This window comes from Salinivibrio sp. EAGSL (assembly GCF_013366455.1).
Taxonomy (GTDB): Bacteria; Pseudomonadota; Gammaproteobacteria; order Enterobacterales; family Vibrionaceae; genus Salinivibrio; species Salinivibrio costicola.
In genome coordinates this window covers 1-41,679 of the sequence record NZ_JABWMG010000025.1, presented here as the reverse complement: position 1 = coordinate 41,679, position 41,679 = coordinate 1, and the positions used below count along the sequence as shown (strand labels likewise).

Annotated in this window: 40 protein-coding genes, 2 tRNA genes and 1 riboswitch; of the genes, 32 read left to right on the top strand and 10 right to left on the bottom strand. The window is 49.7% G+C overall.

Going from position 1 to position 41,679, the window contains the following annotated elements; genetic code table 11:
* Window positions 1–137: 137 nt before the first annotated feature.
* From hemG to HLG76_RS13675, 3 genes are all read right to left on the bottom strand, one after another.
* Window positions 138–674, bottom strand: coding sequence for a menaquinone-dependent protoporphyrinogen IX dehydrogenase (gene hemG, locus HLG76_RS13685; protein WP_025744923.1), 537 nt, complete (start codon window positions 672–674; stop codon window positions 138–140).
* A gap of 18 nt (window positions 675–692) precedes the next feature.
* Window positions 693–2,150 (bottom strand): TrkH family potassium uptake protein, encoded by a 1,458-nt coding sequence (locus HLG76_RS13680; RefSeq protein ID WP_175993853.1) that lies wholly within the window; start codon window positions 2,148–2,150, stop codon window positions 693–695.
* A gap of 85 nt (window positions 2,151–2,235) precedes the next feature.
* Window positions 2,236–2,859: a YigZ family protein gene (locus tag HLG76_RS13675; RefSeq protein ID WP_025744921.1), complete on the bottom strand. Its 624-nt coding sequence runs from the start codon at window positions 2,857–2,859 to the stop codon at window positions 2,236–2,238.
* Between the two features lie 216 nt (window positions 2,860–3,075).
* On the opposite strand from HLG76_RS13675, the gene fadB reads away from it, so the two are divergent.
* The 3 genes from fadB to HLG76_RS13660 all read left to right on the top strand — a co-directional run bounded on the left by fadB (window position 3,076) and on the right by HLG76_RS13660 (window position 7,585).
* Entirely contained in the window at window positions 3,076–5,256 is a 2,181-nt protein-coding gene (gene fadB / locus HLG76_RS13670) for a fatty acid oxidation complex subunit alpha FadB (protein ID WP_077576839.1), read from the top strand.
* A 16-nt stretch (window positions 5,257–5,272) separates the two neighbouring features.
* Entirely contained in the window at window positions 5,273–6,436 is a 1,164-nt protein-coding gene (gene fadA / locus HLG76_RS13665) for an acetyl-CoA C-acyltransferase FadA (protein ID WP_077576840.1), read from the top strand.
* Between the two features lie 156 nt (window positions 6,437–6,592).
* On the top strand, window positions 6,593–7,585 hold the full coding sequence (locus HLG76_RS13660) for an MDR family oxidoreductase (RefSeq protein WP_077461801.1): 993 nt from the start codon (window positions 6,593–6,595) through the stop codon (window positions 7,583–7,585).
* Between the two features lie 171 nt (window positions 7,586–7,756).
* Here HLG76_RS13660 and HLG76_RS13655 read toward each other — a convergent pair whose 3' ends face one another.
* Entirely contained in the window at window positions 7,757–7,960 is a 204-nt protein-coding gene (locus HLG76_RS13655; protein ID WP_025744548.1) for a hypothetical protein, read from the bottom strand.
* A gap of 122 nt (window positions 7,961–8,082) precedes the next feature.
* Here HLG76_RS13655 and tusA point away from each other — a divergent pair, with 122 nt between their 5' ends.
* A complete protein-coding gene (gene tusA / locus HLG76_RS13650) occupies window positions 8,083–8,310 on the top strand; it encodes a sulfurtransferase TusA (RefSeq protein ID WP_037367705.1) in 228 nt (75 codons plus the stop codon).
* A 54-nt stretch (window positions 8,311–8,364) separates the two neighbouring features.
* Here the strand turns inward: tusA and HLG76_RS13645 are convergent, their stop codons facing one another.
* The gene (locus tag HLG76_RS13645; protein ID WP_025744547.1) at window positions 8,365–8,925 is read right to left on the bottom strand and encodes a TMEM165/GDT1 family protein; all 561 of its coding nucleotides are present in this window, start codon (window positions 8,923–8,925) and stop codon (window positions 8,365–8,367) included.
* Between the two features lie 92 nt (window positions 8,926–9,017).
* A riboswitch (yybP-ykoY riboswitch) is annotated at window positions 9,018–9,127 on the bottom strand.
* A gap of 174 nt (window positions 9,128–9,301) precedes the next feature.
* On the opposite strand from HLG76_RS13645, the gene glyQ reads away from it, so the two are divergent.
* The 3 genes from glyQ (at window position 9,302) to HLG76_RS13630 (ending at window position 13,865) form a co-directional block, all read left to right on the top strand.
* Window positions 9,302–10,213, top strand: coding sequence for a glycine--tRNA ligase subunit alpha (glyQ, locus tag HLG76_RS13640; RefSeq protein WP_025673809.1), 912 nt, complete (start codon window positions 9,302–9,304; stop codon window positions 10,211–10,213).
* 9 nt (window positions 10,214–10,222) lie between these two features.
* Window positions 10,223–12,292, top strand: a complete 2,070-nt coding sequence (glyS, locus tag HLG76_RS13635) for a glycine--tRNA ligase subunit beta (RefSeq protein WP_077669499.1) — start codon at window positions 10,223–10,225, stop codon at window positions 12,290–12,292.
* Window positions 12,293–12,611: 319 nt separating this feature from the next.
* Window positions 12,612–13,865 (top strand): valine--pyruvate transaminase, encoded by a 1,254-nt coding sequence (locus HLG76_RS13630; RefSeq protein WP_077461797.1) that lies wholly within the window; start codon window positions 12,612–12,614, stop codon window positions 13,863–13,865.
* 222 nt (window positions 13,866–14,087) lie between these two features.
* Here HLG76_RS13630 and HLG76_RS13625 read toward each other — a convergent pair whose 3' ends face one another.
* The 5 genes from HLG76_RS13625 to dnaA all read right to left on the bottom strand — a co-directional run bounded on the left by HLG76_RS13625 (window position 14,088) and on the right by dnaA (window position 20,798).
* Complete coding sequence (locus HLG76_RS13625) at window positions 14,088–14,528, bottom strand: Hsp20 family protein (RefSeq protein ID WP_025744545.1); 441 nt, start codon at window positions 14,526–14,528, stop codon at window positions 14,088–14,090.
* 250 nt (window positions 14,529–14,778) lie between these two features.
* Window positions 14,779–17,196 (bottom strand): DNA topoisomerase (ATP-hydrolyzing) subunit B, encoded by a 2,418-nt coding sequence (gene gyrB / locus HLG76_RS13620; RefSeq protein WP_077461796.1) that lies wholly within the window; start codon window positions 17,194–17,196, stop codon window positions 14,779–14,781.
* Window positions 17,197–17,214: 18 nt separating this feature from the next.
* On the bottom strand, window positions 17,215–18,294 hold the full coding sequence (recF, locus tag HLG76_RS13615; RefSeq protein ID WP_077773711.1) for a DNA replication/repair protein RecF: 1,080 nt from the start codon (window positions 18,292–18,294) through the stop codon (window positions 17,215–17,217).
* A gap of 3 nt (window positions 18,295–18,297) precedes the next feature.
* Window positions 18,298–19,398, bottom strand: a complete 1,101-nt coding sequence (gene dnaN / locus HLG76_RS13610; protein WP_025744543.1) for a DNA polymerase III subunit beta — start codon at window positions 19,396–19,398, stop codon at window positions 18,298–18,300.
* Between the two features lie 2 nt (window positions 19,399–19,400).
* Entirely contained in the window at window positions 19,401–20,798 is a 1,398-nt protein-coding gene (dnaA, locus tag HLG76_RS13605) for a chromosomal replication initiator protein DnaA (protein WP_025744542.1), read from the bottom strand.
* Window positions 20,799–21,144: 346 nt separating this feature from the next.
* On the opposite strand from dnaA, the gene HLG76_RS13600 reads away from it, so the two are divergent.
* The 25 genes from HLG76_RS13600 to HLG76_RS13480 all read left to right on the top strand — a co-directional run bounded on the left by HLG76_RS13600 (window position 21,145) and on the right by HLG76_RS13480 (window position 41,582).
* Window positions 21,145–21,897, top strand: a complete 753-nt coding sequence (locus HLG76_RS13600; protein WP_175993852.1) for an amino acid ABC transporter substrate-binding protein — start codon at window positions 21,145–21,147, stop codon at window positions 21,895–21,897.
* 57 nt (window positions 21,898–21,954) lie between these two features.
* Window positions 21,955–22,626 (top strand): amino acid ABC transporter permease, encoded by a 672-nt coding sequence (locus tag HLG76_RS13595; protein WP_077461794.1) that lies wholly within the window; start codon window positions 21,955–21,957, stop codon window positions 22,624–22,626.
* Window positions 22,623–23,369 carry an amino acid ABC transporter ATP-binding protein gene (locus HLG76_RS13590; RefSeq protein ID WP_175993851.1) on the top strand — a complete coding sequence of 249 codons (747 nt, stop codon included), beginning with the start codon at window positions 22,623–22,625 and terminating at the stop codon, window positions 23,367–23,369. Before HLG76_RS13595 ends, HLG76_RS13590 begins: the two co-directional genes overlap by 4 nt.
* A gap of 209 nt (window positions 23,370–23,578) precedes the next feature.
* On the top strand, window positions 23,579–23,713 hold the full coding sequence (rpmH, locus tag HLG76_RS13585; protein ID WP_025672864.1) for a 50S ribosomal protein L34: 135 nt from the start codon (window positions 23,579–23,581) through the stop codon (window positions 23,711–23,713).
* 13 nt (window positions 23,714–23,726) lie between these two features.
* Entirely contained in the window at window positions 23,727–24,098 is a 372-nt protein-coding gene (gene rnpA, locus HLG76_RS13580) for a ribonuclease P protein component (RefSeq protein WP_025744540.1), read from the top strand.
* A complete protein-coding gene (gene yidD / locus HLG76_RS13575; protein WP_077456636.1) occupies window positions 24,050–24,310 on the top strand; it encodes a membrane protein insertion efficiency factor YidD in 261 nt (86 codons plus the stop codon). Before rnpA ends, yidD begins: the two co-directional genes overlap by 49 nt.
* A gap of 2 nt (window positions 24,311–24,312) precedes the next feature.
* Complete coding sequence (yidC, locus tag HLG76_RS13570; RefSeq protein ID WP_077461792.1) at window positions 24,313–25,929, top strand: membrane protein insertase YidC; 1,617 nt, start codon at window positions 24,313–24,315, stop codon at window positions 25,927–25,929.
* 99 nt (window positions 25,930–26,028) lie between these two features.
* The gene (gene mnmE / locus HLG76_RS13565) at window positions 26,029–27,393 is read left to right on the top strand and encodes a tRNA uridine-5-carboxymethylaminomethyl(34) synthesis GTPase MnmE (protein ID WP_077677236.1); all 1,365 of its coding nucleotides are present in this window, start codon (window positions 26,029–26,031) and stop codon (window positions 27,391–27,393) included.
* Window positions 27,394–27,612: 219 nt separating this feature from the next.
* Window positions 27,613–28,065: an FMN-binding protein MioC gene (mioC, locus tag HLG76_RS13560; protein WP_077661258.1), complete on the top strand. Its 453-nt coding sequence runs from the start codon at window positions 27,613–27,615 to the stop codon at window positions 28,063–28,065.
* 392 nt (window positions 28,066–28,457) lie between these two features.
* The gene (mnmG, locus tag HLG76_RS13555) at window positions 28,458–30,347 is read left to right on the top strand and encodes a tRNA uridine-5-carboxymethylaminomethyl(34) synthesis enzyme MnmG (RefSeq protein WP_077576850.1); all 1,890 of its coding nucleotides are present in this window, start codon (window positions 28,458–28,460) and stop codon (window positions 30,345–30,347) included.
* A gap of 1 nt (window position 30,348) precedes the next feature.
* On the top strand, window positions 30,349–30,975 hold the full coding sequence (gene rsmG / locus HLG76_RS13550; RefSeq protein ID WP_077773537.1) for a 16S rRNA (guanine(527)-N(7))-methyltransferase RsmG: 627 nt from the start codon (window positions 30,349–30,351) through the stop codon (window positions 30,973–30,975).
* 13 nt (window positions 30,976–30,988) lie between these two features.
* On the top strand, window positions 30,989–31,786 hold the full coding sequence (locus HLG76_RS13545; protein ID WP_025744729.1) for a ParA family protein: 798 nt from the start codon (window positions 30,989–30,991) through the stop codon (window positions 31,784–31,786).
* Between the two features lie 8 nt (window positions 31,787–31,794).
* Window positions 31,795–32,685, top strand: a complete 891-nt coding sequence (locus tag HLG76_RS13540) for a ParB/RepB/Spo0J family partition protein (protein WP_175993850.1) — start codon at window positions 31,795–31,797, stop codon at window positions 32,683–32,685.
* A gap of 180 nt (window positions 32,686–32,865) precedes the next feature.
* Window positions 32,866–33,255, top strand: a complete 390-nt coding sequence (locus HLG76_RS13535) for a F0F1 ATP synthase subunit I (RefSeq protein WP_077461786.1) — start codon at window positions 32,866–32,868, stop codon at window positions 33,253–33,255.
* An 8-nt stretch (window positions 33,256–33,263) separates the two neighbouring features.
* Window positions 33,264–34,052, top strand: a complete 789-nt coding sequence (gene atpB, locus HLG76_RS13530) for a F0F1 ATP synthase subunit A (RefSeq protein ID WP_025744730.1) — start codon at window positions 33,264–33,266, stop codon at window positions 34,050–34,052.
* Between the two features lie 70 nt (window positions 34,053–34,122).
* A complete protein-coding gene (atpE, locus tag HLG76_RS13525; protein WP_025672872.1) occupies window positions 34,123–34,374 on the top strand; it encodes a F0F1 ATP synthase subunit C in 252 nt (83 codons plus the stop codon).
* 52 nt (window positions 34,375–34,426) lie between these two features.
* Window positions 34,427–34,897, top strand: coding sequence for a F0F1 ATP synthase subunit B (atpF, locus tag HLG76_RS13520; RefSeq protein WP_025744732.1), 471 nt, complete (start codon window positions 34,427–34,429; stop codon window positions 34,895–34,897).
* A gap of 15 nt (window positions 34,898–34,912) precedes the next feature.
* The gene (atpH, locus tag HLG76_RS13515) at window positions 34,913–35,446 is read left to right on the top strand and encodes a F0F1 ATP synthase subunit delta (protein WP_077677237.1); all 534 of its coding nucleotides are present in this window, start codon (window positions 34,913–34,915) and stop codon (window positions 35,444–35,446) included.
* Window positions 35,447–35,462: 16 nt separating this feature from the next.
* Window positions 35,463–37,004 (top strand): F0F1 ATP synthase subunit alpha, encoded by a 1,542-nt coding sequence (gene atpA / locus HLG76_RS13510; protein ID WP_077677238.1) that lies wholly within the window; start codon window positions 35,463–35,465, stop codon window positions 37,002–37,004.
* 47 nt (window positions 37,005–37,051) lie between these two features.
* The gene (atpG, locus tag HLG76_RS13505) at window positions 37,052–37,918 is read left to right on the top strand and encodes a F0F1 ATP synthase subunit gamma (protein ID WP_025744734.1); all 867 of its coding nucleotides are present in this window, start codon (window positions 37,052–37,054) and stop codon (window positions 37,916–37,918) included.
* A 36-nt stretch (window positions 37,919–37,954) separates the two neighbouring features.
* Window positions 37,955–39,358 (top strand): F0F1 ATP synthase subunit beta, encoded by a 1,404-nt coding sequence (gene atpD, locus HLG76_RS13500; RefSeq protein ID WP_025744735.1) that lies wholly within the window; start codon window positions 37,955–37,957, stop codon window positions 39,356–39,358.
* 19 nt (window positions 39,359–39,377) lie between these two features.
* Window positions 39,378–39,800: a F0F1 ATP synthase subunit epsilon gene (locus HLG76_RS13495; protein ID WP_077661256.1), complete on the top strand. Its 423-nt coding sequence runs from the start codon at window positions 39,378–39,380 to the stop codon at window positions 39,798–39,800.
* A gap of 152 nt (window positions 39,801–39,952) precedes the next feature.
* Window positions 39,953–41,311 carry a bifunctional UDP-N-acetylglucosamine diphosphorylase/glucosamine-1-phosphate N-acetyltransferase GlmU gene (glmU, locus tag HLG76_RS13490; RefSeq protein WP_021022744.1) on the top strand — a complete coding sequence of 453 codons (1,359 nt, stop codon included), beginning with the start codon at window positions 39,953–39,955 and terminating at the stop codon, window positions 41,309–41,311.
* A gap of 117 nt (window positions 41,312–41,428) precedes the next feature.
* Window positions 41,429–41,503 (top strand) — tRNA-Gln (locus HLG76_RS13485).
* Window positions 41,504–41,505: 2 nt separating this feature from the next.
* Window positions 41,506–41,582 (top strand) — tRNA-Arg (locus HLG76_RS13480).
* Window positions 41,583–41,679 lie beyond the last annotated feature (97 nt).

The following is a 41,679-nucleotide window of genomic DNA, read 5'->3' as shown; positions in this document are numbered from 1 at the left end:
CAACATGGCGCTGAGCGCTTGCCCTACGTGCCGTGTCGATGGAGGCGCATTATAGAGAAGTTGATCGCCTTAGCAAGAGGGAAAAGCGACTTTTTTTGCAAAAAGCCGCCGTTCGGTCAAATAATCAGCGCTATGGGCTAAAACTGAGCAAATTGATCAGTAAATGCTTTCACTTTTTGCCAATCGGTATATTCCACTTCCTTACTCGTATCCGTCTCGCCGCCGGTAATATGCATAATCAAGCGAATCATCATACGATCGAACCATTTATAGCGCGGGTAGTAGAGGGCTCCGGCGAACACGCCATGCAACTGAGGCGTCCATGGCGACTTTTCTAGAAACTTACGACTATAGGCGCTCGTTTCTGCGGTATCTTTACCAGGTTTACGCGCGGTTAAATTGACACTAAAAAAGCCCGCTTTCACTCGGTTTAGCTGTTCGCTGTGCGTATCGATAAATTGATAGAGCTTTTTATTGAAGTGGCCATAACGAATCGATGCTCCGATTAACACCCGATCATATTGGGTAAGATCGAGTGTTGGCACTTGATGGAGATCGCTCACGTCACACTGCGCACGTTCTCCAAGCTGACTCTCTATATAATGTAGAATCTTCTTAGTTTGCCCTTCCCGACTTGAGTGTAACAGCAGCACTTTCTGCGTTGCGTTGCTCATTGCTTCTCCTTCCCCTGTTTAGCTACGCCAAAAAGTGGGGGTAAATAAAACCAGTAATGTGAATATCTCTAAACGACCAAACAGCATCGCCAGGATCAGTACCCATTTCGCTGTGTCATTAATATCACCAAAGTGAGCAGCCACTTCGCCCAAGCCTGGGCCGAGATTATTGAGTGTGGCCGCCACAGCCGAAAAAGCGGTCAGCTCTTCGATGCCGGTTGCAATTAACGCAAGCATACAGATCACAAAGACCAACGCATAGGCGGAGAAAAATCCCCATACCGCGTCGACGACTTGTTGACGTAAGGCTTTGTTGCCCACCTTAATCGTATACACTGCACGGGGATGGACTAAGCGCTTAAGCTCGCGCGTACCTTGTAGTGAAAGCAATAAGATACGAATGACTTTCATCCCCCCACCTGTTGAGCCTGCACACCCGCCGATAAAGGAAGTGAATAACAAGAGAACAGGTAAAAACAGCGGCCAATGAGCAAATGTCGTCGTGGTATAGCCTGCGGTGGTTGAAATAGATACCGACTGAAATAATGCTTGAGTAAAAGTTTCAGTGGAACTGTCATAGACTTGATGGCCACTAAGCATGGTGAAGACGACCAGCCATAGTAGGAATTGAATAAGTAAAAACGCGCGAAATTCGGGATCACGTAAGTAAAACTTTAGATTAAGCCCGTTATTAGCAAACGCCGCAAAGTGCAGCGAAAAGTTACACGCTGATATTAACAAAAAGACCACGGTGATCAGGTTTACGGCCGTACTGTCAAAGTGACCGATACTTGCGTCATGGGTTGAAAAACCGCCAATTGCAACGGTTGAAAAGCTATGCCCAATCGCATCAAACGCTGACATACCGGCCAACCAATAGGCTAACGCGCAGCTGACCGTCAGTGTCAGATAAATGTACCAAAGGACTTTCGCGGTTTCGGCTATCCTAGGCGTCATTTTGGTATCTTTGACCGGCCCTGGGATCTCTGCACGATAAAGCTGCATGCCCCCGATGCCGAGTACGGGAAGAATCGCCACCGCTAAGACGATAATCCCCATTCCGCCCAGCCATTGAAGCAGCTGGCGATAAAATAAAATGGCCTTGGGCAACTCATCCAGACCAACAATCACGGTCGCCCCTGTCGTCGTTAACCCCGAAAAGGACTCAAAAAACGCCTCACTGACCGATAAATCAGGCTGTTCCGACAACATCAGCGGCACAGAGCCTGCGCTGCCGATCACCGTCCAGAACAGCACGACAATTAAAAAGCCATCGCGCGCTTTGAGTTCATGCCGGTAATCACGGTTTGGAAACCAAAGCAGTCCCCCCCCCGCAAGCAGTAAGAAAAATGTCAATACAAACGGGAGCCCAGCACCGTCACGGTAAATAAAAGCCACCAGCGCAGGGGCGAGCATGGTAATGCTGAACAGGGCCAGTAGAAGTCCGACGATGCGGGTAATGGAACGAAATTGCATAGCCTGACGTGGCCCTCTTATCAGCGACAGCCTTTTACTGCCGTCTCATCGTTACACGTAAAGCAGGCTAAATGCCTGACGTTAATTATTGATGTTCTGTCGAGCAAGCTTGTGCCTGCCCACGAGTTTGATTTTTTAGCGCATCAAGAAAACCTTCGATGAATCGCGCATCAATACGGACAGCTAGCTGCACATTATGACTGAACGCTGCATCAAGCTGAATGCCATGGTACTGCTTTAGTAGCGCCTCGATAGTATCAATGTGAGCATATTCACAGCTTATTGTGTAAGGAACCGTGACAGCAACCTCACGCGTTGTTAATAAGCTTAGCGCTTGTTGCACACTGGTACCGTATGCTTTCACTAAGCCCCCGGTACCCAGTTTGATCCCACCGAAATAACGGACAACCACCGCACAGACCTCTCCGACCTTTGCGCCCGACAGTTGCGCAAGCATTGGTTTACCTGCGGTTCCTGCGGGCTCGCCATCGTCACCACAGCCCCATTGTACCGATGATTCGGGTCTTCCCGCGACGAAGGCCCAACAATGATGGCGCGCATCAGGGTAAGCGTTGCGTAAAGATTGAATAAACTGCTTCGCGTCTGCCTCACCCGGTGTGTGAGCAAGATAGGTGATAAATCGGCTCTTTTTTATTTCAAGCTCGTGCCTGACAGTCTCTGCAGGAACCGCATAAGGCGTGATCGGCATAATGATATAATCCTTGAGTTTCTACCTTGCACTTTATCATATCTCCGCTTCTTCTACAGGGACGCCCACGCAGCAAAAACAATCCACACCACATATTTTAAACATTCGTTTAACTTTTGGTTGTCATTTATTATAACAATGATCCACACTAGAGCTCATCTGGTCTAACCAGAACAGTATTCAACCAGGATGGTACGGCCAACGTGGAGAAAAACCATGATCTACCAAGGAGATAACCTTTCAGTTCGTGCATTGGAAAACGGCATTGTAGAACTGACACTGGACAGCCAGGGTTCTGTCAACAAACTGGATCTGTCGACGCTAGAAAGCTTAGACCGAGCCCTCGACGCCTTAGCAGGCCGAGAAGATGTAAAGGGGCTCATGCTCACATCTGCAAAGTCGGCCTTTATTGTCGGCGCCGATATCACCGAGTTTCTCGGTTTATTTGCCAAGCCCGACCAAGAGCTCTCTGATTGGGTTTCGCGCGCGAACGCAATCTTCAATCGTTTAGAAGACCTCCCCTATCCGACGATCAGCGCCGTCAACGGCCATGCCTTAGGGGGCGGCTGCGAGTGTATTCTTTCTACCGATTTACGTGTTGCAAGCTCTGACGCACGGATTGGTCTCCCCGAAACCAAACTGGGTATTATGCCTGGGTTTGGTGGCACTGTGCGCTTACCGCGTTTAGTGGGTGCCGATACGGCGATGGAAATTATCACTGCAGGTAAAGAAAAACGCGCCGCGGCAGCGCTCAAAGAAGGATTAGTGGATGCCGTCGTTGAAGTAGATAACCTTCGTGACGCGGCAATCAGTATGCTCACTCAAGCCATCAATGAAAAAATTGATTGGCAAGGCCGTCGTCAGCAGAAAAAACAACCATTGGGGCTAAACCGCACAGAAGCCGCCATGAGTTTTACCATGGCTAAAGGCATGGTGGCTCAGGTAGCCGGTAAGCACTATCCAGCGCCAATGACTGCCGTGACGGCCATTGAAGAGGCGGCCGGCATGACACGCGATGAGGCACTCAAGGTCGAAAATCGCTATTTCGTCAAACTGGCAAAAACCGACGTTGCTCAAGCCTTAGTCGGGATTTTCCTCAATGATCAAGTGATCAAAGGCAAGGCGAAAAAAGCCGCTAAACAAGGGAAAGATACCCAGCGTGGTGCCGTTCTAGGTGCAGGTATTATGGGCGGCGGCATCGCCTACCAATCGGCCCTAAAAGGCGTGCCTGTGATGATGAAAGACATTGCACAAGCATCGCTAGATTTGGGCATGAAGGAGGCCACCAAGCTACTCAATAAGCAACTCGAACGCGGTCGTATCGATGGCTTTAAAATGGGCCAAGTGCTGTCGTCAATCACCCCAAGTCTACACTATGCCGGCATTGAACATAGCGATGTAGTTGTTGAGGCTGTGGTAGAGAACCCTAAAATCAAAGCCAGTGTTCTCAAAGAGGTAGAAGAGCAAGTGAGTGCGGATGCGGTAATTGCATCGAATACCTCCACCATTCCTATCAATACGTTGGCCAAGTCAATGGCGCGCCCAGAAAACTTCTGTGGCATGCATTTCTTTAACCCCGTCCACCGCATGCCGTTGGTCGAGGTGATCCGAGGCGAAAAGACCTCCGATGAAACCATTGCCCGTGTGGTTGCCTATGCAGCGAAAATGGGCAAATCACCGGTTGTTGTCAATGACTGTCCCGGGTTTTTCGTCAACCGCGTACTCTTCCCCTATTTCCATGCCTTTAGCCTTCTTCTTCGTGACGGTGTGGATTTCCAACGCATCGATAAGATTATGGAGAAGCAATTTGGCTGGCCAATGGGCCCTGCCTACTTACTCGACGTGGTTGGTATCGATACCGCGCACCACGCGCAAGCGGTGATGGCAGAAGGCTTTCCTGATCGCATGAGTAAATCTGGTCGTGATGCGATTGATGTGATGTTCGACGCCGAGCGTTTCGGTCAAAAGAACGGCAAGGGTTTCTATCGCTACTCTATCGATAAAAAAGGGAAGCCGAAAAAAGAAGCTGATGAGGCCGTACCTGGGTTACTTGCCTCCGTGATCGAGGGGAATCAGTCAGATATCAGTGATGAAGATATAATTGCTCGTATGATGGTGCCGATGGTCAATGAAGTGGCACGTTGTCTCGAAGAAAACATTATCGCCTCTCCTGCTGAAGCAGATATCGCCTTGGTCTATGGCATTGGTTTTCCGCCATTCCGCGGTGGTGCTTTCCGTTATGTTGATACTCTGGGTGTTGATCACTATGTCGCAATGGCAGACAAATTCTCTGATCTTGGCGCCTTGTATCATGTCCCAACGGATATGAAACGTCGTGCGGGCGACAAACAGGCTTACTTTGATGTGACCCCGGTCAACGCACCGCAATCAGCCTAAGGTTAAGGAGAGAACAATGAACAATGTAGTGATCGTTGACTGTATTCGTACACCAATGGGCCGCTCTAAAGGCGGTGTATTTCGCAATGTACGCGCGGAGGACTTATCGGCGCACTTGATGAAATCCTTACTGACTCGCAACCCAGCAGTCGAAAGCAGCGCAATTGAAGATATTTATTGGGGCTGTGTCCAGCAAACGCTAGAACAAGGCTTTAATATTGCGCGTAATGCCGCTTTATTAGCGGGGATCCCACACTCCGTTGGTGCTACCACCGTCAACCGCCTGTGTGGTTCGTCGATGCAAGCGCTACACGATGCAGCGCGTGCAATCATGGTTGGCGATGGTGACACCTTCATGATTGGGGGCGTGGAGCATATGGGACACGTGCCGATGAACCATGGTGTCGACTTCCATCCTGGTTTGTCTAAATCGGTTGCAAAAGCAGCAGGCATGATGGGGCTTACTGCAGAAATGCTTGGTCGTATGCATGGTATTAGCCGCCAAATGCAAGACGAGTTTGCTGCTCGCTCTCATGCGCGTGCTCACGCAGCCACGGTAGAAGGGCGTTTTAGACAAGAGATAGCCCCTATCGAAGGCCATGATGCCAACGGTCTACTGACTCTGGTTGAAGATGATGAGGTGATTCGTCCAGAAACCACGGTTGAAAGCTTGGCCAACCTGCGCCCCGCCTTTGACCCTGTTACGGGCACAGTGACGGCGGGTACTTCATCGGCGCTATCAGATGGCGCATCAGCAATGCTAGTGATGAGCGAAGAAAAAGCCAAATCACTCGGGCTCCCTATTCGAGCACGCATTCGTGCGATGAGCGTTGCCGGCTGTGATCCATCAATTATGGGTTATGGCCCAGTGCCAGCCACCCAAAAAGCACTGAAACGCGCTGGATTGAGTATCGATGATATTGATCTTGTGGAGCTGAACGAAGCATTTGCCGCGCAATCACTACCTTGCGTCAAAGATCTCGGCCTGATGGATAAAGTCGATGAAAAGGTCAATCTCAATGGCGGCGCCATTGCCTTGGGTCACCCATTAGGCTGTTCAGGTGCACGCATCTCGACCACCTTGTTGCATCAAATGGAGCGTCAAGATGCCACCTTAGGGTTGGCAACCATGTGTATTGGTTTGGGTCAAGGGATTGCCACCGTGTTCGAACGCGTGTAATGCCTTCTTCGTGACGATAAAAGAGCGGTGTTTACCGCTCTTTTTTTTGGGTTGCGTCTAACGGCGTTCAATCGCATAGTGATTGATATAACGCAAGTGGTCGATTATTCGCTCGGCCTAGTATGGCCGCTCACTTATTCCAACCGGGAGAATGCCATGTTTAACGCGCTTGTCCTCGAACAACACGAAAAACAAACCCTCGCCAATATCACCGCCTTAGCAGAGAGTGATCTCCCTGACGGCAATGTTACCGTCGATATTGACTATAGTTCACTCAATTACAAAGATGGCCTCGCCATTACCGGCAAAGGGAAAATTGTGCGCCAATTTCCGATGGTGCCAGGTATTGATTTTGCTGGCACGGTTGCAGACAGCCAGCACCCAGACTATCAACCTGGAGATAAAGTGGTGCTGACCGGCTGGGGCGTCGGTGAAGGCCACTGGGGTGGCATGGCTGAGAAAGCGCGCGTTAACGGTGATTGGTTAGTCCCCTTAGCCGAAGGGCTGACTGAACAACAAGCCATGATGGTCGGCACCGCTGGGTTGACTGCCATGTTATGCGTACAAGCCTTAATTGATGGCGGCGTTAAGCCAGAAGACGGCAAAGTATTAGTCACGGGCGCCAGTGGTGGCGTAGGCTCTGTCGCCGTCACCTTATTACATGCTCTCGGTTATCGCGTCAGTGCTGTCACTGGCCGCCTAGACGCAAACCAAACCTGGCTTGAACAGCTTGGTGCCGATGACGTTTTACCGCGCGACGCATTTAGCGCCCCTGGGCGCCCGCTTGATAAACAACACTGGGCTGGTGCAGTTGATACCGTCGGCAGTCAAATGCTCGCCAACGTGCTGTCACAAATTCAGTATGGTGGTACGGTCGCTGCATGTGGCCTTGCCGGTGGCTTTGACCTCCCTGCCACCGTCATGCCATTTATTTTGCGGAATGTACGCTTGCAAGGAGTGGACTCTGTCTCTTGCCCGAGACCACAACGGCTCGCCGCATGGCAGTCACTCACCAAGCTGTTACCCGCACGCTACTTTGAACAAGCGTGCCACACTATCGCCCTGGCCCAGACGCCAGCGTACGCCGATAAAATCATCAATGGCGAAATAAAAGGCCGCGTGGTGATTGATATCACCAAGCAAGACTAACCATAAACGCAAGATTCATCATATGACACAAGGTCAATACTCAGCGAGATATTGGCCTCGTTTCCGTTACTGGTTTTCTCTGAATAACAGGCAAAAAAAATCCCGCTCTGAAAGCGGGGAAGCCCAAGAAAACTAGGGAGTGAGAGTGAGTGTCGCTGTTGAGTGAGTTAGCTAGCCTTGCGAAGAATCTGTTGGCTGAACGGTCAATGTTTCCATCAACAACCCCAGCGCAGACACCAGCAATGCTAAAGTCGTTAATAGAGCGTGACCCTGACTATGCGCTAAGTCTAAAAAAGCAAGGGCGCTCAATCCTGTATAAGCCAATACACGGTAGCCATAAGTAAAACCAAATTGTTGCTCGTTTACTTTTCTCATGCCACTCGCCATTCGTTAACGACTTGTTAATTAATTTACACAATAATTTTACAATCACAACCCTATTTGAATAATTCTGACTCGTAAGTATGATCAGGTCGACATTTTTTGAGGACACCGACATGACGACGCTTTTTAACCATGCTGATCATCAGCTTGATGCTTTAGGGTTGCGCTGCCCTGAACCTGTAATGATGGTACGTAAGCGTATCCGCCATATGGATGACGGTCAGACCTTGCTTATCACCGCTGATGATCCCTCTACGACACGAGATATTCCGAGTTTTTGTCGCTTTATGGACCATACCCTGGTCGCTGCCCAAACAGAGACCGTGCCGTTTCAATTTTGATCAAAAAGGGCTGGCATAATGCCAACCCTTATACCAATTCATCATTGTCCTGCGTTAACTCAGTAGATACCAGGTATCGAGTACAGCCAATGCCGCAAACATGGCCGCGGCAAGCGCGCGTACCACCGCAAACGGCACATGGCGCTGAATCTTATCGCCGGCTAAAACCACGGGAACATTGGCTAACAGCATCCCAATGGTAGAACCAATCACCACAACCCACAGTGCATCATTAAACTGTGCCCCCAGTGCCGTGGTCGCCAATTGGGTTTTATCCCCTATTTCAGCGACAAAAAAGGCGGTAAAACTGGCCCAAAATGCACTCTTTCCCTGTATGCCTTCATCCTCAAGCTTATCTGGGATCAGCATCCAAACCGCCATCACACTAAAACTGATAATCAAAATGACGTGTAAAACGGTGTCTGTTAGAACGTCTGCGGCCACCACACCAAGCCATGCGGCTATTGCATGGTTAACCAAAGTGGCTAATAGTATGGCACTGACAATCACCGCGGGTTTTCGAAACCGGGTCGCCAACGCCAAAGATAGTAACTGGGTTTTATCCCCTATTTCCGCCAAGGTGACGGTGGAAATAGAAATAGCAAGAACGCTCATGACAATGCTCATCTGGGGCAGGGCTTATTATGATTCAACCACGACAACACACACGCCCCACCCCGGTTCGTGCGATTGTCGTTGGTCTCGTCAAGCCCAGAGCACCATAAAGGTGGGCTTGCAATCACCATGAAGATTTTGCTTCAACTATGTTGATGATTGCCCCACTGACTGTGCAGTGGTCGACTACTCCCCAAGACGGCGCTAGTTTACGATTTGAACAATCATTTGGCAACGTCTATTCATCCATATTACCGCTGTATCGATAAGTCGGTTAAAGACGCACAAAAATCCGCCAGCCCCCTACTGCTTGAGTGCGCTGCGAGTTATAATTGCCAGCTATTTTCTCCATTCATCAACTCGCGCGAACCTGACAATGCATAAATTCGATATCAAAACCTTTCAGGGTATGATCCTCGCGCTGCAGGATTATTGGGCCCAGCAAGGCTGTACCATTGTTCAGCCGCTAGACATGGAAGTGGGGGCGGGAACCTCCCACCCGATGACATGCTTGCGTGCCCTTGGACCAGAACCGATCGCAGCGGCTTACGTTCAACCTTCTCGTCGTCCAACCGATGGTCGTTATGGTGAGAACCCAAACCGTTTGCAGCACTATTATCAATTTCAAACAATTCTCAAACCATCACCCGACAATATTCAGGAGCTCTATCTAGGCTCTCTGCGTGTGTTAGGTATAGATCCCGAAGTTCACGATATTCGCTTTGTCGAAGATAACTGGGAAAACCCAACACTGGGTGCGTGGGGTTTAGGCTGGGAAGTGTGGCTTAACGGAATGGAAATTACCCAGTTTACCTACTTCCAGCAAGTCGGTGGTCTGGAATGCAAACCCGTTACCGGCGAAATCACTTATGGTATCGAGCGCTTGGCCATGTACATCCAAGAAGTCGACTCTGTCTATGACTTAATCTGGACTGATGGTCCGTTTGGCAAAGTGACCTACGGCGATATTTTCCATCAAAACGAGGTGGAGCAGTCGACCTACAACTTTGAACATGCTGATGTTGACTTTCTGTTCCGCTACTTTGATCAGTGCGAAGCCGAAAGTACCAAGCTCTTGGATCTCGAGCAGCCGCTCCCCTTGCCTGCTTATGAGCAGATCCTAAAGGCTGGTCATGCGTTTAACCTACTGGATGCGCGAAAAGCCATCTCAGTGACTGAACGCCAACGCTATATTTTACGCATTCGTACCCTGACTAAGCGGGTTGCTGAGGCGTACTATGCATCACGCGAAGCACTGGGCTTCCCCATGTGCCGCCACACTCAATAAGGGAGCATCATGGCAACGCAAAATTTCCTGATAGAGCTAGGTACGGAAGAGCTACCACCGACAGCATTGCGCACACTGGCTGAAGCCTTCGCGAGTCAGTTTGAAGCGCAACTAAAAGACGCTGACCTGAGCCACCAAGGTGTTACTTGGTATGCATCGCCTCGCCGGCTGGCGTTAAAAGTGGCCGCTTTGAGCGATCGCCAACCCGATAAGGTCGTAGAAAAACGCGGACCCGCGGTCAGCGCTGCTTTTGACGCCGACGGCAATCCCACCAAAGCCGCCATGGGTTGGGCGCGCGGTAATGGTATTGATGTCAGCGAAGCTGAACGCTTAAAAACCGATAAAGGTGAGTGGCTGCTTTATCGTCAACACGTTCCTGGCCAAGCCATTGACGCTTTGCTGCCCGTGCTAGCCGATAACGCGCTAAACAAGTTGCCTATTCCTAAACCCATGCGCTGGGGTGATAAAGACACCCAGTTTATCCGCCCGGTGAAAACCTTGGTAATGCTATACGGCGAAACCTTAATTGAAGGCACGATTTTGGGCGTGGCGTCCGACCGTGTTATTCGTGGTCACCGCTTCATGGGTGAGCCGAATTTAACCCTGGCTCACGCCGATCACTACCCTGAGCGTCTCGAGCGGGAAGGCAAAGTGATGGCGGATTATGAAAAGCGTAAGGCATTGATTATTAAAGATGCCAAAGCGGCCGCGGACGCAGTGGGCGGAATGGCTGAGCTGGATGAAGACTTGGTCGAAGAAGTCACCTCATTGGTAGAATGGCCGGTAGTACTGACCGCCTCTTTCGAGAACAAATATCTCAAAGTACCGTCTGAAGCGCTGGTGTACACCATGAAAGGCGATCAAAAGTACTTTCCAGTGTATGACGCCAACGGCGAGCTACTGCCTAAGTTTATCTTTGTTTCTAACATTGAATCGAAAGATCCGACACAGGTTATCTCAGGGAACGAAAAAGTCGTACGCCCTCGCCTCGCGGACGCGGAGTTCTTCTTTGATACTGATCGCAAACGCCCATTGATTGATCGCCTGCCAGAGCTTGATAGCGCGGTATTCCAAAAACAATTAGGTACCATTAAAGATAAAACCGACCGCATTACTGCACTTGCAGGACAGATTGCAGAGCGTATCGGTGCCGATAAAGCACACACCGAGCGCGCTGGCCAACTGGCAAAGTGTGACTTAATGACCTCAATGGTGTTTGAGTTTACCGAAACGCAAGGCGTGATGGGCATGCACTACGCACGTCATGATGGTGAACCAGAAGCGGTTGCGCTGGCACTGAACGAGCAATATTGGCCGCGCTTTGCCGGTGATAAGCTACCTACGACGCCAGTATCGTCAGCCGTTGCAATGGCCGACAAAATGGATACCATCGTCGGTATCTTTGGTATTGGCCAAGCACCAAAAGGGAGTGATCCATTCGCCCTACGCCGTGCTGCTCTCGGTGTGCTACGTATTATCGTTGAAAACGGCTATCAGCTGGATTTAGTCGACCTCATTCGCGACGCCAAAGCCCAATACGATGATCGCCTCACCCATAAAGAAGTAGAGACCGAGGTCTTAGACTTTATGCTAGGTCGTTTCCGCAGCTGGTATCAAGATATGGGCTATAGCGTCGATATTATCCAAGCGGTATTAGCGCGCCGTCCAACCAAGCCTGCCGATTTCGATAGCCGTGTGAAAGCCGTTTCTCATTTCCGTAGCTTGGACGAAGCAGAAGCCTTGGCCGCCGCCAACAAACGTGTTGGCAATATCCTTGCGAAGTACGACGGCGAGCTGCCCAGCACAGTCGATAGCAGCTTACTACAAGAAGACGCTGAAAAAGCACTGGCGGATGTAGTGGCAGAAAAAGTCGCTGCGGTTAAGCCTTTGTTTGCTGACAGCGATTATCAAGGCGCGTTGACCGAACTGGCGCAATTGCGCACACCGGTTGATACCTTCTTTGATAATGTGATGGTCATGGCCGATGACCCAGCACTGAAGGCCAACCGTTTAGCGATGCTTCACCTTATCCGTGAGCAGTTCCTCAACGTGGCAGATATCTCGGTACTGCAAAAATAGACCCATCGAAGGCGTTATCAAACCCCGCACTAGCGGGGTTTTTTATGCTAATCCTGGTTATGTTTCACGTGAAACACTAGGCCTATAACCACGATGAATGCTTCGCATCAGTGTACTTACTTCTTCGTTTTACTCTCAACCTAACCTTCCCAGATAGTGGCATATCAACGCTGTACTGATAACGTAACAACCCTGTCAACCACCGGACTTAAAGAGCGTTCGATAACAGCCTCACAACGCTTTCTTTTTCACAAACAATTGTTGTATGTTGATGGCAGCTTAACCAAAACAATGACATAAATATTTGAAGGCAGTAATCATGGAAGTCACTCACTTTGGCGAGAAACTCGCTAACCACTCGGGTATCACCCAGTTAATGGACGATTTGAATGATGGCTTACGTAATCCAGATGCGATTATGCTCGGTGGCGGTAACCCCGCTGCGATACCGGAAATGCTCGATTACTTCAAAACACTGAGCCAATCGATGCTGGATGATGGTAGCCTCGTCCATGCCATGGCCAACTATGATGGCCCACAAGGTAAGTCGGCATTACTGAATGCCCTCGCCGAGCTTCTCAATAAGACCTATGGGTGGCAGCTTTCCAGTAAAAACATCATGCTCACCAACGGTAGTCAAAGTGCGTTCTTTTATCTGTTTAACCTTTTAGCGGGACGTTATTCAGACGGCAGCCATAAAAAGATTTTACTACCCTTGGCGCCTGAATATATTGGCTATGGCGATGCAGGGATCAGCGACGATATCTTTGTTAGCTACCAACCTGACATTGAGTTAATGGATAATCGACAGTTTAAATATCATGTCGACTTTAGTCGCTTAACCATTGATGACAGCATTGGTGCTATCTGTGCCTCTCGGCCGACCAACCCAACCGGTAATGTGCTCACTGATAGCGAGATCCAGCAGCTTGATAAACTCGCGCGCGAGCATAACATTCCATTGATTATCGATAACGCCTACGGTACGCCGTTCCCTGATATTATCTTTGAAGATGTTGCCCCGTTTTGGAACGACAATACTATTCTTTGCTCTAGCCTCAGCAAGCTAGGGTTACCCGGGGTGCGTTGCGGGATCGTGATCGCCAACGAAGATGTCATCCAAGCCATGTCAAATATCAACGGCATCGTTAGCCTATCGCCAAACAGTGTCGGACCGGCAATGGCGCTGGCGATGATTGAACGAGGTGACTTGTTGCGATTAAGCAAAGAGGTCGTTCGCCCCTTCTACCAACAAAAATCACAGCGCACACTTCGTATGGTGTTGGACACTATTAATGATGAGCGTGTTCGCGTGCATAAACCCGAGGGGGCCATCTTTTTGTGGCTGTGGTTTGAAGACTTACCCATTTCTACCCAAACACTGTACCAGCGACTAAAAGCCCGTGGTGTATTGGTGGTGCCAGGCGAATATTTCTTTATTGGTGTGGAAAGCGAGGATTGGCCTCATGCGAGACAATGTATTCGCATGAACTACGTCCAAGACGACGATACCATGCAACGAGGCATAGAGATTATTGGCGAAGAAGTCATCCGTGCCTACCAAGAGGGCTAACACTGTTTCACGTGAAACATTGGCTCAGGCTTAGTTCGAACCAACGTAACAATCTGGCACGTCATCCATCGTTATCATCGACAAGCCAGGTTCCTGCAATGATAAGCAGACTGAAAGCAACCAACATGCATAAATGAAGGGCAGCGTTAGCTGCCCTCTTCGTTACGATTAACTTATTGCTTAGAGTCGCTGCGCCGCTAAACCTTCATGTCGCTGCCGCGCTTATTCTGCGTTTTCTAGCATGCGGTTACCGCCTATTTCGATACGGCGAGGTTTTTCTTCTTCAGGCACCTCACGAACCAGATCAATATGCAGCATGCCGTTTTCCATTTCCGCCCCCATCACTTTAATATGATCGTCGAGGTGGAACTTGCGTTCGAAGTCTCGTTCAGCAATGCCCTGGTATAAGAACTTAGTGTTCTGGTTTCGTTCGGCTTTTTTGCCGGCGACCGTCAGGCTATTTTTTTGCTGAGTGATATCGACTTCATCTTGCCCGAATCCAGCAACGGCCATCGTGATACGGTATTGGTTCTCCTTACTTTGCTCAATGTTGTAAGGAGGGAACCCACCCGCATTATTAGTGTTACTGTTCTCGACCAAGTCGAACAAACGGTCAAAGCCAATCGCAGTACGATAGAGTGGAGAGAAATCAAAATTACGCATAATCTTACCCTTCCTATGAAGCAATAAAATTCAACTAACGGCTTTCCGTTTCGGACAAGCCCCCGGCGACCCAATGGCATCGCCTCATTACTCTATATAGGGTTGCGCCGATTGATTTCAATGGCTGATTTTAAATTTTTTTTCTGTATGTAATCAGTCATACCTTGCGCATTATGTTGCATATATATAAATATCAAAAAAGGCCAGCAATACTGCTGGCCTTAATAGAGACAAATAACGGATCAGTGGTTTACACGTCGAGGTTTTCCACTTTCAGCGCGTTGTTTTCAATAAAGGCCCGACGAGGCTCAACTTGATCACCCATCAAGGTGGTAAACAGCTCATCGGCCGCAACCGCATCGTGGATAGTTACCTGCATCATACGGCGCCCTTCAGGGTCCATGGTGGTCTCCCAAAGTTGATCAGGGTTCATCTCACCCAAACCTTTATAACGCTGACGCGAGACACCACGCATGGATTCTTTAACCAGCCAGTTTAGCGCCTGCTCAAAGGTCTCCACTTTTTGGGTCCGTTCCCCACGCTTCACGTAAGCCCCCTCGTCAAGTAGCTGATCGAGTGTTTCCGATAAGCTCGCAATACGCCCATATTCTTTCGAATTCAGGAAGTCATAGCTGACCTGGTACTTATAATCAACGCCATGGGTTCGCACCACCAGCTCAGGCACCCAAACTTGATGCTCTTCATCAAAGCGACAAGACGCTTGATAGTGGCTTTCACCGGTCGATTTGCGATTAAGGATGTCGACAATGTTCTCAACCCACTTCTTCGCGGCCCATTCGTCACGAAGTTCCTCGACCGCTAAACGCGGTTGGTACAGTAGCTCATTCAGCAATGCCGCGGGATAACGACGCTTCATACGCTGAATCAGTTTAAGCACACCATTGTACTCTTTGACCAGCTTTTCAAGCGATTCACCGTGCATCGCTGGCGCATCAGGGTTCACAAATAATGAGGCATTTTCCAGTGCCAGCGCGACCTGATATTGCTCCATCGCTTCATCGTCTTTGATGTACTGCTCTTGCTTACCCTTCTTCACTTTATAAAGGGGTGGCTGAGCGATATAAATATAACCACGCTCAATCAACTCAGGCATTTGGCGATAGAAGAAGGTTAATAACAAGGTACGAATGTGCGAGCCATCAACGTCAGCATCCGTCATGATAATGATGCTGTGATAGCGTAACTTATCGGGGTTGTACTCTTCGCGACCAATCCCACAGCCCATGGCGGTGATCAAGGTCGCCACTTCTTGCGACGATAACATCTTATCAAAACGGGCTTTTTCCACGTTTAAGATCTTACCTTTAAGCGGCAATATCGCTTGGTTTTTGCGATTACGCCCTTGTTTCGCTGAGCCACCGGCTGAGTCACCCTCCACAATGTAGAGCTCAGACAGGGCGGGATCTTTTTCTTGGCAGTCGGCCAATTTACCAGGCAAGCCAGCTAAGTCCAGTGCCCCTTTACGACGTGTCATTTCACGCGCTTTACGCGCTGCATCACGTGCACGTGCGGCATCAATAATCTTGGAGCACACCACTTTGGCATCGGCTGGATGTTCAATTAAAAAGTCAGACAAGTGGCTGCTCATCGCCGACTCAACCGCCGATTTCACTTCCGATGACACCAGTTTGTCTTTGGTTTGGCTCGAAAACTTAGGATCAGGGACTTTGACCGATACCACCGCCGTCAAACCTTCACGGGCATCATCGCCAGACGTCGCTGCTTTAGCTTTTTTCGAGTAGCCTTCTTTGTCCATAAAGCTGTTTAAGGTTCGCGTCAGTGCACCGCGGAACCCAGCCAAATGCGTACCACCGTCGCGCTGAGGAATATTGTTGGTAAAACAGTAGATGTTCTCTTGGTAACCATCATTCCACTGCATTGAGACTTCGACGCTAACGCCATCATCACGCATATGTTCAAAATGGAACACCGATGGATGAATCGCGGTTTTCTTTTTATTCAAATGCTCAACGAACGCACGGATACCGCCTTCATATTTAAAGTGATCCGATTTGTCTTCCTCGCGCTCGTCAATCAATCTAATCGACACACCCGAGTTAAGGAAAGACAATTCACGTAAGCGCTTGGCGAGGATCTCGTAGTTGAAGTGAATATCCGTGAAGGTTTCTTCACTCGGCCAAAAACGAATGCGGGTACCGGTTTGATCGGTTTCGCCCAGTTGAACCAAGGGCCCCAGTGGCTCACCATGAGAAAAATTGAGTTGGTGGGCATAACCGTTACGCCAAATTGTCAATTCAAGCTTTTCTGACAGTGCGTTAACCACAGAGACACCGACACCGTGTAGGCCGCCCGACACTTTATACGAGTTATCATCAAATTTACCCCCGGCGTGCAGCACGGTCATGATAACTTGGGCAGCTGAAACACCCTCTTCTTCGTGAATATCGACAGGGATACCACGACCGTCGTCGCGGACCGACACAGAGCCGTCTTCGTGAATGGTGGTCACGATATCGTTACAATGTCCGGCCAGTGCTTCATCGATCGAGTTATCGACCACCTCAAACACCATATGGTGTAGGCCGGTACCGTCGTCGGTGTCGCCGATATACATTCCCGGACGCTTACGGACGGCATCCAAGCCCTTCAGTACCTTGATACTCGATGAATCGTATTCGTTGGACATTGAGTTACTCTCGCTTATTTATCCTGCGTTAATTTTGCCATGTTCCACATGAAACATCTTACTATTTTCGTCGCAAATTTCCGCGACTTGATCGGCACTAATGGCGCTGACAAAAACCTGCGCCCCGATCCGGGTCAATTCACTGGCGAGCAGTGCCCGGCGGCGGCTGTCTAATTCTGAGGCAAAGTCATCGATCAGGTAAATACAGGCGATGCCTTGCTCTTCGCTATATAGCTGTCCTTGTGCAAGCCGAAGCGCACAAACCATCAATTTTAGTTGCCCTCGAGAGAGCACATCATCGACCGGGGTACCGGCCACCTTGATGCGTAAATCGGCTTTGTGTGGTCCAGACACCGTGTAGCCCATTTGCTGATCGCGTTCGAAGTTAGTCGCCAACAAAGCCTGGTAATCTGCACCGCGCTCCCAGCCTTGGGAGAACCGAAACTGAATCGAGAACTCGGGTAAAAATGCCTGGCATAACGCCGTTGCGCGCTCGGCCACAGCATTAACATAAGCTTGTCGCCAAACACTAATTTGCTCGGCCAAGCTAGCAAGTTCTGCATCCCACACTTGTATATCACGGTAATTGCGCGCAGTTTTAAGCGCGGCGTTCCGTTGTTTGGTGAGCCGCTTGACCCGCGTCCACGCTTCAAAAAAACCGGGTTGGGAATGAAACACCCCCCAGTCAATATACGCACGGCGAAATTTAGGACCATCTGTTAATAGCTCAAACCCTTCAGGGGTAATCAGCTGCAAGGGCAAGACTTTGGCCAGTGCCACCAGCTTTTGCCCTTTTTCTTGGCCTATTTTAACATCGGCACTGCCGTCTCGGCGCTTTTGAATGCCGACCGGAAGCAAGATCCCATCTTGCGTTTTCACCCGGCCATGGACCGTTAAGCTCGGTTGTTGATGACGGATCACACGGCTGTTCAGTGCGCTGCGAAATGAGCGCCCGTGGCCAAGAAAATGAATCGCCTCCAAGACACTGGTTTTTCCACTACCATTGGGGCCAATTAAAAAGTTAAAGCCTGACGACAGTTCGATATCGCAGGCTTCAATATTTCTGAAGTCATGAATGACCAGTCGAGTGATCGCCATAATCTAGAGGCGAATGGGCATCACGACATACATGGCATCATCGCGATCACAGTCCTCAATCAAAGTACTGCCGACCGCGTCTGTCATTGAAAAACGGACAGTGTTACAGCGCAAAACGTTGAGCACATCTAAAACATAACTGACGTTAAAACCAATCTCGATGGCCTCGCCTTGATAATTCACTTCCAAAAATTCTTCGGCTTCTTCTTGCTCGGGGTTATTGGCAGAGATACGCAGCTCACTGCCATCAATATTCATCCGAACACCACGGAATTTCTCATTCGACAGCACCGCGGCTAACGACAAGGCTTGCTTGAGCTCCGCGCAATTAACCTCAAGTGTCCGAGACGTCGATTGCGGCAGCACTCGGCGATAGTCAGGAAATCGTCCATCGACTAACTTCGAAGTAAAGGTCACGTTGCCGACTACCGCACGAATATTGGAGGCACCAATCTGAATATTGACCGGATTCTCACTATCATCCAACAAACGCGCTAGCTCACTGACGCCTTTACGCGGCACAATCACTTGTTGCGCTGGCGCGCTTTCATCCATGGTCAGGTGGCACACTGCCATACGGTGACCATCGGTCCCTACCGTACGTAGCGTTTGTCCATCGGTTTCGAACAGCAAGCCATTGAGATAATACCGCACATCTTGGTTTGCCATTGAAAACTGAGTCGCATCAATCAGGTGATTCAGTTTATTTTGTGGCAGCTGCAGGCTTACATCCGCTTGCCAATCATCGATGTTGGGATAATCGCTAGCCGGCAAGGTGGACAAGGTGAACCGGCTTCGACCCGCTCGCACCACGACACGATCACCTTCTTGAGCAACCGTAATACGGGCTTCACTGTTCAAGCCTTTGATAATATCCATGAACTTACGCGAGGGAACCGTTATCGCCCCATCTTGATGCTCTCCCTCCAACGGTGCCGTTGCATTAAGCTCCACCTCCATATCAGTGGCGGTGAGCTTAAGTTGCTGCTCGGCGACTTCAATCAGAAGATTGCTTAAGATCGGTAAGGTACTGCGCCCACCTAAAGCCCCAGAAACTTGTTGCAGCGGTTGAAGTAGCTGCTCACGCGTAAGAATAAATTTCATAATTAGGACGACAATGTTCGAATCAGGTTAGAGTAATCTTCTTTAATATCGTGACTTTCTTCACGCAGTTGCTCAATTTTACGGCATGCATGCAATACGGTTGTATGGTCACGACCGCCAAAGGCATCACCAATTTCTGGCAAGCTGTGGTTGGTCAGCTCTTTCGATAAGGCCATCGCCATTTGACGAGGGCGTGCAACCGAGCGAGACCGGCGCTTAGATAACAAATCCGCCATCTTGATTTTATAATATTCTGCCACGGTTTTCTGAATATTATCGATAGTGACCAGCTTTTCTTGTAGCGCCAACAAATCGCGCAACGCTTCCCGAACGAAATCAATGGTGATCGCGCGGCCGGTAAAGTTGGCGTTGGCAATGACACGATTAAGCGCCCCTTCCAGTTCACGGACATTCGACCGCAACCGCTTAGCAATAAAGAAGGCAACTTCATCCGGCAAACGAATCGCGTGGTCTTCTGCCTTTTTCATCAAGATCGCCACACGCGTTTCCAATTCAGGCGGTTCGATAGCAACCGTCAGGCCCCAACCAAAGCGTGATTTCAAGCGATCCTCAACCCCATTGATTTCTTTTGGGTAGCGATCGGAGGTCAAAATGATCTGCTGATTCCCCTCAAGCAAGGCATTAAAGGTATGAAAAAACTCTTCTTGTGAGCGCTCTTTATTGGCAAAAAACTGAATATCATCGATCAAGAGTGCATCCACGCTGCGGTAGTAGCGCTTAAACTCTTCGATGGCGTTGTTCTGCAGTGCTTTGACCATGTCTTGCACAAACCGCTCAGAGTGCATGTAAACCACACGAGCATCTGCCTTTCGATCGGAAATAGCGTTCCCCACCGCATGGAGCAAGTGCGTTTTACCCAGCCCCGTCCCACCATACAAAAACAGCGGATTATATGCCGCTCCCGGGTTTCCCGAGACCTGCCGTGCCGCCGCGAGTGCAAGCTGGTTCGATTTACCTTCCACAAAGTTATTAAACTTGTGTTTCGGATTCACGTTGGAGCGATGATTGACATCCGATTGCACCGGTGACGGTGCCGGCTCCCAAACGCGTCCACGAGTGGGGGCAGGAGCCGCTTGTTGAGGCGCAGGGGCTGACGCCGGGCCAGCTGGCGCAGATTGCGGCGCAGCAGCAACCGGTTTACTGCCCACTTCAAAGCGCAGCATAGGCACGTCGACACCACAAAACTCATTCAGCAGTTGATTAATCTGATGCAAATATTTATCCCGCACCCAATCAAGCACAAAACGGTTAGGGGCAAACAGGGTCAACGTATTGTCATTGAGTTCGGCTTGAAGTGGCCGTACCCACATACTAAATTCTGTTGCAGGTAAATCATCTTGAAGCCGTTCAAGACACTGCAACCAAAGCGATGATGACACGTTTGACTCCACGCAGTTATACCGAAAAGGAAAAGGTCATAATGGTACTCCTGTCGCGCCCAGATCGCTACCCACAAGATCCCGAAATCAGTGAATAAGATCCGACTTATGCACATAGATCCCACAGATAACCCAGAGATCGCCACAGCCTACCCGCTTTTTACTCACAACATTACGCACATGGTCGTCGTGACCAGTCCGAGAATTCGAGGCCATGTCCCGCATCGATCCGACTCACGCCTGTTAATACGTTATTACTCATAACAACAAGGTATTTCTCGTCCCCTCTTCGCCCCTCTATATTACGTTTCCTATCAATATTGATGTGGTTATTACGGAGTTTTTCATGACTAAATGGATCCTCAACGCCCTGCTCAGCCTGAGCATGGTGATTTCAGTCCCCGCTTTTGCATCAGACACCGTCAAAGTGGGCATGTCTGGCCGATACTTTCCTTTTACCTTTGTCAAACAAGACCAACTACAAGGGTTTGAAGTCGACCTTTGGGATGAGATTGGTCAGCGTAATGACTACGATATCGAGTATGTAACGGCTAACTTCTCGGGCTTATTTGGGCTTTTACAAACTGGCCGTATCGATACGATTTCAAACCAAATCACTATCACCGATGAGCGCCAAGCGAAATATTTGTTTACCAACCCGTATGTCGTCGATGGGGCGCAAATCACGGTTCGTAAGGGCAATGACACGATTCAGTCCGTCGCAGATTTAAAAGATAAGACGGTCGCGGTGAACTTGGGCTCTAACTTTGAGCAACTCCTTCGCGATCATTCAGCGTCCGATGATATCCATATCAAAACCTACGAAACCGGTATTGAGCACGATGTGGCCCTGGGCCGTGCCGATGCGTTTATTATGGACCGCCTCTCCGCACTACAATTGATCAAAGAGTCGGGCTTGCCTCTACAATTAGCGGGTCAGCCTTTTGAAACCATTGCCAACGCCTGGCCATTTGTTGACAACGACCGCGGCCAGCGCTTACGTGATGAGGTGAACACAACACTCGTCAACATGCGTGATGACGGCACGTTAGCCGATATTTCGATCAAGTGGTTTGGTGCTGACGTCACCCAAAAGTAAGTATTCACCAACATTAAAAAGCCCGCGTTGGCGGGCTTTTTTGTTTAAAGGACTCTCATGGCGTTTGATTTCGATTATATGGTCTCGCTGTTCCCTCTATTGCTTAGCTATTTAGGGATCACCATGGAAATGGCCTTTTTGGGGCTACTTTTCTCCCTCGCCTTAGCCGTCGCCATCGCCTTAATTCGCGTCTTTCGTGTCCCTGGGTTAAATGGCTTAGCGCAAATCTTCATTAGTTTCTTTCGCGGCACCCCTTTATTGGTGCAGTTGTTTTTGCTCTATTATGGCTTACCACAGGTGATCCCCAGTTTAGTGGGGATGGATGCCTTTACTGCAGCCGTGATTGGGATCAGTTTGCACTTTTCTGCCTATATGGCCGAATCGATTCGTGCCGCAATTCTCGGGGTCGATCGCAGTCAGATGGAAGCAAGCTTAGCCATCGGCATGACGACGCGACAAGCCATGCAACGCATTATTTTACCGCAAGCCGTGCGCATTGCTCTGCCGTCGTTGATGAACTATTTCATCGATATGATTAAAGCCACCTCTCTCGCTTTTACACTAGGCGTGACCGAAATCATGGCACAAGCGCAAATGGAAGCCTCATCCAGTTTCAAGTTTTTTGAAGCCTACTTGGCCGTCGCGCTCATTTACTGGGCGATCGTGGTCGCACTCACCCGCGTGCAATATTGGGCCGAAGCACACCTCAATAAGGCGTATCAACGATGATAAAAATAGAAAAGTTGAAAAAAGTCTATCAGGGCATCGCTGTTCTCGATGGGATTGATTTGGCTATCGAACGTGGCGAAATCGTCTGTATTATTGGTCCAAGTGGTACTGGGAAATCTACTTTATTGCGCTGCATTAATTTCCTAGAGCGTGCGGAGCAAGGCGTGATAACAATCGACGAACAACGCGTCGATAGCGGCAATTCAGCCACGCCAAAAAAGGACATTCTGGCGTTGCGGCGTCAAACTGGGTTTGTATTCCAAAACTATGCCTTGTTTGCCCACCTGAGCGCACGCGATAACATTGCTGAAGGCCTGCGCACTGTAAAAGGATGTCAAAAAGCCAAAGCCCGCCAGCGCGCGCAACAGATTTTGGACGATATCGGGCTTGGCGATAAAGGCGACCACTATCCGGCCTCTTTATCGGGTGGCCAACAACAACGCGTAGGGATTGGCCGTGCGATGGCGCTGGAAGCCGAGCTACTGCTTTTCGATGAGCCAACATCCGCGCTCGATCCAGAATGGGTAGGCGAGGTGTTAGCGCTAATGAAAAAGCTCGCCACTCGCCACCAAACCATGCTGGTGGTGACCCACGAGATGCAGTTTGCGCGTGATGTTGCTGATCGTGTGGTATTTATGAACGATGGCAATATTATCGCTCAGGGCACACCGGATTGGCTGTTTAATCACTGTGATGATCCCCGATTGCATAAGTTTTTGAATCAAGTCGGGATCACCGCTTAATTTGCGATCAGTTGGCAAGGATCCTTGCGATCTGCGACTAAGCGCTTATAATTCACGGCCCGAAGTGGCGTGGGTTTTGTGATTGACTAATCGTTAGTCAATGGCTACAATCCGCCCTCTTTGTTGAGAGGCGTCGGAGACAAGCATACTGCTATCCTCCCACGTCGGGTTAACAAACCTAACACTGATCAGTAATAAAGGTAGAAACCATGAAACGCACTTTTCAACCTTCAGTTCTAAAGCGTAAGCGCACTCACGGTTTCCGTGCGCGCATGGCGACTAAGAACGGCCGTAAGGTCATTGCCGCTCGCCGTGCGAAAGGCCGCAAGCAGCTTTCTAAATAATCCGTAGTGATTTGTGAATAAGCTCGCTTATCCTCGGGAGTTACGTCTGCTAACTCCCGAACATTTCAGTGCCGTCTTTCAGCAACCTCATCGCGCAGGTTCGCCGCACTTGACTATACTCGCCAGAAACACCGCGCTCGAACACCCACGTCTCGGTCAAGCTGTCCCGAAAAAGCAAATCAAACTTGCCGTTGATCGCAACCGCTTTAAACGTGTGGTTCGCGAGAGTTTTCGTTTACGTCAGCATCAACTGCCGGCGAAAGACTTTGTGGTTATCGCGAAAAAAAGTGCCAACAACCTGAGTAATCAAGCGCTGCGAGACGAATTGGACAAGTTATGGCAACGTTTGTCGCGACCGCCGCGCAAAAAGCGCTCATCGCGCTGATTCGGGGATACCAACTGGTGATTAGCCCATTAATTGGGCCACGATGCCGGTTCACACCAACCTGCTCCCATTACGCCATCATGGCGATTCAATCCCATGGTGTGATAAAAGGGTGTTGGTTGGCAGGCAAACGTCTATTAAAATGCCACCCTTTGAATGATGGCGGCTACGATCCTGTACCGCCTTGCGACCACCATAACAGAGACAATTAACAATGGATTCCCAACGCAATATCCTGTTGATTGCCCTATTGTTCGTTTCTTTCATGCTATACATGGAATGGAGCAAACCAGAATCCCCGCAGCCGCAGGGACAGGGCGTTGAGCAGCAGCAAACGACTCACAGTGACGTGCCAAGCAGCAATGACGGTAACGATACCACGTCTCTTGATGCACAGCCTGTCTCTGACAAGCTCGTCACCATCAAAACCGACGTATTAACACTGAAAATTGATACGCAAGGCGGTGATGTTGTCCATGCAGAGCTTCCACAATACGATGCTGAGCTGGACTCTGATAATGCCTTCACCCTGCTACATACTAAGCCAGATCATACCTTTGTCGCCCAAAGTGGTTTAATTGGTGCCAATGGCATTGATACCGCTGAAGGCCGCGCACAATACCAGGTGACCCAGAACGACTTCTCTCTCTCAGACGATCAAGACACTTTGCGCGTCCCGATGACAGTCGAAAAAGAAGGGATCAGTTATACCAAAACCTTTGTATTTAAACGTGGTAGTTATGCGGTAGACGTTGAGCATACAATCAATAACCAAACCGATGCGAATGCCAGCGTCACTATGTACACCCAGCTCAAACAAAACTTGCTGGATGATGGTGGTAGCCTAACCATGCCGACTTATCGCGGCAGCGCTTACTCAACGGACGACAAGCGTTACGAGAAGTACAGCTTTGATGACATGGAAAGCAAAAATCTCAGCGTAACCTTTGATCAAGGTTGGGCGGCCATGATTCAACACTACTTTGCCACCGCGTGGATCCCACGAGCCGACAATAATGTGTTGAGCACACGTACCACCTCGCAATACGGTTATATTCAGACCAAAACCAGTGACACCATTCCTGCTGGTACCAGTAAGACCCTAACGGCAACTCTATGGGTTGGCCCGAAACTGCAAGAACAAATGGCCGCCGTGGCGCCAAGCTTGGATCTTGTGGTCGACTATGGCTGGCTCTGGTTTATCGCCAAGCCTTTGCATTGGTTGCTATCAACCATTCAGACCTTTGTCGGTAACTGGGGTCTATCAATCATTATGCTGACCTTTATCGTCCGTGGTGCCATGTACCCGCTTACCAAAGCGCAGTACACCTCGATGGCGAAAATGCGCATGCTGCAGCCTAAACTGCAAGAAATGAAAGAGCGTATTGGTGACGACCGTCAGCGCATGAGCCAAGAAATGATGGAGCTGTACAAGCGCGAAAAAGTTAACCCACTGGGTGGCTGCCTACCGCTAGTGCTGCAAATGCCGATCTTCATTGCGCTCTATTGGGCATTGATGGAATCGGTCGAACTACGTCACGCACCTTTCTTTGGTTGGATTCAAGACTTGTCAGCACAAGACCCTTTCTATGTGCTACCCCTGTTGATGGGGGCGTCTATGTTCCTGATTCAGAAGATGAGTCCAACCACGGTCACCGATCCGATGCAGCAGAAGATCATGACCTTTATGCCCGTGGTCTTCACTTTCTTCTTCTTGTTCTTCCCATCCGGTCTGGTTCTATACTGGTTGGTATCGAACGTAGTCACACTGCTCCAGCAGACGTTAATCTACAAGTCGTTGGAGAAAAAAGGCCTGCATTCGCGCTCGTAAATCAGGCCGCGTCAAGCAATAATAAAAAGGCGACCTGGCGGTCGCCTTTTTCACGTTAATGGCCCACAGGCCTGTCACTGCAATCATAGAGTGTGCATTATGGCTCAAACAGACACTATCGTGGCGCAAGCCACAGCAACTGGCCGGGGCGGCGTGGGAATCGTTCGCGTGTCTGGCCCCCTCGCCCATGAGATTGGCAAAAATATGACCGGACGTGAGTTGGTGCCTCGTCGTGCTGACTATCTCCCCTTTCTCGACCAGGATGGTCAGCCTATCGATCAAGGCATCGCGCTATTCTTTAAAGGCCCTCATTCGTTCACGGGCGAAGACGTGCTTGAACTGCAAGGCCACGGTGGCCCCGTTATCATGGATATGCTCATCCAAAGGATTAGCGCCTTTGACGGGGTACGAGCCGCTCGCCCGGGAGAATTCTCTGAACGCGCGTTTTTAAATGATAAGTTGGATCTCGCGCAAGCAGAAGCCATTGCTGACTTGATTGATGCCAGCTCTGAGCAAGCCGCACGTTCGGCGCTACAGTCGCTACAAGGCGCCTTCTCTAGCCAGGTGAACGCGCTGGTGGAAAAGGTCATTCACCTGCGCATTTACGTCGAAGCCGCAATTGATTTTCCCGATGAAGAAATCGATTTTCTCTCCGATGGTAAGGTCGCCAGCGATCTCAATCACATTATTGAGCACCTCGCCACACTGCGTAAAGAGGCCAACCAAGGCGCCATCATGCGTGAAGGAATGAAAGTGGTAATCGCTGGCCGCCCAAATGCAGGTAAATCGAGCTTACTCAATGCCTTGTCGGGGAAAGACAGTGCCATCGTCACCGATATTGCCGGGACCACTCGCGATGTGCTGCGTGAACACATTCATCTCGACGGTATGCCTTTGCATATTATTGATACCGCAGGCCTACGTGACGCTACCGACGAGGTCGAACGCATCGGCGTGGAAAGAGCGTGGGACGAAATAGAACAAGCAGATCGCGTTTTATTTATGGTGGATGGCACCACCACTGACGCTACCGATCCACATGATATCTGGCCGGACTTTGTGTCCCGTTTACCCCAAGATATGGGCATGACGGTGATCCGTAATAAAGCCGACATGACGGGCGAGCCTATGGGCCACTGCGATACCAACCACCCAGCGCTTATCCGCCTTAGCGCTAAAACAGGCCAAGGCGTCGATGCACTCCGCCAACACCTCAAAGCCTGTATGGGCTATGCAGGAGGCAGTGAAGGGGGTTTTATGGCACGTCGCCGCCACTTAGACGCACTCGCCAGTGCAGCCGCACACCTGGACATTGGTCAAACACAACTAGAAGGTTACATGGCCGGTGAAATATTGGCGGAAGAGTTACGCTTGACCCAGCAGTACCTCAACACCATTACTGGCGAATTTAGTGCCGATGACTTATTAGGAAAAATCTTCTCCTCATTTTGTATCGGCAAATAATTATCCCCAACCTGATCACGGGATCCTTACACAAAGGATCCCTTTATCCTACTGTGTTGATCGCGGTTATCCTTGTTATAAGATCATAAGTTATCCCCATAGTTTTCACCATGATCCCCTCGACTGTATCCCCGAAGATACCCGCAATATTCAGCAAGAATTGACTCCCTGGAACAAGGTCTCAATACTAGGCAAGAGACTCTTAATCGTGAGGATAATATGGCGAATATAACAATTATTACAGGCAGTACCTTGGGCGGCGCGGAATATGTTGGCGATCACCTATCAGATCAACTGCAGGCAAAGGGGTACCAAACGGCGGTTATCAATGAGGGGATCCTCGATGATGTATTGGGCGCCAGCACGCTCTTAGTCGTCACATCGACTCATGGCGCTGGCGACTTCCCTGAGAGCATCGCCCCTCTGATGGAACAGCTAATGACCGAACGTCCGATGCTACGTGCGTTGAAATACGGGGTGGTTGGCATTGGCGATTCTAGTTATGACACCTTTTGTGAAGCTGGCATGAAAGCAGACGCCCTATTACAAGATCTCGGGGCCGTCAAAATTGGCGAACGAATCGACATCGATATTCAAGCTCATCCGGTTCCGGAAGATGAAGCGGAACGCTGGTTAACCGATTGGGAGCCATTACTTCAGGCATCTAAGTGAACAATAATTAATCAAACAGACTGTGGATAACTAAGGAATAACCCAGTGATCTTCCTTTAGTTATCCATTTGATAGTTTTTCTTTCTGATCGCCCTGTGGATAAAAGGGCATTTTGATCCCAGGTGATACAGGATCCGATCCAAGGCCACCCACAGAAAGTGATCGTTCCAAGATCCTTGATCTCAATGATCTTTTACCGCTTATCCACTGAGATCCGCTTCCTTAGTAGTAGATCTAATAAAGGATCTATATAAAGATCTTATATATATAAAGCGAAAGCCTTAAGAAGATCAGGATCAAGGTTTGGTTCCTTGTTGAGAGAAAAAGCGCTAGAATGTCGCCCCTTTTGCTTAGTTCATGCGCAAACACTTAACCAGGTTGAGGCTTTAATCATGTTTTACCAGGATCACTTTGACGTCATCGTTGTGGGTGGTGGCCATGCTGGTACCGAGGCAGCACTAGCCGCCGCTCGAATGAATCAAAGAACGTTGTTATTAACCCATAATATCGACACTTTGGGACAAATGTCGTGTAACCCTGCAATTGGCGGGATCGGGAAAGGACACCTGGTAAAAGAAATTGATGCCTTAGGCGGCGCGATGGCGCAAGCTATCGACAAAGGCGGGATCCAGTTTAGAACCCTGAACGCGTCGAAAGGACCCGCAGTACGAGCAACACGAGCACAAGCTGATCGTGCGTTGTACAAGGCGGCGATCCGCCATACCCTGGAAAACACGCCACACCTATCCCTTTTCCAACAAGCCGTGGTGGATTTGATCGTCGATCAGGATCGCGTCACTGGGGTAGAAACAGAAATGGGACTGAAATTCAGCGCAACCACTGTGGTGTTGACTGTCGGTACCTTTTTAGGTGGAAAAATCCATATTGGTATGGATAACTACTCCGGAGGGCGCGCCGGAGATCCACCGTCGAACAAGCTCGCCGATCGCCTACGTGCATTGCCGTTTCGCGTCGATCGTTTAAAAACGGGAACGCCACCACGTATCGATGCGCGTTCAGTCGATTTCTCAGTGATGCAAACCCAACATGGTGATACACCACGTCCGGTCTTTTCGTTTATGGGCGATGTCAGTCAACATCCTCAACAAATGCCTTGCTATATCACGTATACCAATGAAAAAACCCATGACGTGATTCGAGAAAACTTATCTCGAAGCCCAATGTATGCTGGTGTCATTGAAGGGATTGGTCCACGTTATTGCCCATCGATTGAAGACAAAGTGATGCGCTTTGCCGACAAAGACAAACATCAGATCTTTGTTGAACCTGAAGGGCTAACCAGCAATGAGCTGTATCCAAATGGTATTTCCACCAGCTTACCGTTTGATGTGCAAATGGGGATCATTCAATCGATCAAAGGCTTTGAAAACGCCAAAGTGATCCGCCCAGGTTATGCGATCGAGTATGACTTTTTCGATCCCCGCGATCTTAAGCAAACACTAGAAACCAAATTTATTAGCGGGTTATTCTTTGCCGGACAAATCAACGGCACCACCGGCTATGAAGAAGCGGGGGCTCAAGGCTTGCTGGCAGGATGTAACGCGGCGCTGCAAGCACAAGGCAAAGACGGTTGGAGCCCGCGTCGCGACCAAGCGTATATGGGCGTATTGATTGATGATCTCTCTACCATGGGCACGCAAGAGCCCTACCGTATGTTTACGTCGCGTGCTGAGTATCGCCTATTGCTGCGTGAAGATAATGCGGATATGCGTTTGACGGAAAAAGGCCGTGAGCTCGGTTTGGTCGATGATACGCGCTGGGCGCGTTTTAACCAGAAAATGGAAAACATGGAGCAAGAGCGTCAACGGTTACGTGGCACATGGATCCATCCCCATTCTGACGATGTGGCAGCACTGAACGCGATGCTCAAAACACCGTTAACACGCGAAGCGAATGGCGAGGATCTCCTACGTCGTCCTGAGTTGCGGTATCGCGATATTGTGACATTACCAAGTTTTGAACCTGCTCATGCGGATCAGCAAGCCAGTGAACAGGTGGAAATTCAGGTGAAATATGCGGGGTATATTGACCGTCAGCAAGATGAAATTGCTAAATCACAACGTCATGAAAATACCGAATTACCCACTGATCTCGACTACGACCACATAAAAGGTTTATCGAACGAAGTGAAAGGTAAGCTCGCCGATGCGCGTCCTGAAACCGTGGGTAAAGCATCACGTATCTCTGGCGTTACGCCGGCGGCGATCTCCATTTTGCTTGTCCATTTGAAAAAGCAAGGCATGCTGAAAAAAGGGGCATAAAATGGAACAACAACTCGAATATGGGCTGGCGCAAGCTGGCCTTGTCCTGTCAGCACAACAGCAACAGCAGTTACTGGACTACGTGCGTCTGCTGCACAAATGGAATAAAGCTTACAATTTAACCTCGGTCCGTCATCCTGACGACATGGTGGTGAAACATATTCTTGATAGTCTCGTTGTCTCGCCCCACCTCAAAGGCCAACAGTTTATCGATGTCGGCACAGGACCGGGACTACCAGGCATCCCATTGGCCATTGCTAATCCGGACAAACAGTTCACCCTATTGGACAGTTTGGGTAAACGGATTCGTTTTATTCGCCAAGTTCTTCACGAACTTGGGCTGACAAATGTGACCCCGGTCCAAAGTCGGGTGGAAGACTTTACCCCTGAGCATGGATTTGATGCTGTACTCAGTCGCGCCTTTGCATCGATGAGCGACATGGTGAGCTGGTGTCACCACTTACCGCATGCGCAAGGATGCTTCTATGCGTTGAAAGGACAAGTGGACCAACAAGAAATTGATGCGCTTCCTACTGATTGTTCTGTGACCGATATCAAAGCTTTGAAGGTACCGGGATTGGAAGGGGCGCGTCATCTAGTAATCTTGAGAGCTAAGAGTAACGAGTAGAGGTCGAAAGCACGTGGGTAAAGTTATCGCGGTAGCAAACCAAAAGGGCGGCGTGGGTAAAACCACCACGAGTGTCAATCTCGCAGCATCACTGGCTGCCACCAATCGCAAGGTGCTACTGATCGATTTGGACCCACAAGGCAATGCGACCATGGCGAGCGGCATCGATAAGTACGATGTCCATGCAACGGCCTATGACCTACTCATTGAAGAAACACCGTTCGAACAAGTTGTGGTTGAAAATACGGCGGGAAGTTATCACCTTGTCGCTGCCAACGGTGATGTGACAGCAGCAGAAATAAAACTCATGGAAGTGTTCGCTCGAGAGGTTCGTCTACGCACGATGCTCGAGACTGTTGTTGACCGTTATGATTATATTTTTATTGACTGTCCCCCTTCCCTGAACCTTCTGACCATCAATGCGATGACTGCGGCTAATTCCGTTCTTGTCCCGATGCAATGTGAGTACTTTGCCCTGGAAGGACTGACTGCTTTAATGGATACCATTAGCAAGCTGGCAAGCGTGGTGAACGCCGACCTTCACGTTGAAGGTGTCTTGCGCACTATGTACGACCCAAGAAACCGATTAGCGACCGAAGTATCGGATCAGATCAAAAAACACTTCGGTGATAAGGTGTATCGTACAGTGATTCCCCGCAATGTGCGGCTCGCGGAAGCGCCAAGTCATGGCCGACCCGCCATGTACTACGACAAACTATCGAGCGGTGCTAAAGCCTACCTCGCCCTTGCGGGTGAAATTCTGCGTCGCGAAGAGCAAGCTCGCTCCTCGCCAGACGCTGTCAATGCCTGAGGAAAACAATGAATTCAGCGAAACGCGGGCTTGGAAAGGGCCTCGATGCCCTATTGGCGACCAGTGCACAGGCACAGTCTTCACAAACAGTGGCCCCTGAATCGACAGATACCAGCAATAGCGAATTACAACAGTTGTCGGTCACTATGCTGGAGCCGGGTCAGTATCAGCCGCGCCAAGGCATGGCTGAAGACGCACTGGAAGAACTGACGGAGTCAATTCGCGCTCAAGGTGTGATTCAACCTTTAGTCGTGCGTCAGATCGCGGCGGGACGCTATGAGATCATCGCCGGTGAACGTCGTTGGCGAGCCGCTAAACAAGCAGGATTAAAGCAAGTTCCTTGTTTGGTACGGGAAATGAGCAATAAGGTCGCGAGCGCGGTCGCTTTAATTGAAAACATTCAACGCGAAAACTTGAATGCAATGGAAGAAGCGCAGGCATTGGCGCGCTTAGTAGATGAATTTGAACTGACTCACCAACAGCTTGCTGAGTCACTGGGAAAGTCTCGGACCACTATTAGTAACCTACTTCGGTTAAATGGTTTGGAATCCGGGGTGCGGCAATTGCTGCTCAACAAACAACTCGAAATGGGCCACGCACGTGCCTTGCTGGCACTGGAAGGCGACGTACAAATTGATGCGGCTTTGACCGCGGTCAATAAGAAAATGACGGTTCGCCAAATAGAAAAACTGGTAAAAAAAATGCTTTCGCCACCAGTTGAAGCGAAAAAGCCTAAATTATCACCTGAAGTTGAAGCCCTTCAGCAACGCCTGGGCGATAAATTTGGCGTGAGTGTCGCTTTAACACAACAGAAAAACGGCAGTGGGAAATTAGTGATTAATTTCGAAGAATCTGAAAAGTTAGCGCAAATTCTTGCAATTTTCGACGAAGAAATGTGACTTATGCCAGTCGCTTTTTGTTACATAAAAGTGCTTACTGTGATCAGGTTACGCTGTTGTAAAATTTTCCCTGCTTTTTTACATTGATGCGATTGCATTAGTCGGGGCGAAACGTATAATTTTTGCTGTTTTCCCAGCACGGCAACAGTGCTAAGTGGAACGGAATCGAGGAACAAATACATGGTATCGACGCTCGCGCGGCCGGGTCGTGAAATCGCGACAAAATTGGTGCTTTTGCAGGCTGGCGTCGTATTAGCAACGGCAATCTTGATGGCACTTGCTATCAATGTCGACTGGGGAAAATCCGCGTTAATCGGTGGGGGTATCTTTGTGATAGCCAATGCTGTGTTTGCGTCGTGTGCTTTCCTCTTTAGTGGGGCAAGAGCTGCAAAATTTGTGGTCGCGTCCTTCTTTGGCGGTGAAGTCTTAAAAATTTCACTGACCGTCGTCTTGTTTGTCCTTGCTTACCTGTATGTCGAGGTGGAACTTGTTCCCCTCAAACTGGCCTATTTGCTGGCATTAGGGATTAATATCTTTGCGCCAGTTTTATTCATTAACAACAACAAATAGGATGAGTTATGGCTGCGTCAGGTGATGCGCTTACACCGTCTAGCTACATCACTCACCACCTGACACACTTGTCAAGCGGTGAGGGGTTTTGGGCGGTTCATATTGATAGCCTGTTTTTCTCTGTCCTCATCGGTATCGTCTTCTTAGGCATTTTCCGATCAGTGGCAAAGAAAGCATCGACAGGTGTCCCGGGTAAGCTTCAGTGTTTTGTCGAAATCTTGGTTGAATTCGTTGATGACAATGTCCGCGAAACCTTCCATGGACGCAATCCGCTGATCGCACCTTTGGCCCTGACTATCTTCGTCTGGATATTCCTGATGAATACGATGGACTTAATTCCTATCGATTTTCTTCCTTATCCGGCGGAACACTGGTTGGGTATTCCATATTTAAAAGTGGTTCCAACTGCAGACGTAAATATCACCCTTGCAATGGCGCTGGGCGTGTTCTTCTTGATGATTTTTTACAGCATCAAGATAAAGGGTATCGGTGGCTTTGCTAAAGAGCTAGCGTTACACCCGTTTAATCACCCGATCATGATTCCGTTCAACCTCCTGTTGGAGATAGTTTCGTTACTGGCGAAGCCTATTTCTCTTGGGATGCGTCTGTTCGGTAACATGTTTGCCGGTGAGGTGGTATTTATTCTTATCGCGGCGTTACTGCCGTGGTGGGCGCAATGGCTGGGTTCTGTGCCGTGGGCAATTTTCCACATTCTAGTCATTACGATTCAAGCCTTTGTCTTTATGATGTTGACCGTCGTGTATCTCTCGCAGGCGCACGAAGACTCAGATCATTGATGACATTTTTTAGAAAGCAATTTGTTAGTCATTATTGGCTTATAGCCGACAACGAAAACTGGAGATAGTGATGGAAACTTTATTGAGCTTTTCTGCAATTGCCGTGGGCATCATTGTAGGTCTTGCTTCCCTTGGTACTGCGATTGGTTTCGCCCTGCTGGGTGGTAAATTCCTTGAAGGTGCAGCACGTCAACCTGAGATGGCTCCTATGCTGCAAGTTAAGATGTTCATCATCGCGGGTCTTCTTGATGCGGTTCCAATGATCGGTATCGTAATTGCACTGCTGTTCACGTTCGCGAACCCATTCGTAGGTCAACTGTAAACTGGCTAATAGCTGAACAGACCCTTTAGCTTATGATTAAGGAGGCGCCGTTGTGAATATCAACGCAACTCTGCTAGGCCAGGCAATCGCGTTCACTATCTTTGTGTGGTTCTGCATGAAATATGTATGGCCACCATTGATGCAAGCGATTGAAGAGCGTCAGAAAAAAATCGCTGACGGTCTCGCGGCGGCTGATCGCGCCGCCAAAGACCTGGATTTAGCCCAGGCGAACGCTTCTGATCAATTGAAAGAAGCGAAGCGCAATGCAACTGACATTATCGAGCAGGCCAACAAACGCAAAGCACAAATCCTCGATGAGGCACGTGCCGAAGCGGCTGCTGAGCGCGACAATATCCTAAACCAGGGTAAGGCCGAGTTGGAAGCAGAGCGTAACCGTGCACGCGATGAGCTGCGTAAGCAAGTCGCATCGCTCGCTGTTATTGGTGCCGAGAAAATTATTGAGCGTTCTATTGACCAGAACGCGCATAAAGATCTTCTCGATAAAATCACTGCAGAACTGTAAGAAGGAGGGGCAGCAATGTCTGAACTGACAACACTCGCTCGCCCCTACGCGAAAGCAGCCTTTGATTTTGCGGTAGAAAAAGGCGAGTTAGTCCAATGGGCTGAAATGCTTGCCTTTACTGCTGAGATTGCCCGTGATGAGCGCGTAAAACATATGTTAGACGCGTCCTACTCTGCCGAGAAATTAGCAGATATTTTCATCACAGTGGGTGGCGATCAGCTCAACGATTTCGGCCAAAATTTGATTAAAATGATGGCGGAAAACAAGCGTCTAAAAGCGCTTCCTGAAGTTTGTGAACAGTTTCTCGCCATGCGCGCGGAATTGGAAAAAGAAGTTGATGTGCAAGTCACGTCAGCGACGGCTCTTTCCGAAGAGCAACAACAAGCCATCAGTGAAAAGCTAACGACGCGTTTTGAGCGCAAAGTAAAGCTGAACTGTAGTGTAGACGAAGCCCTGGTTGCCGGGGTTATTATTCGAGCTGGAGACTTGGTCATCGATAACTCAGTAAGTGGCCGTATGCGCCGCCTGAGCGATGCATTGCAGTCTTGATTTGGGGAATTGGAGCATGCAACTTAATTCCACGGAAATTAGCGATCTGATCAAACAACGCATCGAAAAATTCGACGTTGTGAGTGAAGCGCGTAACGAAGGTACCATCGTGTCAGTCAGCGACGGTATTATTCGTATCCATGGCCTTGCTGATGCGATGCAAGGGGAAATGATTGAACTGCCTGGTAACCGTTATGCGCTAGCATTAAACCTTGAGCGTGACTCTGTAGGTGCGGTTGTGATGGGTCCGTATTCGGACCTACAAGAAGGCATGAAAGTCACCGGTACTGGTCGCATTCTTGAAGTACCGACGGGTCCTGAACTGTTAGGTCGTGTGGTGAACACCTTGGGTGAGCCAATCGACGGTAAAGGACCGATCGAAACCGAAACCACTTCGCCTGTCGAAGTGATTGCGCCGGGCGTTATCGCTCGTCAATCGGTCGATCAACCTGTTCAAACCGGCTATAAAGCGGTTGACTCAATGATCCCTATCGGCCGAGGCCAGCGTGAGCTGATCATCGGTGACCGCCAAACCGGTAAAACAGCGTTGGCGATCGATGCGATCATTAACCAGAAAAACTCTGGTATCTACTCTATTTATGTCGCGATTGGTCAAAAAGCCTCAACCATTGCAAACGTAGTTCGCAAGCTGGAAGAGCATGATGCACTGAAAAACACCATCATCGTCGTATCATCGGCTTCTGAAGCGGCTGCTCTGCAATACCTGGCACCTTATGCAGGTTGTGCAATGGGCGAGTATTTCCGTGACCGCGGTGAAGATGCGCTGATTGTGTATGATGATTTGTCGAAGCAAGCCGTTGCTTATCGTCAGATTTCATTGCTATTGCGTCGCCCACCAGGCCGTGAAGCCTATCCAGGTGACGTTTTCTACTTGCACTCACGTCTTCTTGAGCGGGCTGCACGTGTAAACGCGCACTATGTCGAAGAGTTCACCAAAGGTGAAGTGAAAGGTAAAACCGGTTCATTAACCGCCTTGCCTATCATTGAAACCCAAGCGGGTGACGTGTCTGCATTCGTACCGACCAACGTTATCTCGATCACCGATGGTCAGATCTTCCTGCAAACTGAGCTGTTCAACGCCGGTATCCGTCCCGCGGTTGACCCAGGTATCTCGGTCTCTCGTGTCGGTGGCTCTGCGCAAACTAAGATCATGAAAAAACTGTCAGGCGGTATTCGTACAGCCTTGGCACAATATCGTGAGCTTGCTGCATTTGCTCAGTTCTCATCGGATCTGGATGACGCAACCAAGAAGCAATTGGATCACGGTCAGAAAGTGACCGAGCTGATGAAGCAGATGCAATATGCGCCAATGTCTGTCTTTGAGCAGGCCATGGTTATTTTTGCGGCTGAAAAAGGCTACTTGGAAGACGTTGAGCTGAACAAGATCGGTGACTTTGAGCACTCTCTGCTCGCCTTTGCGAAGGCGCAGTATGCCGACCTAGCTGCTCAGATTGATGAGTCTGGTGCTTACAACGATGACGTTGAAGCGCAGTTGAGAAAGCTGTTGGACGACTTCAAAGCGACCCAGACTTGGTAACATTGTAGGTGACCACTTAGGTGGTCACCCACTAACGGAGAGTAACTATGGCCGGCGCAAAAGAGATTCGTACTAAGATCGGAAGTGTGAAAAACACACAGAAGATCACTAAAGCGATGGAAATGGTGGCAGCCTCCAAAATGCGTAAAACGCAAGAAGCCATGGAGTCGTCACGTCCATATGCTGTCACTATGCGCAAAGTGATCGGTCATCTTGCACTGGGTAACTTGGAGTACCGTCATCCTTATTTGGAAGAGCGGGAAGCCAAGCGCGTTGGTTACATCATCATTTCTACTGACCGCGGATTGTGTGGTGGCTTGAACATTAACCTGTTCAAAAATGTCATCACAGATATGGAAAGCTGGACCCACAAAGGTGCTGAGATCGATATGGCATTGGTTGGGGCGAAAGCGACCGCTTTCTTTAACAATTACGGCGGAAATGTAGTCGCACAAACCTCTGGTTTGGGGGATACCCCCGTACTGGAAGACCTGATCGGTACGGTCGGGGTGATGCTGAAAAAATACAATGAAGGTGAGCTGGACCGCTTATATGTTGTTTTCAATAAATTTGAGAACACCATGGTGCAGACCCCAGTGATCGATCAATTGCTGCCTTTGCCCAAGTCAGACGACGAGGATATGCAGACTAGCCACGCTTGGGATTATATCTATGAGCCTGAGCCGAAGCCCTTGCTCGATACTTTGTTGGTTCGCTATGCCGAGTCACAAGTGTATCAAGGTGTGGTGGAAAACCTCGCCAGTGAGCAAGCGGCGCGTATGGTGGCGATGAAAGCTGCGACCGACAATGCAGGTAATCTGATTGATGATCTGCAGTTGGTGTACAACAAAGCCCGTCAGGCTGCGATCACCCAAGAGCTGTCAGAGATTGTTTCTGGCGCAAGTGCGGTGTAAAGGCAAAGGTTAACGAACTAGTTTAGAGGAATAACGATGGCTACAGGTAAGATCGTTCAGATCATCGGTGCGGTAGTCGACGTAGAGTTTCCACAAGACGCAGTGCCTAAGGTATATGATGCGTTGAATGTGAAACGTGAAGGCGAGCGTCTGGTGTTGGAAGTTCAGCAGCAGCTAGGTGGTGGCGTAATTCGTGCTATCGCTATGGGCTCATCTGATGGTCTGCGTCGTGGAATCGAAGTAGAAAACTCAGGGGCTGCAATCCAAGTCCCTGTTGGGGAAGCAACGCTAGGACGTATCGTCAACGTTCTGGGTGATGCAATTGATGAGCGTGGCGATCTTGGTGAAAAAGAGCGCTACTCGATTCACCGTGAAGCGCCAACTTACGAAGAACAATCGAATTCCACTGAGCTTTTGGAAACCGGTGTTAAGGTTATCGACCTTATCTGCCCGTTTGCGAAAGGCGGTAAAATCGGTTTGTTCGGTGGTGCGGGTGTTGGTAAAACCGTCAACATGATGGAGCTTATCAACAACATCGCACTGCAACACTCAGGTCTGTCTGTATTTGCTGGTGTAGGGGAGCGTACTCGTGAGGGTAACGACTTCTACTACGAAATGCAGGAAGCCGGTGTTGTTAATATCGAAAACCCTGAAGAGTCAAAAGTGGCCATGGTGTATGGTCAGATGAACGAGCCACCAGGTAACCGCCTGCGTGTCGCACTGACCGGTCTAACCATGGCGGAAAAATTCCGTGATGATGGCCGTGATGTTCTACTGTTCATCGACAACATCTATCGCTATACCCTTGCCGGTACTGAGGTATCTGCACTGTTGGGTCGTATGCCATCAGCAGTAGGTTATCAGCCAACGCTCGCTGAAGAGATGGGTGTATTGCAAGAGCGGATCACGTCTACCCGTACTGGTTCGATTACTTCCGTACAGGCGGTTTACGTGCCAGCGGATGACTTGACTGACCCGTCACCAGCCACCACCTTTGCCCACTTGGATGCAACGGTTGTATTGTCACGTAACATCGCGTCTATGGGTATGTACCCAGCGATCGACCCATTGGATTCGACATCACGTATGTTGGACCCCTTGGTGGTAGGTCAAGACCACTATGATATGGCACGTGGTGTGCAATCTGTGCTTCAGCGCTATAAAGAGCTGAAAGACATTATTGCTATTCTGGGTATGGATGAGCTATCTGAAGAAGATAAGCTAACGGTTGCACGTGCACGTAAGATTGAACGTTTCTTGACTCAACCTTACCACGTCGCTGAAGTGTTCACCGGCCAACCAGGTGTTTATGTTTCGCTGAAAGATACTATTGCAAGCTTCAAAGGCCTGCTCAGTGGCGAGTACGATGATATTCCAGAGCAGGCTTTCCTGTACTGCGGTAGCATCGACGAAGTACTCGAAAAAGCGAAAAACCTGTAAGGCTTGAGTAGGAGGCGATATGGCAGCGATAACCTTCCATCTGGATGTGGTCAGTGCAGAGCGACGATTGTTCTCTGGCCGTGCCGAGCATATTCAGGTGACCGGTAGCGAAGGTGAACTGGGTATTCACGCAGGACACACACCGCTGCTGACCGCTATCACGCCGGGCATGGTGCGTATCGTCAAGCAAGGCGGTAGCGAAGAGATCATTTATCTTTCTGGCGGCACGCTTGAAGTTCAGCCTAGTACAGTCACTGTACTGGCTGATACGGCAATTCGTGGTGAAGAGCTAGACCAAGCCAAGGCAGAAGAAGCGAAGCGTCGCGCTGAGGATAAAATCCATAATCAGCATAAAGACGTCGACTTTGCTCAAGCGGCCAGTGACCTGGCTAAAGCGGTTGCGAAGCTTCGAGTGATCGAGCTGACCAAACACAAGCGTTAATCAGGCACTTACGGTAAGAATATAAGCGACGCTTCGGCGTCGCTTTTTTTATGTGCCGCGTGACGTGATATCTGCTAGGTGCGTCTTACCACCAAAAAGCGTTACACTGAGCCTCATTATTTATTCAAATCAACCCTCATCACGGAAAGACTATGCAATACAGTGCGGTTATTCTCGCGGCCGGTAAGGGCACGCGCATGTATTCTCAAACCCCTAAAGTGCTTCACACATTGGCTGGTAAACCAATGGTTGAACATGTGATTGATACCTGCCATGGCCTCGGCGCTTCGCAAATTCATTTAGTGTATGGCCATGGTGGTGAAACCATGCAGCGTGTGTTAGCTCACTCGCCGGTGAATTGGTGCTTACAAGCCGAGCAGCTCGGGACAGGCCATGCAGTGCAACAAGCTGCGCCACATTTCGCCGATGATGAGCAAGTGTTGGTGCTCTATGGCGATGTGCCCTTAATTTCAGAGCAAACCTTAACGCGTTTGCTAGAAGGGCAGCCAGAGGGCGGGATTGGGCTGTTAACTGTGCATCAGGACGATCCAACCGGTTACGGTCGTATTGTGCGTGAAAAAGGGGAAGTGGTCGCGATTGTCGAGCAAAAAGATGCGACTGACAGTCAGCTTGCGATCACCGAAATTAACACCGGCGTATTGGTGGCAACAGGACGCGACCTACGTCATTGGTTGTCGCAGCTAGACAATAATAATGCCCAAGGCGAGTTTTACCTTACGGATGTGATTGCGCTGGCGCATCAACAAGGCCGGGCTATTCAAGCGGTTCACCCCGTCAATGCTGTCGAAGTCGAAGGCGTCAATAACCGCCTGCAGCTCTCTCGTCTTGAGCGTGAGTATCAAAAAATGCAAGCCGAGCAACTGCTACTGAGCGGCGTCATGCTTACCGATCCGGCGCGCTTTGATCTACGCGGCCAGTTGCAATGTGGCCGAGATGTCACCATTGATGCCAACGTCATCATCGAAGGCAGTGTGACCTTGGGTGATAACGTCACTATCGGGGCCGGAAGCGTACTGATTGATTGCGAGATTGATGACAACACCTTAATTCGCCCTTATAGCGTGGTGGAAGGTGCTAGCGTCGGGGAAGACTGCACGGTTGGGCCGTTTACGCGGCTACGTCCCGGCGCTGAAATGGCACGCAATGCCCATGTGGGCAACTTCGTGGAAATGAAAAAAAGCCAACTTGGCGAAGGCTCTAAAGCCAACCACCTGACGTATCTTGGTGATACTGAGGTGGGATGCGGCGTGAATATCGGCGCTGGCGTGATCACCTGTAATTACGATGGTGCCAATAAACATAAAACCGTGATTAAAGATAATGCCTTTATTGGATCGGACTCTCAGCTCGTCGCCCCGGTGGTGATTGGTGAAGGGGTCACCGTTGGCGCGGGCAGTACCATCAGTAAAGATGTCGCGGATGGTCAACTAATCATCACTCGCGCCAAACCAAGGACAATTGAGGCTTGGCAACGGCCGAAAAAAAAGTAGAATACTGACTATTGAGCGCGCACAGCGGCTTTTTAGCTTGATAGGCGAAAAGTTGTGCGGTTGGTAAAATCAGGTATTGACTCCCGATAAAAACCAGCCTATTATGCGCGCCTCAGTTGGGGTATCGCCAAGCGGTAAGGCAACGGGTTTTGATCTCGTCATTCCCAGGTTCGAATCCTGGTACCCCAGCCAACGCGTCCGTAGCTCAGCTGGATAGAGTACCTGGCTACGAACCAGGCGGTCGGAGGTTCGAATCCTCCCGGACGCGCCATCTTTCTTCAACTACCATGAAGTGAGATGAACAACTTGGAAAGCGGAAGTGGCGGAATTGGTAGACGCACCAGATTTAGGTTCTGGCGCCGCAAGGT

Excerpts from the sequence above, each read along its gene's own strand:
- hemG (WP_025744923.1), bottom strand. The coding sequence starts at position 674 with ATGAGCAACGCAACGCAGAAAGTGCTGCTGTTACACTCAAGTCGGGAA.
- glyQ (WP_025673809.1), top strand. The coding sequence starts at position 9,302 with ATGCATAAATTCGATATCAAAACCTTTCAGGGTATGATCCTCGCGCTG.
- glyS (WP_077669499.1), top strand. The coding sequence starts at position 10,223 with ATGGCAACGCAAAATTTCCTGATAGAGCTAGGTACGGAAGAGCTACCA.
- mnmG (WP_077576850.1), top strand. The coding sequence starts at position 28,458 with ATGTTTTACCAGGATCACTTTGACGTCATCGTTGTGGGTGGTGGCCAT.
- atpD (WP_025744735.1), top strand. The coding sequence starts at position 37,955 with ATGGCTACAGGTAAGATCGTTCAGATCATCGGTGCGGTAGTCGACGTA.
- yidD (WP_077456636.1), top strand. The coding sequence starts at position 24,050 with ATGGCAACGTTTGTCGCGACCGCCGCGCAAAAAGCGCTCATCGCGCTG.
- atpA (WP_077677238.1), top strand. The coding sequence starts at position 35,463 with ATGCAACTTAATTCCACGGAAATTAGCGATCTGATCAAACAACGCATC.
- yidC (WP_077461792.1), top strand. The coding sequence starts at position 24,313 with ATGGATTCCCAACGCAATATCCTGTTGATTGCCCTATTGTTCGTTTCT.
- dnaN (WP_025744543.1), bottom strand. The coding sequence starts at position 19,398 with ATGAAATTTATTCTTACGCGTGAGCAGCTACTTCAACCGCTGCAACAA.
- glmU (WP_021022744.1), top strand. The coding sequence starts at position 39,953 with ATGCAATACAGTGCGGTTATTCTCGCGGCCGGTAAGGGCACGCGCATG.
- tusA (WP_037367705.1), top strand. The coding sequence starts at position 8,083 with ATGACGACGCTTTTTAACCATGCTGATCATCAGCTTGATGCTTTAGGG.
- recF (WP_077773711.1), bottom strand. The coding sequence starts at position 18,294 with ATGGCGATCACTCGACTGGTCATTCATGACTTCAGAAATATTGAAGCC.
- gyrB (WP_077461796.1), bottom strand. The coding sequence starts at position 17,196 with ATGTCCAACGAATACGATTCATCGAGTATCAAGGTACTGAAGGGCTTG.
- HLG76_RS13645 (WP_025744547.1), bottom strand. The coding sequence starts at position 8,925 with ATGAGCGTTCTTGCTATTTCTATTTCCACCGTCACCTTGGCGGAAATA.
- mioC (WP_077661258.1), top strand. The coding sequence starts at position 27,613 with ATGGCGAATATAACAATTATTACAGGCAGTACCTTGGGCGGCGCGGAA.
- HLG76_RS13590 (WP_175993851.1), top strand. The coding sequence starts at position 22,623 with ATGATAAAAATAGAAAAGTTGAAAAAAGTCTATCAGGGCATCGCTGTT.
- atpH (WP_077677237.1), top strand. The coding sequence starts at position 34,913 with ATGTCTGAACTGACAACACTCGCTCGCCCCTACGCGAAAGCAGCCTTT.
- HLG76_RS13675 (WP_025744921.1), bottom strand. The coding sequence starts at position 2,859 with ATGCCGATCACGCCTTATGCGGTTCCTGCAGAGACTGTCAGGCACGAG.
- HLG76_RS13495 (WP_077661256.1), top strand. The coding sequence starts at position 39,378 with ATGGCAGCGATAACCTTCCATCTGGATGTGGTCAGTGCAGAGCGACGA.
- HLG76_RS13660 (WP_077461801.1), top strand. The coding sequence starts at position 6,593 with ATGTTTAACGCGCTTGTCCTCGAACAACACGAAAAACAAACCCTCGCC.
- fadB (WP_077576839.1), top strand. The coding sequence starts at position 3,076 with ATGATCTACCAAGGAGATAACCTTTCAGTTCGTGCATTGGAAAACGGC.
- rpmH (WP_025672864.1), top strand. The coding sequence starts at position 23,579 with ATGAAACGCACTTTTCAACCTTCAGTTCTAAAGCGTAAGCGCACTCAC.
- HLG76_RS13655 (WP_025744548.1), bottom strand. The coding sequence starts at position 7,960 with ATGAGAAAAGTAAACGAGCAACAATTTGGTTTTACTTATGGCTACCGT.
- HLG76_RS13535 (WP_077461786.1), top strand. The coding sequence starts at position 32,866 with ATGGTATCGACGCTCGCGCGGCCGGGTCGTGAAATCGCGACAAAATTG.
- HLG76_RS13630 (WP_077461797.1), top strand. The coding sequence starts at position 12,612 with ATGGAAGTCACTCACTTTGGCGAGAAACTCGCTAACCACTCGGGTATC.
- HLG76_RS13625 (WP_025744545.1), bottom strand. The coding sequence starts at position 14,528 with ATGCGTAATTTTGATTTCTCTCCACTCTATCGTACTGCGATTGGCTTT.
- mnmE (WP_077677236.1), top strand. The coding sequence starts at position 26,029 with ATGGCTCAAACAGACACTATCGTGGCGCAAGCCACAGCAACTGGCCGG.
- HLG76_RS13600 (WP_175993852.1), top strand. The coding sequence starts at position 21,145 with ATGACTAAATGGATCCTCAACGCCCTGCTCAGCCTGAGCATGGTGATT.
- atpE (WP_025672872.1), top strand. The coding sequence starts at position 34,123 with ATGGAAACTTTATTGAGCTTTTCTGCAATTGCCGTGGGCATCATTGTA.
- atpG (WP_025744734.1), top strand. The coding sequence starts at position 37,052 with ATGGCCGGCGCAAAAGAGATTCGTACTAAGATCGGAAGTGTGAAAAAC.
- rsmG (WP_077773537.1), top strand. The coding sequence starts at position 30,349 with ATGGAACAACAACTCGAATATGGGCTGGCGCAAGCTGGCCTTGTCCTG.
- atpB (WP_025744730.1), top strand. The coding sequence starts at position 33,264 with ATGGCTGCGTCAGGTGATGCGCTTACACCGTCTAGCTACATCACTCAC.
- fadA (WP_077576840.1), top strand. The coding sequence starts at position 5,273 with ATGAACAATGTAGTGATCGTTGACTGTATTCGTACACCAATGGGCCGC.
- HLG76_RS13540 (WP_175993850.1), top strand. The coding sequence starts at position 31,795 with ATGAATTCAGCGAAACGCGGGCTTGGAAAGGGCCTCGATGCCCTATTG.
- HLG76_RS13680 (WP_175993853.1), bottom strand. The coding sequence starts at position 2,150 with ATGCAATTTCGTTCCATTACCCGCATCGTCGGACTTCTACTGGCCCTG.
- HLG76_RS13595 (WP_077461794.1), top strand. The coding sequence starts at position 21,955 with ATGGCGTTTGATTTCGATTATATGGTCTCGCTGTTCCCTCTATTGCTT.